Raw genomic sequence first — 57671 nt, forward strand, 5'->3', positions numbered from 1 at the left:
TCACCAGATGCCGCCTCACGACCGTCACCGATCCGGGAATCGAGGTGAACCCCGACCCCATGCTCGAGCTCAGCGCCTGACCCCAACAAAGATCACGCAGCGCTACACCACTCCAAGGGGCTTGACCGGTCCGACGGGACGTAGGCACATGGTGGACGGGGCGGAAGGGTCTGGTCGGGCCCGCTATCCGTCGAGGAGGGAGTGGGCGACCGTCGAGTGGGCGGACTCGTCGTCGGAGGGATGGAACAGCCCGGCGAGCACGTCCCGGTAGAGGCGCCCGAGCTCGTTCCCCGAGAAGTAGGTCGAGCCTCCCGCCACGCGGACGGCCCGGTCGACGACCAGCTTCGCCGTCTCCGTCGCGCGCACCTTGAGTCCCGCCGTCGCACGGAACCAGCCGACGCCACGGTCCACGAGAGCGTCCAGCTCCCCGGCGACCGTGTCCAGCTGCGGCCACACCCCGTCGAGGGCCAGCGCCGCGTCCGCGAGGTGCCAGCGGATGTCCGGGTCCTGCGCGAGCGCCGCGCCGTCGTTCTTCATCGACGTCCGACGCCGCGCGGCCGCCACGGCCAGCTCGATCGCGCGGTCGGCGATCCCTGTGTACACCGCTGCCAGCAGCGTCTCGAACGTCGTGAAGATCCCGATCACGAGCGGGTCGAGCGACGGCCCGGGCGCCAGTCGCCGGACCACGCGGTCGGCGGCCGCGTGCGCGCCGTCGAGCACCGTGCTGCACGACTGCGACGCGCGCATGCCCATCGTGTCCCAGTCGTCGCGGACCTCGACACCGTCCCCGTCGCGAGCCACGAACGCGTGCACGAGGCGCGGGCCGTCGTCGGACGTCGTGTCGAGTCCCAGGACGCCCAGCCGAGTCCAGCCGGGGGAGTTGGAGGTGAAGATCTTGCGGCCGTGGAACGTGTAGCCGCCGGCGCCGTCCGGACGGGCCTCGGTCCGCGACCCGAGCAGGACGAGGTCGTTGCCCGCCTCGCTGTAGCCGAACCCGAAGACCTCGCCGCGTCCGGCCTCCTCGAGCAACCAGTCCAGCGACGAGTCGCCGCGCTCGTGCAGGTAGCGCGCCACGCCCGTCCAGACGTGGTGCATGTTCACGGCGAGCGCGGTCGCGGGGGCCGCACCGGCGAGGCGGGCCTGCTCGTGCACGGTCTCACGCAGGGTCAGCCCGGCGCCGCCGAAGGACTCCGGGACCAGGGCACGCAGGTAGCCGGCGCCGACGAGGTCCGCGAGGTCCTCCGTGAAGTACGCGTTGTCGCGGTCGTACCCCGCGGCACGCCCACGCACCGCGGCAAGGAGGTCGTCGTCCAGCAGTCGGCGGACGGGAGCGAAGGGGACGGGCTCGGGCATCGGGTTCCTTCGGGGGACGGGACGACGGTGGACGTGGTGCGGGCCTGCTGGCCCTGCCACGTCCACCGTACGTCCGGGTCCGGGCGGCGACGTCCCGTCGTCCGTGTCGGTCCCTGTCGGTCCCTGTCGGTCCCTGTCGGTCCCGGTCAGGCACCCGCGGACGGGGACGGCTCGGCCGGCCGCCCGCCCAGGTAGAGCTCGGAGAGCTGCGGATCGGCGAGCAGCTCCGGTGCCGGTCCGGTGATGTGCACGCGCCCGAGGTCGAGCACGCACCCGATGTCCGCGGTCTCGAGCGCCCGACGGGCGTTCTGCTCGACCAGCAGGACCGCGACGCCGGCCTCGCGCATGCGGACCACCTGCTCGAACACCGTCGCCGTCGTCTTCGGGTCGAGTCCCATGGAGGGTTCGTCCAGGAGCACGACGCGCGGGCTGACCATGAGCGAGCGCGCGAACTCGACCTGCTTCTGCTGGCCTCCGGACAGCAGGCCCGCGAGCTGCTTCCACCGTTCGCCGACGATGGGGAACAGCTCCTGCACGAACGCGACCCGCTCGGCGACCAGTGCCTTGTCGCGCAGCGTGTAGGCGCCGAGCAGCACGTTCTCGGCCACGGACATCTCGCGGAACACGCTGTGCCCCTGGAGCACGTGGGCGAGCCCCGAGGACAGCATCTGCTGCGGTCCCTGGCCGGTGACGTCCTGCCCGTTCACGCGGATCGCGCCGGACCGCGGGGTGAGCAGCCCGCTGGCGACCTTGAGCACCGTGGACTTCCCGGCGCCGTTGGGGCCGACGAGGCACACGACGGTGGACGGCGGCACCTTGATGGTCAGGCCACGCAGGACCATCGCGGCGCGTCCGTACCCGGCCTGGATGTCGTCGAGCTCGAGGAGGTACTCCGGCTGCGACGAGGCGGCGGACTTCGGTTCAGACACCAAGGTAGGCCTCCAGGACTCGAGGGTCGGACTGCACGGTCTCCGGGGGCCCTTCGGCGATGGGACGCCCCCGGTCGAAGACGATGACGTGGTCGGACAGGCTCATGACCAGCTCCATGTTGTGCTCGACGACGAGGAACGTCTTGCCCTCGGCGTTCAGCTCCTGCACGAGCGTCGCGATGCGGCCGATGAGCGCGGGGTTCACGCCTCCTGCCGGCTCGTCGAGCATGATCGTGTCCGGGTCGCCCATCAGCACGCCCGCGAGCTCGAGCAGCTTCTGCTGCCCGTACGAGAGGTTGCGCGCCTCGCTGTTCTCCAGGTGGTCGATCCCGACCCGGACCAGCAGCGCCCGGGCACGGTCGATCTCGGCCGGGTTGCGTGCCCCGGAGAGCAGGTCCCGCAAGCCCTTGGGCTGGACCGCCACGAGCAGGTTCTCCAGGACGGTCATGCGGGGGAAGACGCGGCAGAGCTGGAAGCTCCGACCGATCCCCGCGCGAGCGATCCGGTGCGGTGACCTGCGCGTGATGTCGTGACCCTTGAACGTCACGGTGCCGGAGTCCGGCTTGATCATCCCGGTGACGCAGTTGAAGAACGTCGTCTTTCCCGAGCCGTTGGGGCCTATCAGGGCGTTGATCTTGCCCTGCTGGAACGTCACGGTCGCGTCGCGGACGGCGTGCACCCCGCCGAACGACCGGGACAGCCCGACCGTCTCGAGGCTGCGACCCGTCTCCACCGTCGTCTTCATCGGTCTCCTCCCGTCGATGCGTCGCCCTCGGAGCGTCCGGTGCCCGCCGCGTCGGCGGGCTCGTCCCGGTCGCCATCCGTGGTACCTGCCGTGCCCGACGCCGCGCGGTTGCGTTCCAGCAGCTCGGCGGCCGTCACCTCGCGGATGGAGGAGTCCTGCGGACCGAAGCGCTTGACGAGCGCCTGGGCCGCGGGGATGAGCCCGTCCGGCATGAACAGGACCACGAGACCCAGCAGCAGCGCGGTGGCGACGAGGTGGAGCTGGGTGTCGCCGAACTCGAGCTTGAAGTACTCCAGACCGACCCCGACGACCACGGCGCCGAGCAGCGGACCGTAGAGGTGCCGGACCCCGCCGAAGAGCGCCATCAGCACCATGTAGGACCCGAGCATGATCGAGAACTGGAAGATCGGGTCGAGGTCGCCGAACCAGAGCGCGTACATGCCGCCGGCGAGCGCGGTGAACGTCGCCGAGACGACGTAGGCGACCAGCTTGTAGTTGCGGGTGGGGACACCGAGCGCCTGCGCCTTGTCCTCGTCCTCCCGCACCGCCTTGAGGCCGGTGCCGAACCGGGAGCGGTCGATCGCCCACCACGCGAGCAGCATGGCCGCGAGGAGCGCCGCGAACAGGTAGAAGAACACCCGGTGGTGCTCGGGCCGCAGCAGGTCGGGGAACGGCCGGGGGACGACGAGACCGTCGGACCCGCCGGTGAACGAGCCCCAGCCCTGGAAGACGAGCAGGAGGATCAGGACGAACGAGATCGACACGATGACGAACGAGGCGCCGCGCACGCGCAGCGCAGCGATGCCGAGCGGGATGGTGATGAGCAGGACCAGCAGGCCCGCCAGGAGCCAGGCGACGAAGCTCGGGAGCCCGAGGTCGCGGATCAGGATGGCGGTGCCGTAGGCGCCGAGGCCGAAGAAGGCTGCGTGGCCGAGCGAGACGTAGCCCGTGAAGCCGCCCATGAAGTTCCAGGCGGTCGCCGTGCACGCGTAGCTCGCGACGACGATGCCGGCGGACAGGATGTACGCGTTGGGCGCGAGCTCCGGGAACGCCAGGACCAGGGCGGCGCACACGACCAGCGCGACGACGCGGGCCACGCGGCGCCAGGTCCGGTTCGTGCCGGAGCCGGTCGCACCCGTGCCGGTCGGCTCGGTGGCGGTGACGGCCGGAGAACCGGCGGTGGAGGTGGGGTGACGGGTGTCAGAAGCGTTGGGCAAGGCGACCTCCGAAGAATCCCTGGGGGCGCAGCATCAGCGTCACGAAGAGCGCGACGTAGAAGATGGTCTGCGCCCACGTCGTGCCGAGCGGCACCTGGAGCAGGCTCTGGCCGATCCCCAGGACCATCGCCGCGATCGCGGCGCCCGGGATGGAGCCCAGCCCGCCCACGACGATGATCGCCATGAGCGGACCGATCCAGTGCCAGTGGAGCGACGGGTAGATCGTCGCGTCGAGGGACAGCGCGGTCCCGCCGATCGCGGCGGTGGCCAGGCCGAGGCCGAAGCCGAAGCCTGCGACGCGGTCGGTCTTGATCCCGACGAGCTGTGCCGCCTCGCTGTGCTGGATCGTGGCACGCAGCGCCTGGCCGAACCTGCTGTGCTTCATGATCAGGTAGAGCAGGGCGAGCGAGAGGGCGGCCAGCGCGAACGCGACGAGCTTGACGACGGCGATGTGCGCCCCGAAGAACTCGACGCTCGCGCTGGAGTAGGGGAGCTGGATGCGACGCTGCGTGCCGCTCCAGACGAACCCGATCATGCCTTCGATGAACAGCGCGACGGCGAACGTGAGGAGCACCGACATCATCGTGAGGGTGGCTGGTCGCAGGCGTGTGATGAGCAGGCGCTGCATGCCCACGCCCACCAGGAAGAAGAGGGGCACGGTCACCACGAGCGACAGCAGCGGGTCCATCCCGGTCTGCTGGTTGAAGAACCAGGCGAGGTACGCGGCGAGGATGAGGAACGCCGAGTGGGCGATCATCACGACGCGCATCACGCCGAAGTAGAGGGTCAGGCCCGCTGCCAGGAGGGCGTAGAGCCCTCCCAGCAGCACGCCGAGCACGAGGCTCTGGAAGAGGAGCGTCCCGGTCACGGACGGATCACCAGGCCGGCTTGGGGTAGACGAAGTCGGCCTCCATGGCGTCCTGGGGCAGGACGATCTGGATCTCGCCGTCGACGTACTGCTGGATGAGGTGCGCACCCTGGGGCTTGCCGGTCTCGTCCCACGTGAGCGGGCCGACGACGGTCTCCACCTCGTTGGTGCGCAGCCACGAGATCAGCTCCTGCTGGCACTCGCCCTGCTCGGCGCAACCGGCGGCCTCGACGGCGGCCGCGACGACCTGACCGGTCGTGTAGGCGTTGGCCTCGTCCTCACCGGGCGGGTTGCCGTGGAGCTCGGTGTACCGCTCGACGAAGTCCACGTTGGACGGCCAGCTCGCGGTCTCGGTGTACCCGGTGGGGGACAGGATGCCCTCGGTCTCCGAGCCGATCGCGGCCGAGAACTCGGGGTTGGTCGGAGCGGTGGAGAAGGCCGCGAGGTCGGGCTGGTAGTCGAGCTGCTGCAGGGCGACGATCAGGTTGACCGCGTCCTGGTACTGCGTCCCACCGATGACCATGTCCGCGTCGGAGTCGTCGATCTTCGCGGCGATCGACGAGAAGTCGGTCGTGTTCGGCGGGTAGACCTCGTCGACCACGATCTCCAGACCGCCGTCGGCGAGCTTGTCCCGCAGCCCGTAGGCGGTGCCCTGGGCGAACGGGTCGTCCATCGAGGCGACCGCGACCGTCTGCGGCCGCTCGCCCTCGGGCATGTCGAGGATGTGGTCGGCCAGGTAGTTGTAGTGGTCGTCGGCGATCGCGGGCGCGGCGTAGAAGAGGTTCTCGAACCCCTGCTCGAACACCTCGTTCGCCGCACCGGCCGGCTCGACGAAGAGCATCCCGTACTCGTCCGCGACGCGTGCGCTCGGCACGACGAGGCGGGTCGAGAAGGGCCCGAAGACGAGGTCCACCTCGTCCTGCGCGATGAGCGCCTCGTAGTCCTGCACGACGCGGTCGGCGTTGGACTGGTCGTCGAGGATCTTGAGCTCGACGTCGCGGCCGAGCAGTCCGCCGTCCTCGTTGACGAACTGGGCCCACGCCTCGTACCCACGCTGCACGCCCTTCCCCGGTTCGGAGAAGTCGCCGGTGAGCGGGAGCGAGATGCCGACGACGATCGGGTCGTCCGACCCTCCGCCCTCGCCTTCGCTCTCCCCGCCGGAGCACGCGGTGAGGACGAGAGCCGTGCTGGACAGGCCCGCGACGACGGCGGCGGTGCGCCGACGGGCGGTTCGTGAGGACAACCGTGAGGCCATGGGATGACTCTCCCTACTTCGTCGTAGTGAAGACCTGGTGGGATCCAGGAGTGCGTAAGCGCTTTCGTAAGCGCTTTCGTCAGAGTACGCTGTCGGCGGCAGGTGTGGCAAGCGTCACGTCGTGGTGCGTCGAGCGATCGGCACGCGAGGACGGAGCACGGGGGATCGGAGCGGGAGTGCGTCGAGAAGGTCGTCCGGCACCGGGTCGGGTAGCACCGCGCCTCGTGGACGTGGCGGAGGAGGCGGGGGTCTCCCTCGCCACGGCGTCGCGCTCGCTCTCGCGCAGCGTCGGCGTGTCCGAGGCGGTCGCGGCGCACGTCCGGGCCGTGGCCGAACAGCTCGGCTACGTCGCCAACGTGCACGCTCGCACCCTCGCCGGTGGCAGGACGTCCGTCGCAGGCCTGATCGTCTACGAGATCGGCGACCCGTACTTCGCCGAGATCGCGAGCGGCGTCGTGCGCGTCGCCGGTGAGAACGGCTGGAGCGTGCAGATCGCCCACACCGAGCGCGAGCCGTCCGCGGAGGCGGAACAGATCCGGCTCATGCGTGCCCACCGCGTGGGCGCGATCGTCCTCGCGGGATCCGGCTACGTCGATCCGGTCATGGAGCACGAGGCCGGGCGCGAGCTCGCGGAGTTCGAGGAGGCGGGCGGTCGCGTCGTCGCCGTCGGGCGCCACCACATGCGGTGCGACGCCGTGCTGCCCGACAACGAGGCCGCGGGGGAGACCATCGCGCAGCACCTGCTCGACCTGGGGCACCGGCGGCTCGCCGTCGCCGCCGGCCCCGCGCACCTGACGACGATCGCCGACCGGCTCCAGGGAATCCGCGCGGCGGTCGCGAGGTACGGTCTGCCCCCCGACGCGGTGCCCGTGGCCCATGCGCCGTTCACGCGGGAGGGCGGCCGCGACGCGACGCGAGAGCTGCTGGACGCCCACCCGGGGACCACCGCCGTGCTCGCGCTCAACGACGCGATGGCGACGGGCGTGCTGTCGCTCCTGCGTGAGCGCGGCGTCTCCGTGCCGCACGGTGTCTCCGTCACCGGGTTCGACGACATCCAGGTGGCCCAGGACCTCGCGCCCGCGCTCACCACCGTGCGCCTGCCCATGAGCGAGATCGGCGCGGCCGCGCTCGACCTGGCGCTCCGGCCGCCCTCGGCGCGACCGCGGCGACGGGCGACGGGGCACGAGCTCGTCGTCCGCGACTCGACGGCGCCCCCGGCTCCCAGGGACTGAGCAGGCAGGGCGTGCGCGGTCTCCCGCGCACGCCCTGCCCGGTCGGACGCCCTGCTGCTACCCGCGGCTACCCGCAGCTCAGCGGTGCGTGGTCGACCACCTGCTCGGACGTCACCTCCTGACCGTCCACCGTCGCCGTGGCCGACACCGTGACCGAACCTGCCTCCAGCGCGGCCGAGCGCACGGCGAACGACTGGTAGGCGTTGCCTCCCGGCGCCACGTCCTCGGCCGTCCGGTCGCCGTACGCGGTCGCGAGGGTCACGTCGGCGGGCACGTCCGACCGGTTCGTCGCACGAACCGCGAGGTAGGCCTTGCCGGCCAGGCACCGCGGCGAGACGACGACGTCGACCGGGACCTCGCCCGCGTCGTCGGCGGTCGTCACCACGAGGTCACGCATGCTGCCGACGTTGTCGAACGAGCCGAACCCGACCCGTCCCTCGGCGAACGTGGTGTCGTTCGCGGTCAGGAGCGGGGTGTCGAGCCCGTCGACGTAGACCGCGACGTCACCCGAGTCCGCGCAGCGCACGACGCGCACGTCGTGCCACTCCTCGTCGGTGATCGCCGGAGGTGCCCCGACCGTCCCGTCCCACTGGTCGTCGATCCGCTCCCGGTCGGCTCCGTCGACCTTGAAGATGCCGTTGTGGGCATAGATCGTGTTGTCCTGCGAGAGGTGGGCGTAGTAGTACTCGGTGTCCGACTGCCAGCCGAAGACCACGATGACGTCCCGGTTGTTCACGGTCGCGGGCTCGTCGAGCCGTACCTCCGCACTCAGGTCGAAGGACCCGAGCTCGGTCCCCTCGGTGAGGACGGCGTACTCGAACGGACGGCGGATGCCGTCGTCCGGGTTGTCGCCGGCCTCCGCGAGGACGATCGCGTCACCCGGGAACTCCCACTTGTCGGGTGTGCGCGGTGCCCAGTGCTCCTGCGCCATGACGTCGCTGATCTGCTCGCCCGCGGGCGAGCAGGACGGTGGCGCCGGCGGTTCGACGGGCTCCGCGCCGAACAGCGCGTACTGCGCCGAGACCTGCTCCGGCGTCGCCGCCGTGTCGAGGAACATGAGGTCGTCCATGCGTCCGGTGAACGGGTTCGCCTCACGCGTGTCCTGCGGGAAGCTGCCGCCGATCTTGATCCCGGCCGGGTCGGTCGCCGACGTGGCGCCCGAGCCCCAGGGGTTGGAGGCCGTGTACTCGCCCTCGAGCTCCTCGCCGTTCATGAAGAGCTTCATCTCCCCGGCGGCGAAGTCGAACGTCGCCGCCAGGTGGACCCACTCGCCCCGCTGCAGGATCTGGTCCCACGGCATGTCCGCCGCGAACGTCCAGGACCCCCCGCCGTCCACGCGGCGACCGAGGGCGACGACCTTGAGCTCGCCACCGACCGTGATCACCTCGAGGAGCGCGCGCACGCCGTGGCCGTCGGAGTCGCCGCTCAGGACGCCGGCGAGGCCGACCGCGTTGTACCGGTCGTCCGGGTTCGTCGTCCCCGAGTTGAGCGCGGGGTGCTCGCCGGTCGGCTTGAACCAGCCCATGACCGAGGCCTGCTCCGTGGCGGCGAAGGCACCGAGCGAGTCCACGCCGTCGGCGTCGTACACCCCGGCCTTCCAGTCGTCGTTCGACGACTGCGTCGGGCTCATCTGCTGGGTCTGCAGCGCCTCGTTCGCGCCCGGGTAGGCACGGTCGGCGACCCGCTGCTCCACGCCGCCGTTGACGAGCATGATGTTCGTGCCGGACCAGCCCTGGTCGGACTCGAGGGTCGGGGAGCCCTCGACGGGGTGGTCGAAGTCGTAGTGGGCCACGAGGTTCGGCGCGAGCTCCGGCAGGGCGAACGGCGACGACGCGCCGACGCGGTGAGCGCCGGTGACCTTCCAGATCTTCCCGTTCGCCTTCGCGACCAGGTAGAGCTCGCCGTCCGCGTCGGAGCCGAAGCGCAGGTCGACACGCTGGTCGCCGACCAGCTCCTGGAACGTCGTCTCCGTCCCGTCGGCGAACACCCGCAGGTGCTCGATGTCCGCCAGGTCCTCGAGGTCGCCGTCGTTCCGCACCATCTCGTCGGCCTCGGTGCCCAGCACCCAGCCCCGGACGAGGTCGGTGAACAGATAGCGGCCCTGGAGCTCGGGGATGTCGCCGCGGTAGACGAAGCCGCCGTTGAGCGCGACGCCGGCGTCACCGGTCTGACCGGGGTCGCGGTTGTGGTCGTACGCGGCCACGGGATAGGTGAAGCCGTTCTCGGCGTCGTCGGCCGGCAGCGGGAAGATCTGCCGGTTGTCCGCCAGGAACGGGCCCTCGCGCACGGACCAGCCGAAGTTGTCACCCGGCTCGACGGCGTAGACGGACTCGACCTGCCACTCGCCGATGTGCCCGAGGTACATGGTGTGGTCGCCCTCGGGGTCCCAGCTGATGCGGTGCGGGTCGCGCATGCCGACGGCGTAGATCTCGGGCAGCGCGCCCGGCTCGTCGAGGAAGGGGTTGTCCGCCGGGATCCCGTACTGCCCGTTGGCGCTGTCGTCGCCGAGCGGGTCGATGCGCAGGATCGTGCCCTGGGGGGTGGCCAGGTTCTGCGGGTTGCCGTTGCCGACGCCGTTGCCGCCGTCGCCGGCGAGGACGTACAGGTTGCCGTAGTCGGCGTCACCCTCCTCGACGGTGGGGTTGAAGGCGATCTGCTGCACGGTGTGCACCCGGCCCGCGAACGGCACGCGCAGGATCTCGCGGCTCGTGCCCTCGAAGACCTCGGCCGCGGGATCCGTGGCGGTCCACTCGGTGACGACGCTGTGGAAGGCCGTGTTGCCGTACCCCGGGAACGTCGGCGTGTCCTGGGACAGTGCACTGCCGGCCTCGGTGTGCACCGTGTAGAACTTGCCGTTCTCGGCGAAGTCCGGGTGGAACTCGGCGGAGCCGAGGCCGGTGCCCAGGCCGGCGCTGTTGTGGAAGTTGTCGATGAACTCCTCGCGGACGTTCAGGTACGGGGTGTGCTCGCCCGTGTCCTTGTCGACCGTGTAGAGGATGTCGTTGTTGTCCGGCACCATCAGGCGTCCCGAACCGTCCGGGATCTCGTCGAGGTGCGTGATCCGGTTGTGCCGCACCAGCCGCTGGTCCTGGGTCGCGGGGGTCGTGTGCGACTCCGGCAGCTGCGCGAGCTCGGTCACCTCGATGCCGAGGGCCGACGGGGCGGGGTCGGGCAGGGGGTTGAGCAACGGCTCGGTCGGCTCGGTCCCACCCGCCGCGCAGTCGCCGGGGTTCCCCGTCGGGATGGCGAGGTTCTCGCCGGCGGTGTCGACGGCGACGTCGTCGAGCATGAGTCGCCCGGCGCTGCTCGCACCGTTGATCCAGAAGAACCGGTCGAGGGCCCCGGTGACGGTCTGGCGGAAGCCGAACTCCTGCTCTGTCCCTTCGGGGAGCCGGGTGATCTCCTCGTAGGGACCGCCCTGGCTGTAGACGGCGACCTTGTCGGTCGCGTTGTCGACCGACAACCAGACGCACTGCCACGTGTCGCGGGACCACACGCCGGCCGGCGTGAACCCACCGCCGTCGCGGACGAGCATGACGTCGTTGTTCTGGTTGTTCACGTAGGCGCGGCTGTTCACGTAGTCCGACGGCGCGTCGACGTCCGTGACGCCGAACGAGGTGTCGACGCTCCCGGTCCGCATGAAGCGGAAGAAGAGCGTGCCGGTCTCGCCCTGGGCGATCTCCGGGATGGTCCGGTAGCTCTTCTGACCGCCCCCGACCATCTCGAGGACCTGGTTGTTGGCGTTGAGCGGGTCGGCCACGACCTGTGCCGCCGTGGACGCGGTCCACCCGTCCTGGCCGTCGAGCGCGCTGCGCTCGTAGGCCTCGAAGCTCAAGATCTCGGTGAACTCCCCCTCGGCTGCCTCGGCGGATGCCGGTGGTACGAGGAGGGTCCCGCCGAGGGCGGTCGCCAGGGTGACCGCGAGCGCGGTTCTCCCTCGACGGCTCGAACGTATAGACGTCATCGTCTGCTCCAGTTCGTCAGGTGCTGCTGTGACGGGTCCGCGAGAGCCGTTCGGCGTGCGGTGCCCGTCTCGGGTGGGCTCCTTCGCCCCAAGGCCCTGCCATGTCGTCGTCGGTGCTCTCTCCCGTCGTTCTCGGGTGCCTGTCGAGGTGCGGCGACCCTAGAAGGCTAGGAAAGGGCTTTCCCGCTGTCAACAGATAGCGGGCGAGCTCTCGGTCCCGGCAGGTGACGTCCTGGGTCCGGGGACGCGAGAGGGCCCCGTCAGCAGGTGCCGACGGGGCCCGGGCGACTCAGCCGACGAGCGCCACCGCGGGCTCGTCGGGCCGCGGGAGGATACGTCGCAGCACGTCCGCGAGCGTGACGACGCCCACGAGCCGCTCGCCGTCCATGACCACCGCGAGCTGCTCGCTCGCGGCGCGCATGCGCGCGAGAGCCGCGTAGACCGTCGTCCCGGAGGCGAGGACGAAGCCCGGGCGCGCCAGGTCGTGGACCGGGCGGTCGTCGGGCTCGAGCAGCGTGTCGCGCACGTGCACGACACGCGGCACGACGCTCCCGTTCTCGACGAGGATGCGCAGGTGTCCCGACGCCACCGACGCCGCGCGGACGTCGGCAGCCGTGGCGCGTGCGGGCACCGTCGTCAGGCGCCCCTGCGCAGGGACGAGCGCGTCGACGGTGAGCGACTCGAGCTCGAGCACGCCGGAGATCTGCACGCGGTACGACGCCTCGAGCGCGCCGACGCTCGCGGAGTGCTCGACGAGGTGACGCAGCGTCGCGGGGTCCTGCCCGCCGCCCTCGACGTTGTCGACCGGCTCCACGCCGACGGCCCGCACGCAACGGTTGGCGAGCGCGTTGAGACCCCGCAGCAGCGGGCGGAACGCGGCCATGAACGCGCGCATCGGCAGCGCGAGCAGCGTCGCGGACCGCTCCGGGTGGGCGATGGCCCAGGACTTCGGTGCCATCTCGCCCACGACGAGGTGCAGGAACGTGACGATGATCAGCGCGAGCACGAACCCGGCGACGTCGGCCAGCCACAGCGGAGCGCCCCAGGTCTCGAAGACCGGAGTCAGCCAGTGGTGCACCGCCGGCTTGGTGATGGCACCCAGCGCGAGGGTGCACGCCGTGATGCCGAGCTGCGCACCGGCCATGAGGAGCGTCAGCTCGCTGGAGCTGCGCAGCGCCGCCCGGGCCGAGCGCGAGGTGGCGGCGGCATCCTCGAGACGGTGCCGCTTGGCCGCGAGGAGCGCGAACTCCACGGCGACGAAGAACGCGCTGAGCGCGATGATCAGGACGGTCACGCCGACCACGACCCACGGGTCGCTCATCGGTCCTCCTCCGTGGTGCGGGCAGTGCCGGGCAGCGGCGTCCCGCGGGTCTCGGTGAGCGTGACCCGCACGTGTGCGGGCACGTGCCGCTCGACCTCGAGGACCTCGACGTCGAGCGAGCGGTGGACGGGCTCGTCGTGGACGAGGTCGGCCGGGTCCGGCGGCAGCGCGACGTGCACGACCTCACCCTCGTCCGGCAGGCCGCCGTGATGGGCGATGAGCAGGCCGGAGACGGTCTCGTAGTCGCCGCGCGGCAGGTCGTGCCCGATGGCCCGCTCCGCCTCGTCGATGTGGACGTCGCCCGCCATGGCCCAGACGTCGTCGCCGGTGAGGTCGACCGTGCCGGTCTCGTCGGCGTCGTGCTCGTCGGTGATCTCTCCGACGACCTCCTCGGCCAGGTCCTCGAGCGTGAGCACCCCGGTGAAGCCGCCGTACTCGTCGATGACGCACGCCAGCTGGTTGCGCGTGCTGGTCAGCTCGGCGAGCGCGTCGGGCAGGGACATGAGCGTCGGCAGGACGACGGGCTCGTGCATGAGATCGGTCACGGGCGCGTCGTCGGACAGCGTCGCGCCGAGCACGTCCGCGAGCTGGACGACGCCGAGCGGCTGGTCGTCGTCGTCGACCACCGGGTAGCGGGTGTGCTCGCGCGCCATGAGCGCGCGCACCTCGCCGACGGTCGCCTCCGGCCGGACGGTACCCACCCGCGAACGCGGGATCATCGCGTGCTCGACGTCGCGCTGGGGGAAGTCGAGGATGCGGTCGAGCAGGACGGAGAGCTCGTCCGGCAGGTCGCCGCTCTCGCGCGAGTCCGCGACGATGTGCTCGAGGTCACGTGCCGTCGCGGTGTTGTCGACGTCGTGCACCGGCTCGATCCGCAGCAGGCGGAGCAGGGCGTTCGAGGCCTTGTCGAACACGGCGATCAGCCAGCCGAAGACCTTCAGGTACAGGCTCGTCGAGCGGGCCAGGCGGCGCGCGAGCGGCTCGGGGCGGGCGATCGCCAGGTTCTTGGGGAAGAGCTCGCCGAAGAGCATCTGGACGACCGTCGACAGCGCGAGCGCGAGCACCGTGCCGACCGCGACGCCGACGCCGCTCGGCACGCCGACGCCCCCGAGCATCGTGCCGAGGGACTCGCCCACGAGGGGTTCGGCGACGTAGCCGACGAGCAGCCCCGTCACGGTGATCCCGAGCTGGGCGCCGGACAGGACGAAGGACGTGCGCCGGGTCACGGCGAGCGCTCGCCGTGCGGACTCGTCGCCCGCGTCGGCCTGGGCACCGAGGCGAGACCGGTCGACGGTCATGTATGCGAACTCCTGGGCGACGAAGTAGGCCGTCGCCGCGGTGATCGCGAGGATCACGAGGAGTCCGAGGAGGAGAGAGAGCAAGGTCATCACCGGGCCCGCACCGTCCTCGGGGTCGCGGCGCCCGCGGGCGCCGGGGCCGTGCCGGAGGCGGTGCGGCCGGGACTATGGTCGGGGTCGTCCGCCGCAGCGGCGTCGAGAGTCGTGTCTTCCACGACGGACTCCAACGCCGGGAAGGCTCGTTTCGTTCCCGACCGTCGGTCGCGGCCTCGTCCGGTGCCGTCCCCGGTCCGGTACGCTCGTCCGCGATGTCCAGCCAGCAGATCGGCGCGCACGACGCGGCCGCCGCCACCAGCACCCAGCGCGCCACCGAGCCGCGCGAGCCGCGCAAGCCGCGCGTCGTCGTCCTGTTCGGCGGGAGGTCCGGCGAGCACGCGGTCTCGGTGGCGACCGCGGGCGGTGTGCTGCGCGCGATCGACCGGGACAAGTACGACGTCCTGCCGGTGGGCATCACGCCCGCGGGGCAGTGGGTCCTCGCGGCAGACGACCCGGACCGCTGGGAGATCGCCCCCGGTCGGCTGCCGCACGTCGAGGCGAGCAGCGAGGAGGTCGTCCTGCCGCTCGCGACGGGCCGCAGCGGCGTCCGCGTCCTCGCCCCCGGCGAGATCCCGCGAGAGCTCGGCGACGTGGACGTCGTCTTCCCGCTGCTGCACGGGCCCTTCGGCGAGGACGGGACCATCCAGGGACTGTTCGAGCTCGCCGACGTGCGGTACGTGGGAGCTGGCGTGCTCGCGTCCGCGGTGGGCATGGACAAGCACTTCATGAAGCTCGTCCTGGCCGGTCAGGGGCTGCCTGTCGCACCGTTCACGGTGATCCGGCCGGGGGAGTTCGACCGCAACCCGGCTGCGTGGACCGAGACCGTCGCGGGGCTGGGTCTGCCGGTCTTCGTCAAGCCCGCCCGTGCGGGCTCCAGCCTCGGCATCACGAAGGTCGACGACCTCGCCGACCTGCCTGCGGCGGTCGCCGCAGCCCAGGTCCACGACCCGAAGGTGATCGTCGAGGCGGGTGTGGTCGGCCGTGAGATCGAGTGCGCGGTCCTCGGCGGGCGAGCGGGCGAACGCGCGCGCGCGTCGCTGCCGGGTGAGGTCGTCGTGACCGACGCCGCGCACGCGTTCTACGACTTCGAGACGAAGTACCTGCACCAGGCCGGCGTCGAGCTGACGTGCCCCGCGGACCTGCCGCGCCACGTCGAGGACCAGGTGCGCGACGTCGCGGTGCGCACGTTCGAGGCCGTCGGCGCGGAGGGGCTGTCGCGGGTCGACGTCTTCGTGACCGCCGACGAGCAGGTCATCGTCAACGAGATCAACACCATGCCCGGTTTCACGCCGTTCTCGATGTACCCGCGGATGTGGGAGAGGTCGGGGCTCGCCTACCCGGACCTCATCGACGAGCTCATCACGCTCGCGCTCGAGCGGCCGACCGGCCTGCGCTGACCCTCAACCGGTGAGGTCCTCCGGCCCGACGCACGCACGCGTCTGCGGCACCGCCTCGACCGCCGGCCCGAGATCGGCGACGAACGCGCCCGAGTGGTCCTCGCGCACGGTCGCAGGCACGACGACCTGGACCGCCGGGTCACGCCCGTACGTCGTGAACGTCCAGGTCCCGTCGTCGAGCTCGCGGACCACCCAGTCCACCGTGCCGCCCTCGGACTCGACGCTCTGGCACAGGTCCGTCGTCGGTCCGGGAGGCTCGACGCCGCACCGCAGCGTCACGGCGGCGCCCGGCTCACCCCACGCCGCGGTCGCCTGGCTCGTCGTGCCGACCTTCTCCAGCTCGTCACCGAGGCTGTCCGGCACCGCCAGGACGACGTCCGCGCACAGCGGGTCCGTCGCGTCCGGGGCGACCGGGACGGTGATGCGGGGCGCGCACGCGCCCAGGACGAGGGGGAGGCCTGCGACGAGGGTCGCCACGGCGGCTGCTCGGGGGCGGGACGGTACGCGCACGCGACCACGGTAGCCGCCGTCGCGCGGTGCACCGGTCCTGGGCGTCGTGTCGTCCGGCGGGCGCCGGGCCGGGGGCGGGAGCGCGGCTAGGGTGTCCTGGTGAGCGAGACGCCCCTGCTGGTCCGTGACGTGCCCGAGGAGGCGCTCCTCGCCCGGATCTTCCCGCTGCTCCCCGGAGCACCCACGACGATCGTCGGTCCCGGCGACGACTGTGCCGTCGTCGCGGCACCGGACGGGCGCTACGTGGTCTCGACCGACGTCCTCGTCGAGGACCGGCACTTCCGCCGCCGCTGGTCCTCCGGGTACGACGTCGGGTGGCGCGCCGCGATGCAGAACCTCGCCGACGTGGCCGCGATGGGCGCTCGGCCTGCCGCGCTCGTGGTCTCGCTCGTCATGCCGGGCAACCTGCCCGTCGAGTGGGTGACCGGGCTCGCGCGAGGGCTCGCCGCGGCCTGCACGCCCTCGGGCGCCGCCGTCGTGGGGGGAGACCTGTCCGGTGGCGACCAGGTGGTCGTGGCGGTGACGGTCCACGGCGACCTCGAGGGCCGGGAGCCGGTGCTCCGCTCGGGTGCGCGCCCCGGGGACGTCGTCGCGCTCGCCGGGACGTTGGGCCGCTCGGCGGCGGGTCTCGCGCTGCTCGACGCCGGCCGGTCCGACGACGGGCTCACGGCGACGTACCTGCGCCCCGACCCCCCGATCGCCGCCGGTCCGCGTGCGGCGGACGGCGGTGCCACGGCGATGCTGGACGTGTCGGACGGGTTGCTGCGCGACGCCGGTCGGATGGCGCGTGCGAGCGGAGCACGCATCGACGTGTCGTCCGCGGCGCTCGCGACCGACCGTGACGCGTTGCGGGACGCCGCGCGGATCGTCGCGCCGGGAGGGGACGACCCGCAGCTCGAGGTCCGGAGCGAGGACGAAGTGCGCACGCTCCTCGACGCCTGGGTGCTCGCCGGGGGAGAGGATCACGGGCTGCTCGCCACGTTCCCTGCCGGGATCGAGCTGCCCCGGGGCTTCCGCACGATCGGCGTCGTGCACGGCGCCGGGGCGCAGGGGGACGCGGCCGCAGCAGTCACCGTCGACGGGGAGTCCCTCCGGACGGGCACCGGCTGGGACCACTTCAGGGGATGACGCCCGGCCTGCCGGACGGCCCGGTCGGCACACCGACCCCGGAACGGGTCAGTCCCGGCGGTAGCGCACCATCGTGAGGTCCGTGCCGCCGATGTCGTCACGACGCTCCACCCCGTCCGGGGCGAAGCCGTGCCGACGGTAGAAGTGGCGCGCCCGCGTGGCGTCGGCGAGCACCCAGAGCGTCACCGTGACACCGGGCCGGACCTCGGCCAGCAGCGTGCGCATCAGGTCGCGTGCCACGCCGCGGCCCCACGACTCGGGGTCGAGGTAGATGGCGTAGATCTCGAGGTCACGGGGCTCGGCGTCCTCGTCGCGGCTCGGTCCGAGCGTGGCGAAACCGATCGTGCGCCCGTCGGCGTCCGCGAGCCACGTGTGCGACCCCGTCGCCGTCAGGCTCTCGACCCAGTGCTTCTCGCGCTGGCCGACGTCCAGCGACGCCAGGTACGCGTCGGGCACGATCCCGGCGTAGGCCCCGCGCCAGGACGCGACGTGGACCGCGGCGATCGCGCTCGCGTCCGCGGGCTCGGCCGGGCGGATCGTGACCTCGCTGAGTTCCGTCACCATGGACAAAGCCTCCCACCGGCCGGCCGATCCGCAAAACCGCTTCGTCCCGATCTCCAGAAGATCTCCGCACCGCGGACGCCGCCGACGCAGGGAGCACGACGAAGCGCCCGTCGGGATCTCCCGACGGGCGCTCGTCCTGACATGTCGCTCGCTGCTCAGGCGGGGCGCGTCACCTTGCCGGCCTTGAGGCACGAGGTGCACACGTTGAGTCGCTTGGGCGTGCTTCCCACCACCGCACGGACGCGCTGGATGTTGGGGTTCCAGCGTCGCTTGGTGCGGATGTGGGAGTGCGAGACACTGTGCCCGAAGCCCGGGCCCTTGCCGCAGACGTCGCAGTTGGCAGCCACGGTTTCTCCTGATCGTCGTGCACGTCGCGCAGGCAGCGGCGACGTCGTGAATGGTCTGGGGGTGGTCGACCCGGCGCGCAGCGCGACCCGGGCAACCTCGTCAGGGTATCCGATCGGCGTCCCCTGCTCAAGTACGCGTGCCGGACCGTGGCCGGACCGTGGCCGGACCGTGCCGGACCGTGCCGGACCGGGCGAGCAGGTCCCGGGCAGGTCTCGGGCACGTCCCGAGCGTTCCCCGGCGCCGAGAGGTCTGTCCGGGCTACGGTATGGCAGCAGACGAGCGGGTGGTGCGCCGACCACGACGGACGCCCGGACGCGGTACGAAGGGGCAGGGACGACGTGAGCGAAGCGGTACCGACGATCGACGCCGTCGTCGTCGCCGCCTGGCTGCGGCGCGCCACGGACGCGCTGGGGACCGTGCGCCACGAGATCGACCGGATCAACGTCTTCCCCGTCTCGGACGCCGACACCGGCACGAACATGTACCTGACGCTGGTCGACGCCCTCGAGGCGATCGAGGGTCCGGGGGCCGAGGACCCGGTCGGCAGCGAGGGCCCGGCAGGTGCCGACCGCGCGGAGGGGGCGGGCGCCGCGGACGAGGTTCCGCCGGGGCTCGGCGTCGTCCTCGCGCGCGCCGCCCGGGGTGCTCTCGTCGGTGCCCGGGGGAACTCCGGGGTCATTCTCAGCGAGTACCTGCGGGGTCTGGCGGTCGCGCTCGCCCAGGCGTCCGACGCCGACGGCGCGGCGCTCGCCCGCGCCCTGGCCGAGGCGTCCCGCAGCGCACGGCGGGCCGTCGCTCGGCCCGTGCCCGGGACCGTGCTCACTGCGGCCGACGCCGTCGCCACGGCCGCGGCGGGCATCGTCCTGGGCGCGGACCGCCTGCGCGAGCGGTCGCCCGGCGCGCCGGCCCCCGTCGTCCCGGTCGGGCCCGTCGTCGTGGCGGCGCGCCGGGCCGCGCGCGCCGCGGCGGAGCGCAGCCCGGACGAGCTGGACGTCCTGGCCCGGTCCCAGGTGCTCGACGCCGGCGCGGTCGGCCTCGTGGTGCTGCTCGGTGCGCTCGACGAGGTGGTGCACGGAGGGTCCGGCGACGCCGTGTCGGAGGTGCGCGCCATGATCTCCGGCATGGACGTCGTCACCGCCCGCCCGGCCGGCCCGGCCGCGGGTGCTCGCGCCCTGCCCGGGTCGCACGACGATCCCGGTGCGGGAGAGTTCGAGGTCATGTTCGTCCTCGACCCGGCGCGGGTGCGGCCGACGGGCCCCGTGCGCGTACCCGCGGTCGACGCGCTGCGCGCCGCCCTCGACACGCTCGGCGAGTCGGTCGTCGTCGTCGGGGGAGGGGCGGTCCGGGGACCGGGTCCGGGCGCGGTCGCGACCGGCGGCGTCTGGCAGGCGCACGTCCACACGGACGACCCGCTGGCCGCCGTCGCCGCCGGTCGCCGCGCCGCACGAGCGCTCGCGGGCGACCCGGGGGCGATGCGCCACGTGCGTGTCCGCCACCTCGCCGTCCCCACGGCGGCGGGGCCGGGCGACGGTGCGGGGTCGACGGGACTGGTCGCGGTCACCGGCGCGCCCGGGCTCGTCGCCGACCTCGCGCGCGCGGGCGCCGTGGTGCTCGTGTGCTCCCCGGAGGTGCCACTCGGCATCGGGGCGCTGCGCCGCGCCGTCGTGGACACCGGGTCGTCGAGCGTCGTGGTCCTGCCCGGCCGTCCGGTCGAGGAGTCGACGGTCGTGGCGCTGGACGAGTCGGCGCGCTCGCACGGCGTCGGTCGCGTCGAGGTCCTCGCCACCCCGACCGACGTGCACGTCGTGCTCGCGCTGGCGGCCGGCCACCTCCTGGACCCGGGCGCCACCCTGGCGGCCCGGGTGAGCGCGATGCGCGACGCCGTCGCGCACGGGCGTGTCGTGGAGCTCGACCTCCGAGCGGGCCAGGACCAGCGCCCCGACGTCGCGGGGCTGGTCCGCGACCTCGTCGGCGCCGGGGGGATGCTGACCGTGGTGCCCGACGACGGCGCCGCGCCCGACCTGGTCGCGTCCTTCGCGTCGGTGGCCGGGGACGTCGGCGCGGAGTGCGTCGTCCTGCCGTCCGGGCGGGACGGGACCCGGGCCCTCGTCGGGGCCGAGGGGCCGGTATGACCGCCCGTCTGGACGAGCCGCTGCGGCGTGCGCTCGGGACGCGCAGCGCGAACGCGCTCGAGAAGCTGGGGGTGCGGACGGTCGGCGAGCTGCTGCAGCACTACCCGCGCCGCTACGGCGACCCGGGCCGCCTGACCGACCTCGGCGGGCTCGCGCTCGGTGAGCACGTGACGATCGTCGCTCAGGTGCAGCACGCCACGGTGCGTCGGATGCGCAACCGGCCGGGCGCGATCCTCGAGGCGGTCGTCACCGACGGGCCACGCCAGCTCTCGCTCACCTTCTTCGCGAAGCATCCCGGTGCACTGCGCTACCACGAGGACCGGCTGACGCCCGGACGGCTCGGACTGTTCACCGGGGTCGTGGGCGACTACCGGGGGTCCCGCCAGCTCGCGCACCCGGACTACAAGATCATCGGGATGGACGACGACGCCGACGACGCCGAGAGCGCTGTCCTGGAGGCGAGCCGACCCATCCCCATCTACCCGGCGAGCGCGAGCATCCCGAGCTGGAAGATCCAGCCGGCGGTGCGGACGGTCCTCGATCCGTTGCGCGAGCAGGACGTGCCGGACCCTCTGCCCGAGTCCGTGCGGACGCGGCACGGGCTGGGAACGCGGCTGCAGGCGCTGCGCGACGTGCACGAGCCGTACGACGAGCAGCAGTGGCGCCGCGGGCGGGACCGGCTGCGTCTCGAGGAGGCGTTCGTGCTCCAGGCGGCGCTCGCGGTGCGGCGCGCGCGGGCGGACGCCGAGCCGGCGACGGCCCGCGCGCCGCGCGGCGTGGACGATCCCGGGATCCTCGCCGCGTTCGACGCGTCGCTGCCCTTCACGCTGACCGGCGGCCAGCGGGAGGTGGGCGAGCAGGTCGCCGAGGACCTCGCGCGCTCGCGTCCGATGCAGCGTCTCCTGCAGGGCGAGGTCGGCTCGGGCAAGACGGTCGTGGCCCTGCGCGCGATGCTGCAGGTGGTCGACTCGGGCGGGCAGGCCGCATTCCTGGCGCCCACCGAGGTGCTCGCGGCGCAGCACGCCCGCACGCTGCGGGCCCTGCTGGGACCCCTCGCCGAGGGCGGTTTGCTCGGTGGCGCCGAGGAGGGGACGCGGGTCGCGCTCCTGACGGGAACGCTCGGGGCTGCGGCGCGCAAGGAGGCGCTGCTCGACGCCGCGAGCGGCGCGGCCGGGATCGTCGTCGGCACGCACGCACTGCTGTCCGAGAACGTCCAGTTCGCCGACCTCGGGCTCGTGGTCGTCGACGAGCAGCACCGGTTCGGCGTCGAGCAGCGGGACGCGTTGCGGGCGAAGGCGCGCACGAGCCCGCACCTGCTCGTCATGACGGCGACCCCGATCCCGCGCACGGTCGCGATGACCGTCTTCGGAGACCTGGAGACGTCGGCCCTGACCGAGATCCCCGCCGGCCGCGCGGGGATCACGACCCACGTGGTGCCGGCAGCCAACGAGGCGTGGACGCGGCGCACCTGGGAGCGGGTGCGCGAGGAGGTCGCCGCCGGGCACCGCGCGTACGTCGTGTGCGCGCGGATCCATCCCGACGACCCCGACACCGCAGACCGCTCGACGGGTCGGGGAGCGGCGGGCGGGTCCGACGACTTCGACGAGCTGCCCGACTTTCTTCTCGAGCAGGGCGAGGCCGAGGGCGAGCGTCCCGACCGGGTCCCGCTGCGCGCGGTGCTCGAGGTCGCCGAGGAGCTGCGGGGCTCCGCGGCGCTCGCGGGCGTCGAGATCGGGATCCTGCACGGGCAGATGCCCGCCGCGGACAAGGACGCCGCCATGTCGCGCTTCGCCTCCGGGGAGGTGCCCGTGCTCGTCTCGACGACGGTCGTCGAGGTCGGGGTCGACGTGCCCGAGGCGACGGTCATGGTGGTTCACGACGCCGACCGCTTCGGCATCTCCCAGCTCCACCAGCTGCGAGGCCGGGTCGGTCGTGGCACCGCACCCGGGCTGTGCCTGCTGGTGTCCACTGCGGCGCCCGGCACCCCCGCCGCGACCCGGCTCGACACGCTCGCGCGCACGACCGACGGCTTCGAGCTCGCGGCCGTCGACCTGGAGCTGCGGAGCGAGGGCGACGTGCTGGGCGCCGCGCAGTCGGGCCGTGCCAGCTCGCTGCGCCTCCTGCGCGTCGTCAAGGACGCGGACGTGATCGCGACGGCGCGCGTGGACGCGACCGAGGTGGTGGCGGACGATCCCGGGCTCGCGTCGCACGACGCGCTGCGGGACGCGATCGACGAGCAGCTCGACCCGCAGCGCGAGGAGTTTCTCGAGCGCGCGTGACTAGGCTGGGCCGGTCACGGCACGAGCAGCTGGTGACCCGCGCGAGACGAGGAGCCGTACCGTGACCAGGATCGTCGCCGGACACGTGGGCGGACGCACTCTCCACGTCCCCCCGCGCGGCACCCGTCCCACGAGCGAGCGCGTGCGCGAGGCGGTCTTCTCGCGCCTCGAGCACCTCGGGGCGGTCGAGGACGCGCGGGTGCTCGACCTGTTCGCCGGCTCGGGCGCGCTCGGGCTGGAGGCGGCGAGCCGCGGCGCCCGGCACGTGACTCTCGTGGACAGCGCCCGCGTCGCGGCCGACGTCGCGCGCCGCAACGTGGCCGCGCTCGGTCTGCTCGAGGTGCAGGTGGTGCAGCAGTCGGCGGAGTCGTTCGTCGCCGGCACCGGAACCGGCACCGGCTCGGCCCCGGGGTATCACCTCGTCCTCGTGGATCCGCCCTACGATCTCGAGCCCGCGTCGCTCGACCGGCTCCTCGGCATGCTCGCCCGTCCGGGGTTCCTCGACCCTGCGGCCGTCGTCGTGGTCGAGCGCTCGACCCGCACCCCCGAGCCGGTGTGGCCCGGCGGCTGGGAGACCTTGGCGCACAAGGACTACGGCGAGACCGCCGTGTTCTTCGTCGGCCCCGTGGTCGACGGCCCGGACGGGGCACCCGAGGCCGACGCCGAGGACGCCCCGGTCTCTGGTGGCCCCGGCCGCGACACCTGAGCCGGCCTGCCCCGGTCGACGGCGTCCGGTGTACTACCGTGACGACGTGACCACCGCAGTCTGTCCCGGGTCGTTCGACCCGATCACCCTGGGCCATCTCGACATCGTCCGCCGCGCGGCGTCGCTGTTCGACGACGTCGTCGTCGCGGTGGCGCACAACGCGGCGAAGGACGCGCTCCTGGGTCCCGACGAACGTGTCGTCCTGGCTCGCAGCGCCGTGAGCGCGGCGGGGCTCGAGAACGTCCGGGTCGACGTCGTGCCCGGCCTCCTGGTGGACTTCTGCCGGTCCGTCGGCGCGACGGTCGTCGTGAAGGGGCTCCGCGGGGGAGCGGACTACGACGCCGAGCTGCCGATGGCGCTCATGAACCGGCACCTCGCGGGCGTCGAGACGGTGTTCGTCGCCGGGGACGTCGCCCTGGCGCACGTCGCGTCGTCGCTCGTGAAGGACGTGGCACGCCACGGCGGACCGGTGGACGACCTCGTCCCGGACGGCACCGGCGACGCGGTGCGCGCGGCGCTCGCTCGCCGCGCGACGGGAGCACGGCGATGAGCACGCGGACCACCACGACCGGAAGGACAGGGCCCATGACCGACACCCACGGGACCGGGCGCGACGACCACGAGCAGGACGGCGGCGCGCCGCTGCACGCGATCCTCGACGACCTCGCCCACCTCGTCGAGTCGGCGAAGGCGATCCCGATGTCCTCGTCCGTGCGGCTGCACCGCGAGGACGCGCTGGCCCTCGTCGACGAGCTGCGGGCAGCCCTGCCGGAGCAGCTCGCGCACGCGGACGAGGTGCTCGCCGAGGCGGACCGGGTCCTGCAGGACGCGCGGCGCCAGGCCGAGGACGTCGTGACCACGGCACGCGCCCGGGCGATCGAGCTCGTCCAGGCAGAGCAGGTCGTGGTCCAGGCGGAGTCGCGTGCGCGCGAGATCGTCGACGAGGCACGGGAACGGGCCGCCGAGCTGCGTCGCGACGCCGACGACTACTGCGACCGGCGGCTCTCCGACTTCGAGACGGACCTCGGCGGGGTGCTGGCGCAGGTCCGGGCGGGCCGGGCGAAGCTCGCGGACCGGCTGGACGGCACGCAGCCGGCGTCGGCGGTGTTCCCACCCGTCCGGGACCAGGAGCCGCAGCAGGAACGCTAGCTGCCGGGTCGTGCCGGGTCGTGCGTCACGCGGGTTGGCGTGCGTGTGCCTCGGTGGCGTAAGATCGACCGTTGGCCCGCGCCGCGCGCGGCCACCCTGTGCGGACCGTACGGAGATCCGAACCCGGTCCACCCCATCCGACTGCCATCCTGGAGCGCGCCATCACTGCGGACAAGACGTCGCCGCTCGTGCTCGACACGCACGAGCTCGATCGACGACCAGGCTCGATGCGTGCGGTCCGGCGGACCGTGCCCGCGCCGGCCGACCTCGGCACTGCCGTGATCGGTATTCCCGAGGGCAGCGAGCTCGAGCTCGACCTGCGGCTCGAGTCCGTCATGGAGGGCGTCCTGATCTCCGGGACCGCCACCGCGACGGCCGTGGGGGAGTGCGTGCGGTGCCTCGACACGGTGACCGAGTCCGTGCGGGTCGACCTCGGCGAGCTGTTCGCCTATCCCGAGCGGGCCAAGGCGGCGCACGACTCGGGAGACGACCTCGAGGATGCCGAGGACGTCTACGATCTCGATGACGACCGCGCCGACCTGGAGCCCGCGCTACGGGATTCGGTCGTCACTGCACTACCATTCAGTCCGGTGTGCCGTGCGGACTGCCCGGGACTGTGCTCCGAGTGCGGGGCTCGCCTGGCGGACGACCCGACGCACGCCCATGAACTTGCCGACCCTCGGTGGTCGGCGCTGGAGAGCATGTTCGACTCCTCGAACGTGTCCGACGAGACGAAAGAGAGCTAGCCGTGGCTGTTCCGAAGCGCAAGATGTCGCGCAGCAACACCCGTGCGCGTCGTTCGCAGTGGAAGACGACCGCCGCGAACCTCACCACCTGCCCGCAGTGCAAGGGCGACAAGCTGGCGCACGCCGCGTGCCCCACGTGCGGCACGTACAAGGGCCGCCAGTACGCCGAGGCGCTGCGCTCCGAGCACGCAGGCTGAGGCGCGTGGCACCGGCTGCACCGGCAACCGGTCTGCTCGAGAAGCTCGGGGTCCAGCTGGACCCCGAGCTTCTCGTGCTCTCGCTGACACACCGCTCGTTCGCGCACGAGAACGGGGGCATCCCCACCAACGAGCGCCTCGAGTTCCTCGGTGACACGGTGCTCGGCCTCGTCGTGACCGAGACCTTGTACCGGCGGCACCCGGACCACTCCGAGGGCGAGCTCGCCAAGATGCGTGCGGCGACGGTCTCGCAGAAGTCGCTCGCCGTCATCGCGAGGACCCTCGGCCTCGGTCGCTACGTGCTCCTGGGCAAGGGCGAGATCCGCACGCGGGGCAACGACAAGGACTCGATCCTGTCCGACACCGTCGAGTCGGTCATCGGCGCGGTCTACCTCAGCCACGGGCTGGAGGAGGCGCGTGCGCTCGTCCTGCGTCTCGTGGAGCCGCGACTGACGGCGGCGGCCGACCTCGGCGCAGGGCTCGACTGGAAGACGTCCCTCCAGGAGGCGGCCGCGTCCGCCGGGACGGGTGCCCCGGTCTACACGAGCGACGCCGTCGGCCCCGACCACGCCCGCGAGTTCACGTCGTACGTGCACCTGGACGGCCGCCTCTACGGCACGGGGCGGGGAACTGCGAAGAAGTACGCCGAGCAGGAGGCCGCGGAGCGCGCCTACCAGGCGCTCGTGGCCGAACGCGCCGGCGACGACGCGGGTGCCTGAGCTCCCCGAGGTCGAGACCGTCCGGGACGGGCTCGCACGGCACGTGCTCGGCCGCGTCGTCACCGAGGTCGAGGTGCTGCGGGACTACAGCGTGCGTCGTCACGACGGCGGGCCCACCGGTCTCTGCGACCAGCTCCTCGGCCGGCGCCTCGTGGCGGCCGTCCGTCGGGGCAAGTACCTGTGGCTCGTGCTCGACGACGACGCCGCGCTCCTCGCGCACCTCGGCATGTCGGGACAGCTCCTCGTCCGCTCGGGGGACTCCGCGGCCGTGCGGTCGCCGCACCTGCGGGTACGCATCGTCCTGTCTTCCGCCGGCACGGCGGACACGGCAGGCACCGTGCCGGAGCCGGTCCCTGGCCCGCTCGTGATCGACTTCGTCGACCAGCGCACGTTCGGGCACCTGTCCGTCCAGGATCTCGTCCCCACGCCCGACGGCGCCCCCGGCGGACTGGGCTCCGACCTGCCCGCCCTCCCGGTGCCCGTCGTGCATATCGCGCGCGACCTGCTGGACCCGGCGCTACGGATCGAGGACGTCGTCGCGGCGGTCCGCCGCCGGCGCACGGGCATCAAGCGGGCGCTCCTGGACCAGACGGTGACGTCCGGCGTCGGGAACATCTACGCGGACGAGGCGCTGTGGCGCGCGCGGCTGCACTTCGCACGGGCGACCGACACCCTGCGTCGCACCGAGGCGATCCGCCTGCTCGACGCGGCCCGCGAGGTCATGACCGAGGCGCTCTCGCAGGGCGGCACGAGCTTCGACGCGCTCTACGTCGACGTGAACGGGCGGTCGGGCTACTTCTCGCGCTCGCTCGCGGTCTACGGGCAGGAGGGTGAGCCGTGCCCGCGCTGCGGGACACCGGTACGGCGGGACGAGTTCATGAACCGCTCGGCGTACACCTGCCCGCGCTGCCAGCCGCGCCCGCGCAACGGGCGCTGGTAGCGCTCGGAGCCACCTGGCCGATGCGTACCTCGGCCGCGGTCATCGGTCGACGACGTTGCGCAGCGTGCGGCCGGCCCGGAACGCCGCGAGGTTCTCGTTCACGAGGTCCGACGCGCGCTGGGGACGGGTGCCCGCGACGTGCGGGGTGAGGATCAGCCGCGGCGCGGCCCAGAGCGGCGAACCCGCGGGCAGCGGCTCGGTCTCGGTGACGTCGAGCGCGGCGGCTCCGAGCCGACCGGCCCGCAGCGCGCTCGCGAGCGCGTCCTCGTCGACAGTCGACCCGCGCCCGACGTTGACGAACACGGCGTGGTCCGCGAGCTGGTCGATCCGCCGCGCGTCGAACGCGTGACGCGTGCTTTCCGTCGCCGGCAGGAGCGAGACCAGCACGTCGGCCGTGGGCAGCACCGACGCCAGCTCGTCGTCGGTGACGACGGGGAAGCCGTGCCGCTCACCCCGGCTCCCGGCCACCCCCGTGACCTCGGCCCCGAGCGCGGCGAGCAGGGGAGCGAGGCGTGCGGCGATCGAGCCGAAGCCCCAGACCACGACGCGTGCGCCGTCGAGGGTGAAGCGGCCCGACGTCGCGGGGTCCGACTGTCCGGCGACGACGCTCCGGTCCCATCGGTGCTCCCGCTGCGCCGCACCGAGGACGTCGAGACGGCGCACCGCGGCGAGCACGAGCGCCAGGGCGTGCTCGGCGACCGGCCCGTCGTGCAGCGAACGCCCTGAGGTGATCGTGACGTCGGGCGCGAACCCCGCGTCGAGGACCGCGTCCGGCCCGGCCGCGAGGGTCTGCACCCAGCGCACGTCCCGCAGCCGGCGTGCGCAGTCCGCGAGGTTGTCGGGCGAGTTGGCCCAGGCGACGAGCACCTCGGCGTCGAGAGCGCCCTCGGGCAGCGACGCCGCGGCGTCGTACACCACGACCTCGTCGTCGGGCGACCGGACGTCGAGCCCGATCGTGTTGGGGACGAGGATCTTCATGCTGTCTCCAAGCTGCTCGACCACCGGGCCTTCCCGAACCCCGCGAACCTACCAGCGCACCGACCCGCATCCGCGAGATCGACCCGCAGGTCGTGACATCGACCTCCTGAGGGTCGATCTCGGACGTACGGGGCGATCTCGCGGGGTCAGCGCGGGACGGCGTCCTCCTGGGCGAGCGCCCAGCGGTACGCGGGGACGTCGAGTAGTTCTGCATGCGTGCCGCGGGCCACGACGCAGGCGGGGCCGTCCGGGTCACCGGGGGCGTGGCCGAGCAGGACGACCTCGTCGACGTCCTCCAGCGCGCTGAGCCGGTGCGTCGCGACTACGAGACCGCGCTCGGCGCCGTCGGCGGTGCGCGTCGTGGCGACCAGGTGTCGCACGAGCGCGTCGGCGGTGAGCGCGTCCAGGTGCTCGGCCGGCTCGTCGACGAGGAGCAGCGGGGCCGGCGCGAGCAGCGCCCGGGCGACGAGCAGCCGCCGGCGCTCGCCGCCCGAGACGTCGGCGGCGTCCGGCCCGACGAGCGTCTCCACACCGTCGGGCAGCCGGTCGAGCCATCCCTGGAGGCCGACCTCGTGCAGCACGGCCTCGGCCTCGGCAGGCGTGACGTCGCCGCGTGCGACGCGCAGGTTCTCCAGGAGCGTCGTGTCGAACACGTGGCCGTCCTCGGCGACGAGGACGACGCCGCGTGCGGCCGTCTCGCGGGGCAGCGAGCCGACGTCGGTGCCGTCGAGCGTCGCGCTCCCGCCGGCCGGGTGGAGCAGCCCCGCGGCGGTCGCGAGCAGGGTCGTCTTCCCGACGCCGGACGCCCCGACGAGTGCGACGGCCCGCCCCGGCCGGAGAGCGAGGTCCACGCCCGCCACCACGACACGTCCGGTGCCGGGCCAGGCGCAGGCGACGCCGTCGAGCACGAGCGACCTGTCGGCACCTGACGGCCCGGGATCGATCGGAGGCGCTGGTCCGCTGGTGGGGCCGGCGACGTGCCCGGCACGGGGCGACCTGCCACGGTGCTGGGTCGAGGACACCTCCAGGAGGGACATGACGCGGCGTGCCGCCTGCCGCGAGCGGTGGAGCTGGACCGCGGCGCCCGGCAGCGCGTTCGCGGCCTCGAACACCGCGAGCGGTGTGAGCACGACGACACTCAGCTCCTCGGGCGTGAGCGCGCCCGACGCGAGGGCGGGCAGCCCGAGCAGCAGCGACGCGAGCACGGCGAGCCCGACGGCGCCAGCGCCGATCCCGGCAGAGACACCCGCGGTCCGGGCCCCGTCGTCGCGCGATCGTGCCAGGTCCCGGTCCGCGGTGCGCAGGTCGTCGAACCGTGCGGGCAGCCTCCCGGAGACGGCGAGCGGACCCGAGTCCTCGAGAATCTCGAGCGTCGTGGCGGTCATCGCGGCGCGCGCGACCGACCCACGCTCCTCGATCCCGCGCGCGGCCCGCGCGGACAACCACGGCGCGACGACGGCCGTGAGCACGAGGCACAGCGCGAGCGCCACGCCCGCCGCCGGGAGGAACGCCCCCACCAGCAGCACCGAGCCCGCCGAGACGCCGAGGGCGATGCCGGCCGGGACGAGCGCCCGCACGACGACGTCCCCGACGTCGTCGACGTCGGACCCGACCCGGGCGAGCAGGTCACCGCGCCGCAACCGCACGAGCGCGGCGGGCGACCCGGTGGCGAGAGCCTCGTACAGGTTGGCGCGCAGGGATGCCATGCCGCGCAGTGCGACGTCGTGCGACGCGAGTCGTTCGAGGTAGCGGAACACGCCGCGGGAGATCCCGAACGCGCGCACGCCGACCACGGCGACGGAGAGCGTGAGGACGGGCGGCATCTGCGACGCGCGCGCGATGAGCCAGGCCGCGACCGCGGCGAGACCCACCGAGCTGCCGAGGGCGAGCGTGCCCAGGACGACCGCCCGCAGGACGCGGCTCCAACGCACGTCGAGCAGACGCACGGCCTGCCACAACGGATCGGCGGCGACCCGTTCGCGGGCTCCGACGCGACCGCGACGGTCCGGCCCGGTGGTCCGGCTCATGCGCTCACCGGTGCCTTCGACCCCGCGCCCGGCGTCGCGGTCGAGGCCGACGTCACCTCGACGACCAGGTCGGCGACGCGGACCAACGAGGCGCGGTGGGCGACGACGACCACCGTCCGGCCCTGGTCGCGCCACGCGCGCACGGCGTCGAGCACCACCTGCTCGCCGCGGGCGTCGAGGTGGGCGGTCGGCTCGTCGAGGACGACGAGCGGGACCTCGGCGGGGTCGCCGAGCAGCGCGGCGGTGAGCGCCGCACGCTGGCGCTGGCCGACGCTCAGGCCGGCCCCGCCACGTCCCACCGGGGTGGCCCAGCCGTCCGGCAGGGTCGCGACGACGTCGTCGAGCCCCGTGGTCCGTGCTGCCCGGGCGACGGCCGCAGGGTCGACGTCCGCACCGTCCGTCACCGCCTCGTGCAGGGTCCCCGGCGTCAGGGCCGGACGCTGGGGGAGCCAGGCCACCTGCGGCCAGAAGGTCGAGAGGTCGACGTCCGCGAGGGGGACGGTCTCGCCGTCCGGCGTCGTCCACGTGACGCGGCCGTGCTCCGGCACGACCAGTCCGAGCAGGACGAGGGTCGCCGTCGTCTTCCCGCCCCCGCTCGCCCCGGTGAGCGCGACGACGCGACCTGTCGCGACCCGGCCCGCTCGCGCGGGTGGTCCGACCGGGAGGACGAGGTCGAGGCCGGCGGGAGCGAGCACGTCGCGGTCACCCGCGCGCACGCCCACCCCGTGCAGCGTGAGGGTCGACCCGGCGAGACGCGGTGCGTGCCGCCGGCCCGCCTCGGGCACGGCCTCGTCGAGGACCTCGAACGCCTGCTGCGCGGCCGCGACCCCGTTCGTCGAGGCGTGGAAGTGCATCCCGACCTGACGCAGCGGCAGGTACACCTCGGGGGCGAGGACGAGCACCGCGATGGCGGGCTCGAGGTCCATGCCGCCGTGCACGAGCCGCAGCCCCACCCCGACGGCGACGATCGCGACGGACAGGGTCGTGAGCAGCTCGAGGACCATGCCGGACAGGAACGCGACGCGCAGCGTGCCCATGGTCGCCCGACGGTTCGCCTCGCCCAGCGCACGCACGCGCTCCTCGGGCCCGCGGGCACGACCGAACGCGAGGAGCGTGGGCAGGCCCGCGAGCAGGTCCAGCACCTGCGAGCCGAGCCGTTGCACGACGACCAGTCGGCGCTCGGAGGTCCCGGCCGTGAGCTGGCCGACGAGGACCATGAACAACGGGACCAGCGGGATGGTGACCGCGATGACGACCGCCGAGACCCAGTCCAGCCCGAGCACGACGGCGAGCGCGGCGGGTGTGACGGTCGCCGCGAGCAGCAGCTGCGGGAGGTAGCGGACCAGGTACGGCTCGAGGTCGTCCAGTCCTCTGGTCGCGAGGGTCGCCACGGCGGGGCCGCGACCGCTCGTGAGCCACCGGGGTCCGAGCGCCGTCGCGTGGACGACGACCTGCTCGCGGAGCTCGGCGACCGTCCTCGCAGCGGCGCGCAGCGCGAAGCGCTCCTGCGCCCAGGCCGTCGCGGCCCGAGCGGCGACGACCGCGGCGAGCAGGCCGACCGGGCCCGCGACGTCGGGCAGCGTGGCCGTGCCCTGGATCGCGGGCGCGAGGATCGCAGCGAGCAGGACCGCCTGCGCGACCACGAGCCCCGCGGTCGCGAACCCGAGCGTGGCGGTGAGGACGACGTACCCCCGCGCTGCGCGCGCCTGGCGCAGGAGCCGCGGGTCGAGCGGCCTCACGCGTCGGGTGCCCGGTCGTCGCCCGAGGTCAGGTCGCGGCCGGCGGCGCCGCCCGACGACGCCCCGCCGAACGCCGCCTCGCGGACCTTCGTGAGCGACAGCCCGGCCGGGGCCGGGATGTCCCTGGTCGACAGGCGACGGCGGAAGACCCAGTACGTCCAGGACTGGTACGCGATGACGAGCGGTGTGAGGATCACGGCCACCCAGGTCATGACGGTGAGCGTGTAGTCCGTCGACGACGCGTTGTGGATCGTGAGCGAGTTGGCCGGGTCGGTCGCGGGCATGACGTCGGGGTACATCGACCCGAAGATCAGGACCACGGCGGCCACGATCGTCAGCGCGGAGGCGCCGAAAGCCCGGCCCTCGCGACCGCGGGAGTTCGCGACCAGCGCGGCCACGAGGCCGCCCGCCGCCGCGATGACGGCGAGCCACGTCCACGGGGCGGAGTAGGCGAGCTGGGCCCATACCGCCCAGCCACCCGCGAGCACCAGGGCGGCGACGCCGAAGACGGTCGCCTGCCGCCGGGCCCGGTGGCGGATCTCGCCGTCGGTCTTGAGCGCGACGAACACCGTGCCGTGCAGGAGGAACAGGCTCAGCGTGACGAGCCCGCCCAGGAGCGCGAACGGCGAGAGCAGGGAGAAGAACCCGCCGACGAACTGGTGGTCCGTGTCGAGGTCGACCCCGCGCACGAGGTTGGCGAACGCGACGCCCCACAGGACGGCCGGCACCCAGGAGCCCACCTGGATCGCGACGTCGCAGCGCCGGGCCCACTGTGGGTCGGAGATCTTGCCGCGGTACTCGAACGCGACGCCGCGCACGATGAGCGCGAGCAGGATCAGCAGCAGGGGCAGGTAGAAGCCCGAGAAGAGGGTCGCGTACCACTCGGGGAACGCGGCGAAGGTCGCGCCGCCGGCCGTGAGCAGCCACACCTCGTTGCCGTCCCAGACGGGGCCGATGGTGTTGATCAGGACGCGGCGCTCCTTCTCCCGGTGCTCCTTGGCGCCGCGGGGGAGGATCGACAGGAGCATCCCGACCCCGAAGTCGAAGCCCTCGAGGACGAGGTAGCCGGTCCACAGGACCGCGATGAGCAGGAACCAGACGACGGCGAGATCCACGGTGGGCGTCCTATCGGGTCGGCGGCGTGTCAGTACGCGAAGGAGAGCGGGCGGTCGGCCTGGTCGGGGTCGTCGTCACCGGGCGGCTCCTGCGCCTCGGGCGACTCGTCCCGAACCGACAGCGGGACACCTTCGACGGCGTAGCGGCGCATGAGGGTGAACCACACCGCGGCCAGCGCGCCGTACAGGAGCGTGAACGCGATCATCGAGGTGAGCACCACGCCGGGGCCGACGACCTCGGAGACGCCGCGTTCCGTGAGCAGGCGGATCTGGTCGATCCCGGTGGGGTTCGGAGCGACGACCCAGGGCTGGCGGCCCATCTCGGTGAAGATCCACCCGAACGAGTTGGCGAGGAAGGGCATGGGGATCGCGACGAGCGCGAGCCGCGAGAACCACACCTTGTCCGTGACACGGCCGCGTCGGGTGAGCCACAGTGCGGCGAGCGACAGGGCGATCGACCCCGCGGCCATCCCGATCATGAGGCGGAACGACCAGTAGGTCATCGCGAGGTTCGGGGTGTACGTGACCGGGTCGCCGGCGAGCGTCACGTCGCCGTAGCGCTCGGTGTACTCCTGCTGCACGTCCTCGACCCCGGGCAGGTAGCTCTCGGGCCCCGAGAAGTGGCCGGTGCCGAGGTAGCTCGTGAGCCCGGGGATCTCGATGACGTGGTTCACGCCCTCGCACGAGTTGGACAGGTCCCCGATCGTGAGGATCGAGAAGGGTGCCGACTCCGTGCCCTCGCACAGCGCCTCCGCGGACGCCATCTTGCCCGGTTGCTGCTGGTACATGATCTTGCCCTGGACGTCTCCGGTGACCGCGACCCCGATCCCGCCGACGAGCATCGCGACGACGCCGAGCAGGACCGCCGGCCGGTAGACGTGGCGCGCGAGCTCGACCTTCTCGGCCTCGCGCGTGCGGACCAGCCGGACCATCCACCACGACGCGATGCCCGCGACGAAGGTGCCGGCCGTGAGGAACGTGGCGGTGATCTGGTGGGGGAACGCGGCGAGCAGCGTGTTGTTGCTCAGCACCGCCCAGATGTCGGTCATCTCCGCGCGCCCGGTCTCGGGGTTGTACTCCGCACCGACCGGGTGCTGCATCCACGAGTTGGCGGCGAGGATGAAGAACGCCGAGGCGTTCGTCGCGATGGCGACGGCCCAGATGCACGCGAGGTGGACCTTTTTGCTGAGCCGGTCCCAGCCGAAGATCCACAGGCCGAGGAACGTGGACTCGATGAAGAACGCCGCGAGGGCCTCCATCGCGAGGGGTGCGCCGAAGACGTCACCGACGAAGCGCGAGTACTCGCTCCAGTTCATGCCGAACTGGAACTCCTGCACGATCCCGGTCACGACGCCGAGCGCGAAGTTGATGAGCAGCAGCTTGCCGAAGAACTTGGTCAGCCGCAGCCAGCGCTCGTTGCCGGTGCGGACCCATGCGGTCTGCATGATCGCGACGAGGGGCGAGAGCCCGATCGTCAGCGGCACGAAGATGAAGTGGTAGACGGTCGTGATGGCGAACTGCCACCGGGCGAGCTCCAGGGCTTCCACGTGCGCTCCTCGGGGGCCGGCAGGGTCGGGACGGACGACGGCGGGCGGTGGGCACGGGAGTACGTGTCCCCCGTCCGACGGTAGGCCCAATCTGCCGTATCGGCGAGGCGCCCGTGGACCGGGAGCGGCGGAAAACCGCCGCTTGTGAGGTTATTCACAAGTGTTCCGACCCGGCGAGGGCGGCCGGTGGGGCGGGTCCGGCGACCGGGACCCCGACGCGTGTCGATCGGGTCGACCTGCGCCCCTGTGCGATACTGGTGCGACCTGGCGGGCACCGCATCGCTCGCCGGTGAACACAGCTCGCAGCCACCGCGGACCGCGGCAGCCGGCGCGCCGCCCCGGGCACGAAGGGACCGGTCGGCAGGCGCCCGTGCCGTCCAAGCGCGCAGCAGCTGTGACCGACGACTTCCGTCGCCGGACGACGCGCTGCGGTGCGCTCGTCGCGAGCGACGACCGACCGCCCCGAGGGGCCGCACGGTGCGGGGCGGCTCCTGTGGCACAGGAGCACGACGCGTGACGCTCGACAACACTTCCGACAACACGTCCGCCGCACCCTCGGAAGAGGGCGAGACGACTTCCGGCTCGTCCTCAGGGGCGCGCAAGACTGCGCGCCGCCGCGCGACGCGCACCGCGGCACCTCCCCAGCCGGTGGTGCTGCCCGGGGTCGTCGACCCCGCCGGCACGGCGCAGCCCGACGGGCCGGTCGCCCCGGCCGCGGCACCCGAGGCGCAGAGCGCGAACCCCCCGGCCGACGAGCCCGCGGCGGCGAGCAAGCCTCGTCGCGCACGGCGCAGCACCCGCTCGTCCGGGACGGCGACGGGCGAGGCGTCCGGCGACGCACCCTCCGGCGACACACCCTCTGGCGACACACCCTCTGGCGACGCACCAGCCGGCGCTGCACCGACCGGCGGGGAGCCGGCCGAGGCGCCGAGCGATGCGCGCCCCGCTCTCGACGTGCTCTCCGAGCTCGGCCGTCGCGACGAGGCGCCGTCGTCGACGAAGGCTCGCAGGTCGCGGGCGAAGTCGGTCGCGCTGGACCCGGACGCCTTGCTGGCCGGGGCGGAGGCCGCTCGGCGTGGACAGGCGACCGCTACGGGCGCAGCGTCGACCGACTCCGCCGAGAAGCCGGAGGACGCGAGCGCCGCCGACGTTCCGGCCCCCAAGAAGCCGCGCGCACGACGCACGACCCGCCGCTCGGCCGAGGCACCTGCTGAGGTGCCGGCCGAGGTGGCCGTCCCGGGCGAGACCCCGGAGGAGCCGGACCAGGTGACGTCCGAGCCCGCGACGGACTCCGCCACCGCACCGAAGAGGCGGGCGGCGTCGACCCGTGCCGGAGCCAAGGGCTCGCGGACGTCGAAGAGCGCGACGACGGAGCCCGCCGACGAGCCGGCGAAGGCCGACAAGCGGGAGCGGACCTCGAAGGCGAAGGCACCCGCGGCGGATCAGCGCACCGACGCGTCCGCCGCGGTCGAGCCCGGTGACAAGCCGGCGTCCACGTCGGGGTCACCCCGGCTCGCGACGACGGCGCTGCTCTTCCAGGCTCCCGATCCCGCGAAGGCCCCGCGGCGCCCTCGCCGTGCCCAGAGCCCTGCGGGCCCGCCGCGCCACGCCGAGCCCACGGACGCCCCGGAGCAGGTCCCGGCCGCGTCCGACCCGGCGCCGGAGCCGACGACCGCGGCGACGGCGACCGAGCGGCCCGCACGGTCCTCGTCCCAGAAGAGCACGGGGACGCGGGCGCGCCGCGGGAAGGCCGGCCGCGCGGCGGGCGCTCCCCAGGAGAGGGCACCCCAGCAGGGACAGCCTCAGGAGAGCGCGCCTCAGGGCAGCACGCCCCGGGAGAGCACGCCTCGGGCGAGCGAACCGAACGACGTGTCGACGCAGGACGCGCCGCTGACGGGCACCGACCTCGCTGCTGCCGAAGAGGTCGAGCTCATCGAGTCCGAGCTGGTCGCCGAGGGCGTCTCGCTCGCGGGCACCACGTTCGGTGCGCAGGACTTCGCGCCGGACGAGTCAGGATCCGATCTCGGGACCGAGGCGACGGACTCCGTCGACATCGGTGCGGAGGCCGACGAGGACACCGAGGACACCGAGGACGACGGCGCGCAGCGTCGCCGTCGCCGTCGTCGCGGCGGGCGTGGCCGACGCGGTCGCAACGGTGAGCCCGGTCCGGCCGCCGAGGACGCCTCGGCGAACCAGGGGGACGGGCAGCCGAGCACGACGGCGGACACCGCCGACGAGTCCGCCGAGACGTCCTCCGAGGAGGATGCGGGCGCCTCGACCGGGAGCGACGAGGACGGTGAGGACGGCGGATCGAGCCGTCGCCGCCGGCGTCGTCGGCGCGGGGGGCGCAGCGAGGGCGGCGACACCCGTGGCCGGTCGCGCGAGCGCACGGCCTCGGACGAGGTCACGGCGCTCAAGGGGTCGACGCGTCTCGAGGCCAAGCGCCAGCGTCGCCGTGAAGGCCGCGACGCAGGGCGCCGCCGTCAGATCATCTCCGAGGCGGAGTTCCTCGCGCGCCGCGAGGCCGTCGAGCGGGCGATGGTCGTGCGCGAGCAGGACGGGCGCACGCAGATCGCGGTGCTCGAGGACGGGGTGCTCGTCGAGCACTACGTGTCCCAGCAGTCGCAGGTGTCGATGGCGGGCAACGTCTACCTCGGTCGCGTGCAGAACGTGCTGCCGAGCATGGAGGCCGCGTTCGTCGACATCGGCAAGGGCCGCAACGCCGTGCTGTACGCCGGCGAGGTGAACTGGGACGCTGCGGGTCTCCAGGGCCAGCCGCGCCGCATCGAGGACGCGTTGTCGTCCGGCGACCCCGTCCTCGTGCAGGTCACGAAGGACCCGATCGGGCACAAGGGCGCGCGCCTGACCGCACAGGTCACGCTCGCCGGCCGCTACCTCGTGCTCGTCCCGGGCGGCGGCATGACAGGCATCAGCCGCAAGCTCCCGGACACCGAGCGCAACCGGCTGAAGAAGATCCTCAAGGAGGTCGTGCCCGACGGCGCGGGCGTCATCGTCCGCACCGCGGCCGAGGGTGCGAGCGAGGACGAGCTGCGGGCCGACGTCGAGCGCCTGCGCGGTCAGTGGGAGGCCATCGAGACCAAGGCGAAGAAGTCGTCCAGCGCACCGGTGCTGCTCCAGGGCGAGCCGGACCTCGCGATCCGTGTCGTCCGCGACATCTTCAACGACGACTTCAGCTCGTTGGTCGTCGAGGGCGGCGATGCGTGGAGCGAGATCTCCTCGTACGTCGAAGAGCTCGCCCCGGACCTGCGCGAGCGCGTGTCCAAGTGGACCGGTACCCAGGACGTGTTCACCGTCCACCGCGTGGACGAGCAGCTCGCCAAGGGCATGGACCGCAAGGTCTGGCTGCCGTCAGGTGGGTCGCTCGTCATCGACCGCACCGAGGCGATGACGGTCGTGGACGTCAACACGGGCAAGTTCACGGGCTCGGGCGGGACGCTCGAGGAGACCGTCACGCGCAACAACCTCGAGGCGGCCGAGGAGATCGTCCGCCAGCTGCGGCTGCGCGACATCGGCGGCATCATCGTCATCGACTTCATCGACATGGTGCTCGAGTCGAACCGCGACCTCGTGCTGCGGCGCCTGGTCGAGTGCCTGGGCCGGGACCGGACCAAGCACCAGGTGGCCGAGGTCACCTCGCTCGGACTGGTCCAGATGACGCGCAAGCGCGTCGGGCAGGGACTCGTCGAGGCGTTCAGCTCGACCTGCGAGCACTGCCACGGCCGTGGCTTCGTCGTGCACGCCGACCCGGTCGAGAAGAACGGCGGCGGCAACGGCCACCAGCACGGTGCGTCGACCGGGGACGACTCCGGCGACGGCTCGCGCCGCACGCGCCGCAAGCGCGGCGGGTCCGGCTCGGCCTCAGGTTCCACGGAGCCCGCTGCTCAGCCGCACGCTCCCGTCCCGGTCCTGCCCGAGGTCACGTCCGAGGCGCGTGCCGCAGTCAAGGCGACGCTCGCGACGATCGCGGCAGCGGCCGCGCACGCCCACGAGCACGGCGAGCACGCGGACGGCAACGAGAGCTCCGACCACGCCGGGCAGGACGAGAGCTCCGCGTCGGCCGCGACGACGGTCGACGCGGACGCCGCGTCGGCCGACGCCGGGACGACGGAGACCTCCGAGCCGGCAGCCGGCAGCACGAACCCGGAGGTCGAGGCGCAGCAGTGACCTCGTCCGACGTGCCGACGTACGGCGCGGGCGGTTCCGGCGGCAACGTCACGTTGCGGGGATGGCGGGCGCAGGACCTCGCGGACTTCCGGGACTGGCTGCGCCCGCACCACGAGTGGCACCGGTGGGACGGTCCGTACTACCCGGTGCCCGACGACGCGCAGGCGGACGCCCTCGTCGCCCGCCTGCGCACGTCGTCGTCGGTCGAGGCCGCGCACCCGCAGGGGCTCTCGGACGACGGCCTGCCACCTCGCCGCGTCGTCGTGGCCGACGCCGAGGACCGACTGGTCGGGACCTGTTCGTGGTCCTGGGAGTCGGCCGAGTCGCAGTGGGCGCGGATCGGCGTGGGGATCTATCCGACCCACCGTCGCGGACAGGGGCTGGGTCGCGAGGCCGTCCGTCTCTGGGTGGACCAGCTGTTCGCGACGACGTCCTGGGTACGCCTGGACTTCGCGACCTGGTCGGGCAACGCCGCGATGCTGGGCGTCGGGAGATCTCTCGGCTTCGTCGAGGAAGCTCGGTTCCGCCGCGCGCGCGTCGTCGACGGGACGCGTTACGACTCGGTGGTCATGGGCGTGCTGCGCGAGGAGTGGACGCACCCGCGCTGACATCGGCCCGGAGCACTATCCTCGGCCGGGTGACCATGGACCTCCCGACCGGACCCCAGCCAGTGCAGTTCGTCGTCTCGATCGGCAACGTCCACGCGACGCCGCAGTACGTGGTGACCCCGAGCGGGTCCTGGCCGCTCGGGGAGGTCAACGTGTCCGCCACCGATCAGACGCACGTGACGACGCACACGCCGACCTGGGCGATCGTCCTCTGCCTGATCTTCGTCTGGTTCTTCCTGCTGAGCCTGCTGTTCCTGCTGGCGAAGGAGACCCGGGTCTCGGGTTTCGTGACCGTCGGGGTCGCTGCCCGCAACGGTCAGGCGCACGTCGAGAACATCCCGGTGATGAACGACGTGCAGCGGGCGGACGTGTTCCACCGCGTGGGCTATCTCCAGTCGCTCGTCGGCCAGGCCCGCTGGCTGCAGGGGCGGTAGGCGTGCGGCCGGAGCTCGTGCCGGGGGACGGGCACGACCGCGTGCGCGAGCCGGCGCCGAGGCCCGCAGGACCATGACGGCGCGAGGGCGGCTCGAGGTGGTCGCCGGCCCGATGTTCGCGGGCAAGACGGAGGAGCTGCTCCGGCGTGTCCGTGCCGCCCGGACCGACGGCCGGCGCGTCGAGGTCGTCACGCACGTGCTCGACACTCGTCGCGGGACCGGACAGGTCAGCACCCACACGGGGGCCGCGGTTCCTGCACGCACCGTCCGCGACGCTGCCGACCTCGCGGGCGCCGTCACCCGCGCCGTCGGCGACGGGCGTCCGCCGGTCGAGCTACTCGCCGTGGACGAGGCGCACTTCTTCGGCGACGCGCTGGTCGACGTCGTCCAGCGCATCGCCGACGTGGGGGTGGTCGTGGTCGTCGCGGGCCTGTCGGTGACGTTCGACGCTCGCCCGTTCCCGCCGCTGCCCGAGCTCGCGTCGCTCGCGGAGCGGGTGGACCACCTCACCGCTGCGTGCGCGGTCTGCGGCGCGGACGCGGCCTTCCACGTGCGTCTCGTGCCCGACGGTCTGCCCGACGCCGTGGTCGACGACCCGCCGCTCGCGCCGGGAGACGCGCTCGCGCCCGTCGCCGCGCACGTCGGCGGGGCGGAGTCCTACGAGGCCCGGTGCCGCGAGCACCTGCCGACGGCGCCGTGGCGCACTCAGCCCTGGGGCGGGTCCTCGACGAGCGGCACGAACGTGTAGCTCCCGTGCTCGGTCGTGCGTACCGAACCGTCCGGGTCCCGCACGACGAGGACCATCGTGTGGCGGACCGGCACGACCATGCGCCCGCCAGGAGCGACCTGGTCCACGAGGGACGTGGGCAGCGCGGACGCGGAGGCGGACACGAGCACGCGGTCGAACACCTGGCCGGGCACGCCGAGAGCACCCGGCTCGGCCGTCCCGACCGTGGCCCACGGCGTGCGGCCCGACGCGCGCACGCTCGCCGCAGCACGTGCGGCGAGGTCGGCGTGACGCTCGAGTGCCACCACCTGCCCCGTGGGCCCGACGAGACGGGCGAGGAGCGCTGTCGTCCAGCCGGACCCTGCACCGACGTCGAGCACCCGCGAGCCGGGCGGCACGTCGAGGAGCCGGAGCATCGCCGCGACGGTCGAGGGCTGGGAGTTCGTCTGGCCGTGACCGATCGTGAGCGGCCTGTCGTCCGCGGCCCAACGACGCTGGTCCCGCGGCAGGAAGTGGCGCCGATCGACCCGTCGCATCACCTCGGCGACCCGGTCGGTCCCGGCCATGGCGACCACCTCCGACCTCTCAGCGTAGGCGGACCGGCGCCACCGGGCGGTCCGCCCCGGCGGGTGAGCAGCTCATGGAGGTCATGGTCCTGTCAGGGCGCTCGCGCTGCCGGTGGCCACGCGGGCCCAGGATGCCTCGGAGGGTGACACGACGGGTTCGTCTCCGTCGTCGAGAACCTGCCTGCCCCGAAGCCGCTGCCGATGCGCTCGTCCCGGCACCACCCGCCGGCCTGAGGCCGCGCTGGGCTTCCGGGTCCCGCCCGCATGCGGGCAGGCGGAGCGCATTTGACCTGCTCCTCGCCGGTCCGTAGTCTTGAACGTCGGCGCGTCATCGGCGCGCCGGTCCCGTGTGCCCACGGACGTTTCGCACTCGCACGCCGCGGCGTGGTCGGAGTTCCCCAAGACGTCTCGCCGTGACGAGCACGCCAAGACTAGGAGAGATGAGCAGCAACGTGGTGTACGCGATCGTCAAGGCCGGTGGCCGCCAGGAGAAGGTCTCTGTCGGCGATATCGTCGTGGTGGACCGGGTGTCCGCCAAGGTCGGTGAGTCCCTGCAGCTGCCCGCTCTCCTGCTGGTGGACGGGGAGAAGGTGACCACCGACGCGGCGAAGCTCGCCAAGGTCAAGGTCACCGCCGAGGTCGTGCGGGACGAGAAGGGTCCGAAGATCACGATCCTGCGGTACAAGAACAAGACCGGCTACCGCCGCCGCCAGGGTCACCGCCAGTACCTGACCCGCCTCAAGGTCACCGGCATCAAGTGATCCTCCGCGGCAGGCGGCGCGGACCACGGTCCCGCTGAACGCCTGTCGCCCCGGCACCCTCCTCCTCAGCACGAAAGCAGGTTCGTCATGGCACACAAGAAGGGCGCGAGCTCCTCGCGCAACGGTCGCGACTCGAACGCCCAGCGTCTGGGCGTCAAGCGCTTCGGCGGTCAGGTCGTCAAGTCGGGCGAGATCATCGTCCGCCAGCGCGGCACGCACTTCCACCCCGGTGACAACGTCGGCCGCGGCAACGACGACACGCTGTTCGCCCTGGCCGCCGGTGCGGTCCAGTTCGGCACGCGTCGCGGTCGCAAGGTCATCGACGTCGTCGCCGTCGAGGGCTGAGCAGCACCCAGCAGCTTTGTCGCAGGAGGGGCGCACCGACGCGGTGCGCCCCTCCTGCTGTTCGTCCCCGGTTCGGCCACCACGGTCCGCGCCCCTGCGAGAGGATCAGACCATGGCCACGTTCGTCGATCGCGTCGTCCTGCACGTCTCCGGCGGGAACGGTGGCAACGGCTGCGCGTCGGTCCGCCGGGAGAAGTTCAAGCCGCTCGCCGGGCCCGACGGGGGCAACGGCGGTGACGGCGGGACCGTCCGTCTCGTCGTCGACCCCCAGACCACCACGCTGCTCGACTACCACCACTCGCCGCACCGCCACGCGACGTCGGGCACCCAGGGCATGGGTGACGACCGCGACGGCGCCAACGGCGGCGACCTGGTGCTGCGCGTCCCCGACGGGACCGTCGTCAAGACGACGGACGGGAAGGTCCTCGCGGACCTCGTGGGGCCGGGCGCGGAGTACGTGGCGGCCGAGGGTGGTCGCGGCGGGCTCGGCAACGCCGCGCTGTCGTCGCCTCGGCGCAAGGCGCCGGGGTTCGCGCTGCTCGGAGAGCCGGGGTACGAGCGCGACCTGGTCCTCGAGGTCAAGACGATCGCCGACGTCGCGCTCGTGGGCTACCCGAGCGCCGGCAAGTCGTCCCTCGTCGCGTCGATCTCCGCGGCCAAGCCCAAGATCGCCGACTACCCGTTCACCACGCTGGTACCCAACCTCGGTGTGGTGCAGGCAGGCTCGGCCCGCTTCACCGTCGCGGACGTGCCCGGCCTGATCCCCGGGGCGAGCGAGGGCAAGGGTCTCGGCCTGGAGTTCCTGCGCCACATCGAGCGCACCGCGGTGATCGTGCACGTGCTGGACTGCGCGACGCTCGAGCCGGACCGGGACCCGATCAGCGACCTCGACGTGCTCGAGGGCGAGCTCGCGTCCTACGCGGGGGACCTCGAGATCGAGGGCGGCCGGGTGCCGCTCATGGAACGACCTCGCATCGTCGTGCTCAACAAGATCGACGTCCCCGAGGCGCGGGATCTCGCCGACCTGGTCAAGCCCGACCTCGAGGCGCGGGGGCTGCGTGTGCTCGAGATCTCGGCCGCGAGCCACGAGGGGCTGCGCCAGCTCACGTTCGCGCTCGGCGAGCTGGTGGAGAAGGCCCGCGCCGAGGCCCCGGCACCCGAGCCCGCACGCGTCGTGCTGCGGCCACGGGCCGTGGACGAGGCCGGCTTCACGGTGGCGCGCAAGGGCGGGGCGACGGACTTCTGGTTCCAGGTGCGCGGCGCCAAGCCCGAGCGCTGGGTCCGCCAGACCGACTTCACCAACGACGAGGCCGTCGGCTACCTGGCCGACCGGCTCGCGCGGCTCGGCGTCGAGGAGCGGCTGCTCAAGGCGGGCGCGGTCGCGGGCGACGAGGTGCGGATCGGTACCGACACCGACGCGGTCGTGTTCGACTGGGAGCCCACGCTGATGACGGGTGCCGAGCTGCTCGGCGGCCCGCGCGGCTCCGACCTGCGGCTCGAGGAGAGTCTGCGCCCGACGCGGTCGGACAAGCGACGCGAGCACCACGAGCGCATGGACGCCAAGGCCGAGGCGCGCCGCGAGCTGTGGACCGAGCGCGAGGCGGGCACGTGGACCGATCCCGAGGCGGACTGACCAGCAGCACGTCACAGCTCGTGCTCGGCGTGGAACCGGCAGCGGCGCCGCTCCGGAACCGCGATGATGGGGGAGTGAACGCGCTGTCCTCCCGCTCGCAGATCGCCACCGCGCACCGCGTCGTCGTCAAGATCGGGTCGTCGTCCCTCACCGGGGCGGACGGCCACCTCGACCTCGCCGCGCTGCGCGCGCTCGTCGACGTCCTCGCCGCGCGCCGTGCCGCGGGCGGGCAGGTCGTGCTGGTCACCTCCGGCGCGATCGCGGCGGGACTCGGCCCGCTCGGCCTCACGGCCCGGCCCCGCGACCTGGCGACCGCGCAGGCGACGGCTTCGGTCGGCCAGGGCATGCTCGTGGCCCGCTACACGGAAGCGTTCGCGACGCACGGCCTGCGGGTCGGCCAGGTGCTGCTGACCGCGGAGGACACGGTGCGCCGCGGCCACTACCGCAACGCCCAGCGCTCGCTCGAGCGGCTGCTGGACCTCGGCGTCGTGCCCGTCGTCAACGAGAACGACGCCGTGGCGACCGACGAGATCCGGTTCGGCGACAACGACCGTCTCGCCGCCCTCGTCTCCCACCTCGTGCGCGCCGACGCGATGGTCCTGCTGACCGACGTCGACGGCCTGTACGACGGTCCACCCTCGCGCCCCGGCACGCAGCGCATCGCCGAGGTGCACTCCCCGGCCGACATCGAGGGGATCGAGGTCACGGGACGGGGGAGCGCGGTCGGGACGGGTGGCATGCTCACCAAGATCGAGTCCGTGTCGATCGCGACCGGGACGGGCATCCCCGTCGTCCTGACCACGGCGCAGAACGCCGCCTCCGCGCTCGCCGGCGACGCGGTCGGTACCTGGTTCGCGGCCACCGGCAGGCGGACCACGCGGCGTCGGCTGTGGCTCGCGCACGCCGCGCGCACGCGAGGTCGCCTCGTGCTGGACGACGGCGCGGTGCGAGCCGTGCAGGGCGGGCGAGCGTCCCTCCTGCCCGCGGGCGTCACCGCCGTGGAGGGAGAGTTCGACGCGGGCGACCCGGTCGAGCTCGTGACGCGCGACGGGCACGTCGTGGCCCGCGGCCTCGTGGCGTTCGAGTCGCGCGACATCCCGGACCTGCTGGGCCGCACGACGAGCGCCTTGCGTGACGACCTGGGCGCAGGCTACGACCGCGAGATCGTCCACCGCGACGACCTGGTCCTGACCACCCCCGGGCGCGCCTGAGGCGACGTCGTCCCCGCCCCCGACCCACGGTCGGACGGCGGGTCCCTGCCGGCGAGGAGAGGATCTGGGTTCGTCCGGGCCGTCGCACGGACCGGCACCACCTTCTCGGCGGCAGCGGGGAAGGGGGAGGGGCCCGGGTCGACGTAGGGTTGGGGCATGGCCATCACTGCTGACTCGTCCGTAGGTCTCGTGGACGCCCGGGGCGCCGACGTGGTCGACGCCGTGGAGGACGTCGCGCGGCGCGCCAAGATCGCCTCGCGCGCGCTCGCGACAGCGAGCCGGTCGACCAAGGATGCCGCGCTCGGCGCGCTCGCCGACGCGCTCGTGGCCGCGACGGACGAGATCGTCGCCGCGAACGCGCTCGACCTCGACCGCGGCCGGACGAACGGCATGGCACCCGGTCTGCTCGACCGGCTCGCGCTGACCCCCGAGCGCATCGTCGCGATCGCCGACGCGCTGCGCGAGCTCGCGGGTCTGCCGGACCCGGTGGGTGAGGTCGTGCGGGGCTCGACGCTGCCCAACGGCCTGCGGCTGCGTCAGCTCCGGGTGCCGATGGGTGTCGTCGGGATGATCTACGAGGCACGCCCGAACGTCACGGTCGACGCCGCCGGGCTGGCGCTCAAGAGCGGCAACGCGGTGGTCCTGCGTGGCGGGTCGGCCGCGGCGTCGTCGAACGAGGTGGTCGTCGCGGTGCTCGCCCGCGCGCTCGAGACGCAGGGCCTTCCCGGTGACCTCGTGCAGTCGATCGACGCGTGGGGCCGCCCCGGCGCCGTCGCGCTCATGCACGCCCGCGGACTGGTCGACGTGCTCGTGCCGCGCGGCGGCGCCGACCTGATCCGCACGGTCGTGCGCGAGTCGACCGTGCCCGTCATCGAGACGGGTGTGGGCAACGTCCACGTGTACGTCGACGCGAGCGCCGACCCGGCCATGGCGCTCGAGATCCTGCTCAACTCCAAGACGCAGCGCGTCGGGGTGTGCAACGCCGCCGAGACGCTCCTCGTGCACACCGACGCCGCCGCCGACTTCCTCCCGACGGCGCTCGCCGCCCTGGGCGAGGCGGGCGTCGTCGTGCACGGGGACGAGGCCACGGCCGCGCTCGCGCCCGACGGGCTCGAGGTGCTCGCGGCGACGGACGAGGACTGGGCGACCGAGTACCTCGCTGCCGAGATCGCGGTACGGGTCGTGGCCGACCTGGACGCGGCGATCGAGCACGTGCGCGAGTGGACCTCGGGGCACACCGAGGCGATCGTGACGCGCGACCTGCAGGCGTCGCAACGGTTCGTCGCCGAGCTGGACTCGGCAGCGATCATGGTCAACGCCTCGACGCGCTTCACCGACGGCGGCCAGCTCGGGCTGGGGGCGGAGATCGGCATCTCCACCCAGAAGCTGCACGCGCGCGGACCGATGGGTCTCGCGGAGCTGACGACCACGAAGTGGGTCGTGCACGGGGACGGTCACGTTCGTCCTTGACGGGCCTCGTGCCCGGAACTACCTGCTACCGGCCGGACCGGGAGAGGGCGGGGCCGTGAGAGACTGGTCCGCGACCGGGGTACCGGTCGCACCACCCGATCCGTCCGGGCCGTCGTCGGCGGCCCACCAACGATTCTACCTTCGAGGAGGACGTCGTGATCTCTGCCGTCGTGCAGGCTGCCGAGGAGGGCAGCGAGATCGTGAACGAGCTGCCCATCCCGCCCCTCGCCTTCGGGCTGCTCGCCTTCGGCGCGCTCGTGTCCCTGCTGCTCGTGACGTACGCGTTCCGCAGCATCGGCACACGGCACTGATACCGGGCCCGGACCGGAGCCGCCGCCACCCATGAGCGACCGATGACCTCGCGCAGACCCCGGCTCGGGGTGATGGGCGGCACGTTCGACCCCATCCACCACGGGCACCTCGTCGCCGCGAGCGAGGCCGCCGCGCGGTTCGAGCTGGACGAGGTCGTCTTCGTCCCGACGGGGCGGCCCACGTTCAAGCAGCACCAGCGCGTCAGCCCGGCGGAGCACCGCTACCTCATGACAGTCATCGCGACGGCGTCCAACCCCCGGTTCACGGTGAGCCGGGTGGATGTGGACAGGCCCGGCCTGACCTATACGGTGGACACCTTGCGCGAGCTGCGCGAGGCGCGACCGGGGACCGACCTCTACTTCATCACCGGCGCGGACGCGATCGAGCAGATCCTGACCTGGAAGGATGCCGACGAGCTGTGGAAGATGGCACACTTCGTCGCAGTCTCGCGCCCGGGTCACCGCCTGAGCGCCGAGGGTCTTCCTCCCGGCGTGGTCAGCATGCTGGAGGTCCCCGCCCTGGCCATCTCGTCGACGGACTGTCGTCGTCGGGCCGAGGCCGGCCAGCCGGTGTGGTACCTGGTACCGGACGGCGTGGTCCAGCACATCGCCAAGTACGGTTTGTATCGAGGTCAGCACGATGAGTGACAACGGCAGCAACGGGCAGCCTGTCCGACCCCTCACGCGGCGGGAGATCCGCGAGCGCGAGCAGGCCGAGGCGGCCCGGCGGGCGGAGCGGTCCGACGTCGACGGGGGCGGGCCCCGTCCGCCGCGCACCCCGCAGCCGGCCGCGGCTCCGCCGCCGTCGCGGCGGTCGCTGCGTGAGACGTCGGGCGCGACCCAGTACCCGTCGCAACCGTCGGTCGTCCGTCCGCCCTCCACGTCGGGGGGCATGCGCGGTCTCGACGAGACCGGCAGGCTGACCCCGGTCCAGGAGACCGCCGAGCGCGTGACGATCCGGCCCCCGTCGCCCCCGGCACAGCCGCCGACGCGCACCAGCTCACGACCGGTCCGTGCGCCGGGAGCCTCCGGTCCGACTCCCGCCCCGGGCGCATCCGCACCGACCCGGGCGCCGGGCAGCTCGGGCGTGACGCGTGCTCCCGGCTCCTCTGGCGTCACGCGCGCCCCCGGCGCCTCGGGCCCGGTGCGACCGCCCACGCCGGTCCGCGGCGGAGCTCCCGTCGCGCGGGTGAGCACGCGTGGCGCGGGAGTGCAGGGCATGTTCGACCACGCGGCCGGTCTCGGTGCGCCCGCCCCGACGTCGACGCCTGCCCGGCCGGCGGCCGAGCCGGCGGTCGAGACCGCAGGCCCGCAACGGGAGTCGACCAGCACACCGGAGCGCCGCCCGGCCACGGCGCAGCCGTCGTCCGACCAGCGCACGGCGTCGGCGCCGGCCGCGGCCCTCCCGTGGTCCGCGATCACCGCGGGCGGCGCGCCCGAGCGTGCCACGTCCCCGACGCAGGCTCCGCTCGGCCACGTCGGCGACTCCGCCGGGTCGCCGGCACCGGACGACCTCTTCCCGCGTGTGCACGCCGATCGCGGGTCGCGCGCTGCCGAGGCGCCCGACGACGACGACCCCACCGACGCGCGCGGTCCGTCGTACACCTGGTTGCACTACCTGATCCTCGTCGCCGTGGCATTCGTGCTCGGCCTGCTCGTGTGGGAGCTCATCTCGAGCGACGACGCCGGCTCGTCGACCGCTGGCGTGCACGTGATCGTCGACCAGGTGGCGGACGCCACCCCAGGAACCTCAGGGACCGGTCGCTGAGCGGCCCTCCCACGAACGGAGACTTGTGACTGCAACAGATCGGGCCGTCGAGCTCGCGATCATCGCGGCCCGCGCTGCGTCGGAGCGCAAGGCGGAGGAGATCATCGCCCTCGACGTGAGCGAACAGCTCGTCCTCACGGACGTGTTCCTCATCGCCTCGGGCACGAACGAGCGCCAGGTCTCGGGGATCGTCGACGCCGTCGAGGAAGCGCTCTTCGTGGCAGGCTCCAAGCCGATCCGCCGTGAGGGCAAGCGAGAGGCCCGCTGGGTCCTGCTCGACTTCGGGGACATCGTCGTGCACGTCCAGCACGCCGAGGACCGCGTCTACTACGCGCTCGAGCGGCTGTGGAAGGACTGCCCGGTCCTCGACCTGCCGGAGGACGCGCGCGGTGGTGACGGCACCACCGGGTCCGACGACGGCGAGCCGGGCTCCGACGACGACGGCGCGATCCGCCTCTCGGGAGAGCCGCTCGCGTGAGTGCGGGGACCCTCGTGCTCCTGCGGCACGGTCGCACGGCCTACAACGCGTCCCTGCGCCTGCAGGGGCAGGTCGACATCGCCCTGGACGGGGTCGGCCAGTGGCAGGCCGAGCACGGTGCGAAGGCGCTCGCGAGCGCGCACCGCGCGACGCGGGTGGTCTCGTCGGACCTCCAGCGCGCGGCCGTGACGGCCGGCGCCTACGGCGCGGTCGTCGGTGCGGACGTGGTGCTCGACGAACGGCTGCGCGAGCGCGGGTTCGGTGCGTGGGAAGGGCTGACGAGCGACGAGATCGCCGCCCGGTGGCCCGACGAGCACGCGGCGTGGCGCCGGGGCGACGAGCCGACCCGTGCCGGCGCGGAGACGAAGACGGCCGTCGGGGCGCGGATGCTCGAGGCGATCACGGAGCACGCCGAGCCGTTGGCAAGCGAGGACACGCTCGTGGTCGTCTCGCACGGTGCTGCGATCACGCTGGCCGTGACCGCCCTGCTCGGGATCGACCCCGCCGGCTGGCGCGGGATCTCGGGCCTGCACAACGTGCACTGGTCCCACCTGCACCGTTCCGGACCACGCTCGACACCGGCGTGGCGGCTCGTCGCGCACAACGTCGGGGCGGGCTTCCCGATCGACGAGTGGAACGCGGGACCGGATTGGAACTTGGAGCCCACATCTGCGTAGACTAGCGACGCTCCGCAGGGCAGGGATCCGCAGGATCCTGCTGTCGCGGAGTGTCTGACCTGGGTCTTTCGACCCACGGGGCTGTGGCGCAGCTGGTAGCGCACCTGCATGGCATGCAGGGGGTCAGGGGTTCGAGTCCCCTCAGCTCCACCGACGTTGCATCACGAAGGACCGTCTCTCGTCGAGAGGCGGTCCTTCGTGGTCTCACCGAGGCCCAGGGTCGGTGCGGAGCGCGACGTGCCGCAGGATCCGCGACGCGCGCTCGGTCCGATCCTCGCAGGTGAGGTCGATCACATCTCCCTGCGCTCCGTCCGGGGCCCGTCCCGCTTGACGCGCCGACCACGACCCCCTACGAATGGTGGATGGAGGTCTTCACGCAGTGGGAATCTGAGATCCGCGGCTACAGCCGTACGTACCCGACGGTGTTCGCGTCGGCATCGAACGCGCGGCAGGTGGACGAGTCAGGCAAGAGCTACATCGACTTCTTCGCAGGGGCCGGGGTGCTGAACTTCGGCCACAACAATCCCCGCATGAAGCGGGCCATGATCGACTTCCTCGAGGCCGACGGCGTCGCGCACAGCCTCGACATGGCCACGACGACCAAGCGGGACTTCATCACCGCGTTCGTCGAGACCGTGCTGCAGCCACGGGACATGACGATGAAGCTGCAGTTCATGGGACCGACCGGGACCAACGCGGTCGAGGCAGCGCTCAAGCTGGCCCGGCGCGTCACGGGTCGGCGCGACGTCGTCGCGTTCTCCCACGGGTTCCACGGCATGACGCTGGGCTCGCTCGCCCTCACCGCCAACGACGCCTTCCGCCGGGCGGCAGGGGTGCCGCTCGAGAACGTGGTCCGGCTGCCCTTCGAGACGGCGCCCGGAGGTGGGCTCAAGGCGCTCGAGGACTACCGCGCAGCGCTCTCCGACGTCTCGAGCGGACATCTCCCGCCGGCGGCCTTCGTCGTCGAGGTGATCCAGGCCGAGGGCGGGGTGAACGTGGCGACCGCCGAGTGGTTGCACGCCGTGCAGCAGCTCGCGCACGACTACGGAGCCCTGTTCGTCATCGACGAGATCCAGGTCGGCTGTGGTCGGACCGGGAGCTACTTCAGCTTCGACGGCATGGGTCTCGACCCGGACATCGTGTGTCTCGCCAAGGGCATCGGCGGCTACGGGACGCCGCTGGCCATGAACCTCGTCAAGCCGGAGCACGACGCCCACTGGAAGCCGGGCGAGCACACCGGGACGTTCCGTGGCCAGGGTCTGTCGTTCGTCGCGGGCCGCGAGGCGCTGACCTACTTCCACGACGACGAGCTGATGACGCAGGTGCGCACCAAGGGTGAGCGCATCGCGAGCGTGCTGAAGTCCGTCGCGGACGAGACCGACCGCGGGTTCGACGTCCGCGGCCGCGGCATGATCTGGGGACTCGACGTCGGCGACGGTGCGATCGCGAAGGCCGCGACGGCGACGTGCTTCGACAACGGCATGCTCATCGGTCCGTGCGGCAGCGGCGGCCGCGTGCTCAAGCTCATCCCGCCCCTGACCATCCCCGACGACGACCTGGAGGAGGGGCTGCAGATCCTGACCGAGGCGGTTCGTGGGACGACGCGTCGCACGGTCTGACCCACCCAGCACCACGAGGAGCCAGCCATGAGGCAGCGCGACGACATGACCTTCCCGTTCGCCGAGTACGAGCGGCGGTTGAACGAGCTGCGCCGACGCATGTCGGACCGGCTGCTGGACGCGGTGGTCATCACCGACCCCGAGAACCTGATGTACCTCACGGACTACCAGACGACCGGCTACTCCTTCTTCCAGGCTCTCGTGGTGCCGCTGGAGCAGGAGCCCTTCATGATCACGCGTGCCATGGAGGAGTCGAACGTCGTCGCGCGCACCTGGGTCGAGATGACCCGGCCCTACCCGGACACCGGCGACGCGATCCAGTCCCTGGTGCAGTCGCTGCGGGAGTTCGGCCTCCACACCAAGGACGTCGGGTACGAGCGCAACAGCTACTACTTCCCCGCCTACCACCAGGACTACATCAAGGCCGCCTTCACCGAGGGACGCCTGCTCGACTGCTTCGGCATCGTCGAGGAGGGCCGGATCTGCAAGTCGCCGGCCGAGATCGAGATCATGGCCCGCGCGGCGCACGCGACCGAGGTGGGGATGCAGGCCGGCATCGAGGCGTGCGCGCCCGGGGTGTCGGAGAACGACATCGCCGCCGAGATCAGCGCGGCGATGTTCCGGGCCGGGGGAGAGTTCCCGGCCGTCATGCCGTACGTGACCTCCGGGCCCCGGTCCATGATCGGGCACGCGACGTGGGAGGGCCGGATCGTCCAGCCGGGCGAGCACGTGTTCCTCGAGGTGGGCGGGTGCTTCCGGCGCTACCACACGGCGATGATGCGCACGGTGCTCCTCGACGAGCTCTCGCCCTCGATGCGCCGCGCGCAGGAGCGCATGCGCCTCGCGCTGTCCGAGGTCAAGGCGGCGATCCGTCCGGGTCTGACGGTGTCCGACGCCGACAGCATCGTGCGCACGATCATCACCGACAACGGGGTGGGCGCCCGGCTCATCACGCGCTCCGGCTACTCGATCGGCATCGCGTTCCCACCCAGCTGGGACGAGGGATACATCGCGAGCCTCAACCAGGGTGACTCGCGCATCCTGCGCGAGGGCATGACCTTCCACATCATCCCGTGGATGTGGGGCGTGGACGGGAACAAGACCGTCGGCATCTCCGACACCATCCGCGTCACCGACCGCGGGTGCGAGTCGTTCTTCACCCTCGACGAGGACTTCACCTGCAAGCCCGAGCACGGCGTCGGCTCGAGCTCGGGGCCGGGCCTGGTCGGTGCACCGGTCGTCGACGGGCAGGACCCCGACGACGGGGATCTCGACGAGCCGGGCTATGACGAGCCCACTCCCATCCGGCACGGCATCGCATGAAGGAGGCGCCCATGCTCATCGCGACCGACCCCACGACCGGCGAGGTGGTCCGGCAGGTCTCGGCCGCCGGGCCCGAGCAGGTCGACGCCGTCCTGTCGTCGGCGACCTCGGCCCAGAGAGCCTGGCAGGACCGCGGACCGGGAGGTCGCGCCGCCGTCCTGCTCGACGTCGCGACCTATCTCCGCGAGCACGTCGAGGATCTCGCCCCTCTCATGACCGAGGAGATGGGCAAGCCGGCAGGGGAGTCGCGTGGCGAGGTGGTCAAGGCGGCATGGTGCTTCGAGCACTACGCGCAGCACGCCGAGGAGTACCTGGCCGACGAGGTCATCGGCTCGGACGCGACCCGCAGCTATGTCCAGTACCTTCCGCTGGGCACGGTCCTGGGCGTGCTGCCGTGGAACGCACCGTTCTGGCTGTTCTCCCGGTTCGCGGCGCCCGCGCTCATGGCGGGCAACACGTGCGTCATGAAGCACGACCCGCACGTTCCCGGTTGTGCGCAGGCGATCGGCGAGGTCTTCGCGAAGGTCCTCGCCCAGCACGGGGCGCCTCCCGGCGTCTTCCAGAACCTTCCGCTCGAGACGCCGGCGGTGGCCGACGTCATCCGGGACCGGCGCGTGCACGCGGTGTCGTTCACCGGGTCGGCCCGGGGTGGGGCCGCGGTCGCGAGCCTCGCGGCGGGAGAGATCAAGCCGGCCGTCCTCGAGCTGGGCGGGTCCGACCCGTCGCTCGTCCTGGCGGACGCAGACCTGGACGCCGCTGCGGACACGATCGCGCTCTCGCGCATCATCAACGCCGGCCAGTCCTGCATCGCCGCCAAGCGCATCATCGTCGAGGCCCCTGTCTACGACCAGTTCGTCGAGCGGCTGCACGAGCGGCTGGCCCGCCTCACGGTGGGCGACCCCCGCGAGGCGGGGACCGACGTCGGGCCGATCGCGCGAGCGGACCTTCGTGACGAGCTGCACCGGCAGGTGCGCGAGACCGTCGACGCCGGGGCCCGGCTCCTGCTGGGCGGCGAGCTGCCCGACGGCGCGGGCTGGTTCTACCCCGTGACTCTCCTCGCCGACGTGACCAAGGACATGACGGCCGGGTGCGAGGAGACGTTCGGCCCGGTCATGGTCGTCATGCGTGCTGCCGACGCCGAGGACGCGCTCGCGATCGCGAACGACACCGAGTTCGGCCTGGCCGCGAGCGTCTGGTCGACGCCGGAGCGCGGAGAGTCGTTCGCCCGGCGGATCGAGGCGGGGCAGGTCAGCGTGAACGGGATCGTCAAGACGGACCCGCGCCTCCCGAGCGGGGGCATCAAGAGGTCCGGCTACGGGCGCGAGCTCGGCCCCCACGGCATCCGGGAGTTCGTCAACGCCCAGCAGGTGTGGGTCGGCCCCGCCCGCACGTGAGCGGCGCAGGGCCGCCGGCCTCGGCCGCCGGCCCTGCGCACGAGATCACGGGACGGTGTACCCGGCGGCACGGAACAGCTCGTACCACTCTGCGCGGGTCAGCGGCACGTCCGAGCCCTGCGCGGCACCGGCCACGCGCTCCGGGTTCGTCGTGCCGAGCACGACCTGCATCTGCGCCGGGTGGCGGGTGATCCACGCGGTCGCGATGGCGATCGGCGGCACGTCGTACTGCGCCGCGAGCCGGTCGATCACGGCGTTCAGCTCGGGGTAGTCGTCCGAGCCGAGGAACACGCCGGTGAAGAAGCCGGCCTGGAACGGCGACCACGCCTGGACGGTGATGTCGTGCAGCCGGCAGTAGTCGAGCGTCCCGTTGTCACGGCTGACCGACTGGTCGAGCCCCTGCATGTTCGAGGCGACGCCCTGCGCGACGAGCGGGGAGTGCGTGATCGACAGCTGGAGCTGGTTCGCGACGATCGGCTGCTCGACGTACCGGCGCAGGAGCTCGATCTGGCCCGGCGTGTGGTTCGAGACGCCGAAAGCGCGCACCTTGCCCGCGGCGTGCAGGTCGGAGAACGCCCGGGCGACCTCCTCGGGCTCGACGAGCGCGTCGGGGCGGTGCAGGAGCAGGATGTCGAGGTGGTCGGTGCCGAGCGCGTCGAGCGAGCCGTCCACGGACTCGACGAGGTGGTCGTAGGAGTAGTCGAAGTACGGGCCGGACGGCACGATGCCCGCCTTGGACTGGATGACCCACTCGTCACGCTCGGCGGGGGAGAGGCGTGTCGCCTCCGCCCAGCGGCGCTCGCAGCCGTGGAGGTCCTTGCCGTACACGTCGGCGTGGTCGAGGAACGTGATGCCCGCGTCCCGGGCGGTGCGGACGAGGGTGCGGACCTCGTCGTCGGTCTTGTCCTGGATACGCATGAGGCCGAGCACGACGTTCGGGACCGTGATGTCCGTGCCGGGCAGGGTGAAGGTCTTCACCGGGTTCTCCTTCGGTCGGTGGTGATGGGCGCGCGGGCGCGGGGGTTCAGACGGCCGAGAGCCGCGCCACCTCGTCGTCGGTCAGGACGAGGTCGGCGGCGCCCGCGGAGTCGCGGGCGCTCTCCGGGCGCGATGCGCCCGGGATGGGCAGGACGACAGGTGCGAGCGCGAGCTCCCAGGCGAGGACGACCTGGTAGACGCTCACGCCGTGGGCGTCGGCGACCGCCTGGAACGTGGTGTGTGTCGCCCCGAGCTCGGAGGCGTTCGCGATCCCGCCGAGCGGGCTCCACGGCAGGAACGCCACGCCGAGCGCGGCGCAGTGCTCGAGCTCGCCCTGGCTCGAGCGGTACCTCGGCGAGAACTGGTTCTGGACGGACACCAGCCGGCCGCCCAGCACCTCGTTGGCCTCGTCGATCTGCGCCACGTCCGCGTTCGACACGCCGGCCATCGCGATGACGCCCTCGTCGAGAAGCTCGGCGACCGCGCCGACCGAGTCGGCGTACGGCACCGCGGGGTCGGGCCGGTGGAGCTGGTAGAGACCGATCGTCTCGACGCCGAGCCGGCGCGCCGACTCCTTCGCGGCCTGCTTGAGGTGGGTGGGATCGCCGTTCTTGGTCCACGAGCCGTCGCCCGGCCGCAGGAGCCCGCCCTTCGTGGCGACGAGGACGTCGGAGGTGTCGCCACCGTAGGTGCGCAGGCCGCGGGCGATCAGCTCCTCGTTGTGGCCGAGGTCGTCCGCGTCCCGGTGGTACGCGTCCGCGGTGTCGATCAGGGTGACTCCGGCGTCGAGCGCCGCGTGGATCGTCGCGACGGACCGGGCCTCGTCGGGCCGGCCCTCGATCGACATGGGCATGCCGCCGAGCCCGATCGCGGAGACGGTCCGGGTGCCGAGCGTGCGGTGCTGCATGGGGGTCCTTTCGTCGGTGGTTCTTCCGGCAGCCTAGGAACGGATAACCTAGAAGTCCAACAACTACCGGTTGTCTCATTCAGAAGCAGGAACGGTCAATGGATCTTCGTCAGATGGAGTACCTCGTCGCGCTCGCCGACGAGCGGCAGTTCACGCGCGCCGCAGCGCTCACCGGCGTGTCGCAGTCCGGCCTGTCGGCCGCGATCCGCAACCTCGAGGAGGAGCTGGGCTCGAGCCTCTTCACGCGCACGACCCGTCGCGTCGAGCCGACCGAGGCCGGGCTCGCGCTGCTGCCGCACGCACGCTCCATGCTCGCCCAGGCCGCCGCAGCTCGCGACGCGGTGGTGCAGGCGACGCGCGAGGTAGCGGGCTCGCTGCACGTCGGTGCCGAGCAGTGCCTGGGCATCGTCGACGTCGCGGCCCTGCTCGAGCGCTTCCATCGGAGGTACCCGCTCGTCGAGGTCCACTTCGCCCAGGCCGGTTCGCACGACCTCGTGGAGCGGGTCCGTTCCGGCGACCTCGACGTCGCGTTCGTCGCGACGACCGAGCACCTCGGTTCGCTCAGCCAGACCGTGCTCGGCAGCGAACCTCTCGTCCTGGTGTGCGCACCCGAGCACCCGCTCGCCGCGGACGCACGCCTGTCGTGGGCGGACCTCGTCGACGAGGACTTCGTCGACTTCGACCCCACCTGGGGCGCCCGGCCCGTCAACGACGCCCTGTGCGCGGCCCACGGTGCGCACCGCAACGTGCGCTTCACCGTCAACGACGTCCACACCCTGCTCGACCTCGTCGACCGCGGTCTCGGTGTCGCGCTGGTGCCGCGCCACGTCGCGGACAAGCCGCAGGCTGCCCGGCTCGCCATGGTCACGCTGCCCGACGGCGAGGCGCCGCGCTGGGTCGTGTCCGTGGTCACCGGCGGTCGGGACCAGGCCCCGGCCGCTCCGCGTCTGCTCGAGCTCGTGGCCGACGGGCTGCCGGTGGCTTCGTGACGGGCTCGGGCGGGCCGCCCCCCGGTGGTTCCACACCGCTCTTCCCGCTGCGCAGCGTCGTCCTCGGGGCGTTCGTCCCCACCCTGGTCATGGAGATCGGGGTCGGTGCGATGCTCCCGGTCGTCGCCGTCGCGGCGACGGGGCGGGGTGCGAGCCTGACGGTCGCGGGACTGGTGGCGGCGCTCATCCCCATCGGCAAGATCCTGTTCGACCTGCCGGCGGGCTCCCTCGCGACCCGGCTGGGCGATCGCACCGCGATGCTCATCGCCGGCATGGTCGCGGTCGCGGCGTACACCACGGTGGCGCTCACCGACGCCCTGTGGGGCCTCGCTGCCGGGGTGCTCGTGCTGGGTGCGTCGACCGCGGTGTTCAACCTCGCGCGCCAGGCGTACCTGACGGAGATCACGCCTCCGCTGCGGCGCGCTCGCGTGCTCTCGACGCTCGCCGGCGTGCACCGCATCGGTCTCTTCATCGGGCCGTTCGCCGGCGCGGCGGTGATCGCGGTGAGCTCGGTCGAGGGCGCCTACTGGCTCGGAGCCGGCGCGGCGCTCGTCTCGGTCGTGATCATCGCCGTCGTGCCCCCGGAACGCCCGTCGCCCACGGCCGGCACGTCGACCCCGGCCGGCGCGTCGACCACGCCCGACGGGCGGCCGGTGCGACCCGCCCGTGCGCGGGCGAGCATCACGCGCGTCGCACGCGAGCACCGGCGCCTGTTCGCCACGCTGGGCGTCGCGATCCTCCTGGTGGCCGCGGTACGCGGTGCGCGGCAGACCGTGATCCCGCTGTGG

General features: G+C 72.9%; 52 protein-coding genes and 1 tRNA gene (1 of these 53 running past the window's edge). 32 read left to right on the forward strand and 21 right to left on the reverse strand.

What is annotated here, in order from left to right:
- Nucleotides 1–183: 183 nt before the first annotated feature.
- The 6 genes from IF651_RS16510 to IF651_RS16535 form a co-directional block, all read right to left on the reverse strand.
- Nucleotides 184–1353, reverse strand: a complete 1170-nt coding sequence (locus IF651_RS16510) for an acyl-CoA dehydrogenase family protein (RefSeq protein WP_191830224.1) — start codon at nucleotides 1351–1353, stop codon at nucleotides 184–186.
- Nucleotides 1354–1499: 146 nt separating this feature from the next.
- Complete coding sequence (locus tag IF651_RS16515; RefSeq protein ID WP_338404023.1) at nucleotides 1500–2282, reverse strand: ABC transporter ATP-binding protein; 783 nt, start codon at nucleotides 2280–2282, stop codon at nucleotides 1500–1502.
- Complete coding sequence (locus IF651_RS16520; protein ID WP_191830225.1) at nucleotides 2275–3027, reverse strand: ABC transporter ATP-binding protein; 753 nt, start codon at nucleotides 3025–3027, stop codon at nucleotides 2275–2277. The genes IF651_RS16515 and IF651_RS16520 overlap by 8 nt, the downstream gene beginning before the upstream one ends.
- Nucleotides 3024–4244 (reverse strand): branched-chain amino acid ABC transporter permease, encoded by a 1221-nt coding sequence (locus IF651_RS16525; protein WP_241744556.1) that lies wholly within the window; start codon nucleotides 4242–4244, stop codon nucleotides 3024–3026. Before IF651_RS16525 ends, IF651_RS16520 begins: the two co-directional genes overlap by 4 nt.
- Complete coding sequence (locus IF651_RS16530) at nucleotides 4228–5112, reverse strand: branched-chain amino acid ABC transporter permease (RefSeq protein ID WP_191830226.1); 885 nt, start codon at nucleotides 5110–5112, stop codon at nucleotides 4228–4230. Before IF651_RS16530 ends, IF651_RS16525 begins: the two co-directional genes overlap by 17 nt.
- A 7-nt stretch (nucleotides 5113–5119) precedes the next feature.
- Complete coding sequence (locus tag IF651_RS16535) at nucleotides 5120–6367, reverse strand: amino acid ABC transporter substrate-binding protein (protein WP_191830227.1); 1248 nt, start codon at nucleotides 6365–6367, stop codon at nucleotides 5120–5122.
- Between the two features lie 224 nt (nucleotides 6368–6591).
- Here IF651_RS16535 and IF651_RS16540 point away from each other — a divergent pair, with 224 nt between their 5' ends.
- On the forward strand, nucleotides 6592–7599 hold the full coding sequence (locus IF651_RS16540; RefSeq protein ID WP_338404024.1) for a LacI family DNA-binding transcriptional regulator: 1008 nt from the start codon (nucleotides 6592–6594) through the stop codon (nucleotides 7597–7599).
- A 67-nt stretch (nucleotides 7600–7666) separates the two neighbouring features.
- Here the strand turns inward: IF651_RS16540 and IF651_RS16545 are convergent, their stop codons facing one another.
- The 4 genes from IF651_RS16545 to IF651_RS18090 all read right to left on the reverse strand — a co-directional run bounded on the left by IF651_RS16545 (nucleotide 7667) and on the right by IF651_RS18090 (nucleotide 14397).
- On the reverse strand, nucleotides 7667–11563 hold the full coding sequence (locus IF651_RS16545; protein ID WP_241744557.1) for a PQQ-dependent sugar dehydrogenase: 3897 nt from the start codon (nucleotides 11561–11563) through the stop codon (nucleotides 7667–7669).
- A gap of 289 nt (nucleotides 11564–11852) precedes the next feature.
- Nucleotides 11853–12884, reverse strand: a complete 1032-nt coding sequence (locus IF651_RS16550) for a CNNM domain-containing protein (RefSeq protein WP_191830228.1) — start codon at nucleotides 12882–12884, stop codon at nucleotides 11853–11855.
- Complete coding sequence (locus IF651_RS16555; protein WP_191830229.1) at nucleotides 12881–14272, reverse strand: hemolysin family protein; 1392 nt, start codon at nucleotides 14270–14272, stop codon at nucleotides 12881–12883. The genes IF651_RS16550 and IF651_RS16555 overlap by 4 nt, the downstream gene beginning before the upstream one ends.
- Nucleotides 14272–14397 carry a hypothetical protein gene (locus IF651_RS18090; protein ID WP_277818680.1) on the reverse strand — a complete coding sequence of 42 codons (126 nt, stop codon included), beginning with the start codon at nucleotides 14395–14397 and terminating at the stop codon, nucleotides 14272–14274. The genes IF651_RS16555 and IF651_RS18090 overlap by 1 nt, the downstream gene beginning before the upstream one ends.
- Before the next feature lie 93 nt (nucleotides 14398–14490).
- On the opposite strand from IF651_RS18090, the gene IF651_RS16560 reads away from it, so the two are divergent.
- Nucleotides 14491–15675, forward strand: coding sequence for a D-alanine--D-alanine ligase family protein (locus IF651_RS16560; RefSeq protein WP_191830230.1), 1185 nt, complete (start codon nucleotides 14491–14493; stop codon nucleotides 15673–15675).
- Between the two features lie 3 nt (nucleotides 15676–15678).
- On the opposite strand, the gene IF651_RS16565 is transcribed toward IF651_RS16560, so the two are convergent.
- The gene (locus IF651_RS16565) at nucleotides 15679–16152 is read right to left on the reverse strand and encodes a DUF3515 family protein (RefSeq protein WP_191830231.1); all 474 of its coding nucleotides are present in this window, start codon (nucleotides 16150–16152) and stop codon (nucleotides 15679–15681) included.
- Nucleotides 16153–16284: 132 nt separating this feature from the next.
- Between IF651_RS16565 and IF651_RS16570 the strand changes: the two genes are divergently transcribed.
- Complete coding sequence (locus IF651_RS16570) at nucleotides 16285–17313, forward strand: thiamine-phosphate kinase (protein ID WP_191830232.1); 1029 nt, start codon at nucleotides 16285–16287, stop codon at nucleotides 17311–17313.
- 48 nt (nucleotides 17314–17361) lie between these two features.
- Here the strand turns inward: IF651_RS16570 and IF651_RS16575 are convergent, their stop codons facing one another.
- Both IF651_RS16575 and rpmB read right to left on the reverse strand, forming a co-directional pair.
- Nucleotides 17362–17877 carry a GNAT family N-acetyltransferase gene (locus IF651_RS16575; RefSeq protein ID WP_191830233.1) on the reverse strand — a complete coding sequence of 172 codons (516 nt, stop codon included), beginning with the start codon at nucleotides 17875–17877 and terminating at the stop codon, nucleotides 17362–17364.
- 155 nt (nucleotides 17878–18032) lie between these two features.
- The gene (gene rpmB, locus IF651_RS16580) at nucleotides 18033–18224 is read right to left on the reverse strand and encodes a 50S ribosomal protein L28 (RefSeq protein ID WP_191830234.1); all 192 of its coding nucleotides are present in this window, start codon (nucleotides 18222–18224) and stop codon (nucleotides 18033–18035) included.
- Nucleotides 18225–18563: 339 nt separating this feature from the next.
- Here rpmB and IF651_RS16585 point away from each other — a divergent pair, with 339 nt between their 5' ends.
- The 9 genes from IF651_RS16585 to mutM all read left to right on the forward strand — a co-directional run bounded on the left by IF651_RS16585 (nucleotide 18564) and on the right by mutM (nucleotide 27093).
- Nucleotides 18564–20357, forward strand: a complete 1794-nt coding sequence (locus IF651_RS16585) for a DAK2 domain-containing protein (protein WP_191830235.1) — start codon at nucleotides 18564–18566, stop codon at nucleotides 20355–20357.
- On the forward strand, nucleotides 20354–22636 hold the full coding sequence (locus IF651_RS16590) for an ATP-dependent DNA helicase RecG (protein ID WP_191830236.1): 2283 nt from the start codon (nucleotides 20354–20356) through the stop codon (nucleotides 22634–22636). Before IF651_RS16585 ends, IF651_RS16590 begins: the two co-directional genes overlap by 4 nt.
- Before the next feature lie 61 nt (nucleotides 22637–22697).
- Nucleotides 22698–23342 (forward strand): 16S rRNA (guanine(966)-N(2))-methyltransferase RsmD, encoded by a 645-nt coding sequence (gene rsmD / locus IF651_RS16595; RefSeq protein WP_191830237.1) that lies wholly within the window; start codon nucleotides 22698–22700, stop codon nucleotides 23340–23342.
- A gap of 46 nt (nucleotides 23343–23388) precedes the next feature.
- Nucleotides 23389–23892, forward strand: a complete 504-nt coding sequence (gene coaD / locus IF651_RS16600; RefSeq protein ID WP_191830238.1) for a pantetheine-phosphate adenylyltransferase — start codon at nucleotides 23389–23391, stop codon at nucleotides 23890–23892.
- 35 nt (nucleotides 23893–23927) lie between these two features.
- A complete protein-coding gene (locus tag IF651_RS16605; RefSeq protein ID WP_241744558.1) occupies nucleotides 23928–24491 on the forward strand; it encodes a DivIVA domain-containing protein in 564 nt (187 codons plus the stop codon).
- A 188-nt stretch (nucleotides 24492–24679) separates the two neighbouring features.
- Nucleotides 24680–25237 (forward strand): YceD family protein, encoded by a 558-nt coding sequence (locus tag IF651_RS16610; protein ID WP_338404025.1) that lies wholly within the window; start codon nucleotides 24680–24682, stop codon nucleotides 25235–25237.
- A gap of 2 nt (nucleotides 25238–25239) precedes the next feature.
- Nucleotides 25240–25434 carry a 50S ribosomal protein L32 gene (gene rpmF / locus IF651_RS17470; protein ID WP_338404026.1) on the forward strand — a complete coding sequence of 65 codons (195 nt, stop codon included), beginning with the start codon at nucleotides 25240–25242 and terminating at the stop codon, nucleotides 25432–25434.
- Between the two features lie 5 nt (nucleotides 25435–25439).
- On the forward strand, nucleotides 25440–26153 hold the full coding sequence (rnc, locus tag IF651_RS16615; RefSeq protein ID WP_338404027.1) for a ribonuclease III: 714 nt from the start codon (nucleotides 25440–25442) through the stop codon (nucleotides 26151–26153).
- Nucleotides 26146–27093: a bifunctional DNA-formamidopyrimidine glycosylase/DNA-(apurinic or apyrimidinic site) lyase gene (gene mutM, locus IF651_RS16620; protein WP_191830240.1), complete on the forward strand. Its 948-nt coding sequence runs from the start codon at nucleotides 26146–26148 to the stop codon at nucleotides 27091–27093. Before rnc ends, mutM begins: the two co-directional genes overlap by 8 nt.
- A gap of 39 nt (nucleotides 27094–27132) precedes the next feature.
- Here mutM and IF651_RS16625 read toward each other — a convergent pair whose 3' ends face one another.
- The 5 genes from IF651_RS16625 to IF651_RS16645 form a co-directional block, all read right to left on the reverse strand.
- Complete coding sequence (locus tag IF651_RS16625) at nucleotides 27133–28071, reverse strand: NAD(P)-dependent oxidoreductase (RefSeq protein WP_191830241.1); 939 nt, start codon at nucleotides 28069–28071, stop codon at nucleotides 27133–27135.
- A 146-nt stretch (nucleotides 28072–28217) separates the two neighbouring features.
- Entirely contained in the window at nucleotides 28218–30098 is a 1881-nt protein-coding gene (gene cydC / locus IF651_RS16630) for a thiol reductant ABC exporter subunit CydC (RefSeq protein ID WP_191830242.1), read from the reverse strand.
- Nucleotides 30095–31837, reverse strand: coding sequence for a thiol reductant ABC exporter subunit CydD (gene cydD / locus IF651_RS16635; protein ID WP_191830243.1), 1743 nt, complete (start codon nucleotides 31835–31837; stop codon nucleotides 30095–30097). The genes cydC and cydD overlap by 4 nt, the downstream gene beginning before the upstream one ends.
- Nucleotides 31834–32952 carry a cytochrome d ubiquinol oxidase subunit II gene (gene cydB / locus IF651_RS16640; RefSeq protein ID WP_191830244.1) on the reverse strand — a complete coding sequence of 373 codons (1119 nt, stop codon included), beginning with the start codon at nucleotides 32950–32952 and terminating at the stop codon, nucleotides 31834–31836. The genes cydD and cydB overlap by 4 nt, the downstream gene beginning before the upstream one ends.
- 29 nt (nucleotides 32953–32981) lie before the next feature.
- Nucleotides 32982–34499 carry a cytochrome ubiquinol oxidase subunit I gene (locus IF651_RS16645; protein WP_191830245.1) on the reverse strand — a complete coding sequence of 506 codons (1518 nt, stop codon included), beginning with the start codon at nucleotides 34497–34499 and terminating at the stop codon, nucleotides 32982–32984.
- 513 nt (nucleotides 34500–35012) lie between these two features.
- Between IF651_RS16645 and IF651_RS16650 the strand changes: the two genes are divergently transcribed.
- The 4 genes from IF651_RS16650 (at nucleotide 35013) to IF651_RS16665 (ending at nucleotide 40474) form a co-directional block, all read left to right on the forward strand.
- Complete coding sequence (locus IF651_RS16650) at nucleotides 35013–38684, forward strand: Rne/Rng family ribonuclease (RefSeq protein WP_338404028.1); 3672 nt, start codon at nucleotides 35013–35015, stop codon at nucleotides 38682–38684.
- On the forward strand, nucleotides 38681–39292 hold the full coding sequence (locus IF651_RS16655) for a GNAT family N-acetyltransferase (RefSeq protein ID WP_338404029.1): 612 nt from the start codon (nucleotides 38681–38683) through the stop codon (nucleotides 39290–39292). Before IF651_RS16650 ends, IF651_RS16655 begins: the two co-directional genes overlap by 4 nt.
- Before the next feature lie 29 nt (nucleotides 39293–39321).
- A complete protein-coding gene (locus IF651_RS16660; protein ID WP_191830246.1) occupies nucleotides 39322–39726 on the forward strand; it encodes a hypothetical protein in 405 nt (134 codons plus the stop codon).
- A gap of 73 nt (nucleotides 39727–39799) precedes the next feature.
- On the forward strand, nucleotides 39800–40474 hold the full coding sequence (locus tag IF651_RS16665) for a thymidine kinase (protein WP_191830247.1): 675 nt from the start codon (nucleotides 39800–39802) through the stop codon (nucleotides 40472–40474).
- Here the strand turns inward: IF651_RS16665 and IF651_RS16670 are convergent.
- Nucleotides 40432–41019, reverse strand: coding sequence for a protein-L-isoaspartate O-methyltransferase family protein (locus tag IF651_RS16670; RefSeq protein ID WP_191830248.1), 588 nt, complete (start codon nucleotides 41017–41019; stop codon nucleotides 40432–40434). The two genes, IF651_RS16665 and IF651_RS16670, sit on opposite strands and share 43 nt — an antisense overlap.
- Nucleotides 41020–41459: 440 nt before the next feature.
- Here IF651_RS16670 and rplU point away from each other — a divergent pair, with 440 nt between their 5' ends.
- The 14 genes from rplU (at nucleotide 41460) to IF651_RS16740 (ending at nucleotide 54009) form a co-directional block, all read left to right on the forward strand.
- Nucleotides 41460–41780, forward strand: a complete 321-nt coding sequence (gene rplU, locus IF651_RS16675) for a 50S ribosomal protein L21 (RefSeq protein WP_191830249.1) — start codon at nucleotides 41460–41462, stop codon at nucleotides 41778–41780.
- A gap of 87 nt (nucleotides 41781–41867) precedes the next feature.
- Nucleotides 41868–42125, forward strand: coding sequence for a 50S ribosomal protein L27 (gene rpmA / locus IF651_RS16680; protein ID WP_191830250.1), 258 nt, complete (start codon nucleotides 41868–41870; stop codon nucleotides 42123–42125).
- A gap of 112 nt (nucleotides 42126–42237) precedes the next feature.
- Nucleotides 42238–43758 carry a GTPase ObgE gene (gene obgE / locus IF651_RS16685; RefSeq protein WP_191830251.1) on the forward strand — a complete coding sequence of 507 codons (1521 nt, stop codon included), beginning with the start codon at nucleotides 42238–42240 and terminating at the stop codon, nucleotides 43756–43758.
- 83 nt (nucleotides 43759–43841) lie between these two features.
- Nucleotides 43842–44969, forward strand: a complete 1128-nt coding sequence (proB, locus tag IF651_RS16690) for a glutamate 5-kinase (RefSeq protein ID WP_191830271.1) — start codon at nucleotides 43842–43844, stop codon at nucleotides 44967–44969.
- Between the two features lie 156 nt (nucleotides 44970–45125).
- Nucleotides 45126–46439: a glutamate-5-semialdehyde dehydrogenase gene (locus IF651_RS16695; protein WP_191830252.1), complete on the forward strand. Its 1314-nt coding sequence runs from the start codon at nucleotides 45126–45128 to the stop codon at nucleotides 46437–46439.
- Between the two features lie 155 nt (nucleotides 46440–46594).
- Nucleotides 46595–46750, forward strand: coding sequence for a hypothetical protein (locus tag IF651_RS16700; protein ID WP_191830253.1), 156 nt, complete (start codon nucleotides 46595–46597; stop codon nucleotides 46748–46750).
- Between the two features lie 42 nt (nucleotides 46751–46792).
- A complete protein-coding gene (nadD, locus tag IF651_RS16705; RefSeq protein ID WP_191830254.1) occupies nucleotides 46793–47398 on the forward strand; it encodes a nicotinate-nucleotide adenylyltransferase in 606 nt (201 codons plus the stop codon).
- Nucleotides 47391–48518 (forward strand): hypothetical protein, encoded by a 1128-nt coding sequence (locus IF651_RS16710; RefSeq protein WP_191830255.1) that lies wholly within the window; start codon nucleotides 47391–47393, stop codon nucleotides 48516–48518. The genes nadD and IF651_RS16710 overlap by 8 nt, the downstream gene beginning before the upstream one ends.
- A 25-nt stretch (nucleotides 48519–48543) precedes the next feature.
- Nucleotides 48544–48996 (forward strand): ribosome silencing factor, encoded by a 453-nt coding sequence (rsfS, locus tag IF651_RS16715; RefSeq protein WP_191830256.1) that lies wholly within the window; start codon nucleotides 48544–48546, stop codon nucleotides 48994–48996.
- On the forward strand, nucleotides 48993–49673 hold the full coding sequence (locus IF651_RS16720; protein ID WP_191830257.1) for a histidine phosphatase family protein: 681 nt from the start codon (nucleotides 48993–48995) through the stop codon (nucleotides 49671–49673). The genes rsfS and IF651_RS16720 overlap by 4 nt, the downstream gene beginning before the upstream one ends.
- Nucleotides 49674–49750: 77 nt before the next feature.
- Nucleotides 49751–49823 (forward strand) — tRNA-Ala (locus IF651_RS16725).
- A gap of 212 nt (nucleotides 49824–50035) precedes the next feature.
- Entirely contained in the window at nucleotides 50036–51292 is a 1257-nt protein-coding gene (locus IF651_RS16730) for an aspartate aminotransferase family protein (RefSeq protein WP_191830258.1), read from the forward strand.
- Between the two features lie 27 nt (nucleotides 51293–51319).
- Nucleotides 51320–52615 carry an ectoine hydrolase gene (doeA, locus tag IF651_RS16735; RefSeq protein WP_191830259.1) on the forward strand — a complete coding sequence of 432 codons (1296 nt, stop codon included), beginning with the start codon at nucleotides 51320–51322 and terminating at the stop codon, nucleotides 52613–52615.
- 11 nt (nucleotides 52616–52626) lie between these two features.
- Nucleotides 52627–54009 (forward strand): NAD-dependent succinate-semialdehyde dehydrogenase, encoded by a 1383-nt coding sequence (locus tag IF651_RS16740; RefSeq protein WP_191830260.1) that lies wholly within the window; start codon nucleotides 52627–52629, stop codon nucleotides 54007–54009.
- A 45-nt stretch (nucleotides 54010–54054) separates the two neighbouring features.
- Here the strand turns inward: IF651_RS16740 and IF651_RS16745 are convergent, their stop codons facing one another.
- Together IF651_RS16745 and IF651_RS16750 are read right to left on the reverse strand one after the other, a co-directional pair.
- Nucleotides 54055–54987 carry an aldo/keto reductase gene (locus tag IF651_RS16745; protein ID WP_191830261.1) on the reverse strand — a complete coding sequence of 311 codons (933 nt, stop codon included), beginning with the start codon at nucleotides 54985–54987 and terminating at the stop codon, nucleotides 54055–54057.
- Nucleotides 54988–55033: 46 nt separating this feature from the next.
- Nucleotides 55034–55894 carry an aldo/keto reductase gene (locus IF651_RS16750; RefSeq protein WP_191830262.1) on the reverse strand — a complete coding sequence of 287 codons (861 nt, stop codon included), beginning with the start codon at nucleotides 55892–55894 and terminating at the stop codon, nucleotides 55034–55036.
- A gap of 98 nt (nucleotides 55895–55992) precedes the next feature.
- Between IF651_RS16750 and IF651_RS16755 the strand changes: the two genes are divergently transcribed.
- Both IF651_RS16755 and IF651_RS16760 read left to right on the forward strand, forming a co-directional pair.
- Nucleotides 55993–56883 carry a LysR family transcriptional regulator gene (locus IF651_RS16755; protein ID WP_191830263.1) on the forward strand — a complete coding sequence of 297 codons (891 nt, stop codon included), beginning with the start codon at nucleotides 55993–55995 and terminating at the stop codon, nucleotides 56881–56883.
- On the forward strand, nucleotides 56880–57671 hold the 5' portion of the coding sequence (locus IF651_RS16760) for an MFS transporter (protein WP_338404030.1). It continues 531 nt past the right edge of the window; 792 of the gene's 1323 nt are visible here — the first part of the coding sequence; its start codon is at nucleotides 56880–56882; its stop codon lies beyond the right edge, outside the window. The genes IF651_RS16755 and IF651_RS16760 overlap by 4 nt, the downstream gene beginning before the upstream one ends.

Source organism: Cellulosimicrobium arenosum, from assembly GCF_014837295.1.
GTDB lineage: Bacteria > Actinomycetota > Actinomycetes > Actinomycetales > Cellulomonadaceae > Cellulosimicrobium > Cellulosimicrobium arenosum.

Excerpts from the sequence above, each read along its gene's own strand:
- IF651_RS16510 (WP_191830224.1), bottom strand. The coding sequence starts at position 1,353 with ATGCCCGAGCCCGTCCCCTTCGCTCCCGTCCGCCGACTGCTGGACGAC.
- IF651_RS16520 (WP_191830225.1), bottom strand. The coding sequence starts at position 3,027 with ATGAAGACGACGGTGGAGACGGGTCGCAGCCTCGAGACGGTCGGGCTG.
- IF651_RS16535 (WP_191830227.1), bottom strand. The coding sequence starts at position 6,367 with ATGGCCTCACGGTTGTCCTCACGAACCGCCCGTCGGCGCACCGCCGCC.
- IF651_RS16545 (WP_241744557.1), bottom strand. The coding sequence starts at position 11,563 with ATGACGTCTATACGTTCGAGCCGTCGAGGGAGAACCGCGCTCGCGGTC.
- IF651_RS16550 (WP_191830228.1), bottom strand. The coding sequence starts at position 12,884 with ATGAGCGACCCGTGGGTCGTGGTCGGCGTGACCGTCCTGATCATCGCG.
- IF651_RS16555 (WP_191830229.1), bottom strand. The coding sequence starts at position 14,272 with ATGACCTTGCTCTCTCTCCTCCTCGGACTCCTCGTGATCCTCGCGATC.
- IF651_RS16560 (WP_191830230.1), top strand. The coding sequence starts at position 14,491 with ATGTCCAGCCAGCAGATCGGCGCGCACGACGCGGCCGCCGCCACCAGC.
- IF651_RS16575 (WP_191830233.1), bottom strand. The coding sequence starts at position 17,877 with ATGGTGACGGAACTCAGCGAGGTCACGATCCGCCCGGCCGAGCCCGCG.
- IF651_RS16590 (WP_191830236.1), top strand. The coding sequence starts at position 20,354 with ATGACCGCCCGTCTGGACGAGCCGCTGCGGCGTGCGCTCGGGACGCGC.
- IF651_RS16605 (WP_241744558.1), top strand. The coding sequence starts at position 23,928 with ATGACCGACACCCACGGGACCGGGCGCGACGACCACGAGCAGGACGGC.
- IF651_RS16625 (WP_191830241.1), bottom strand. The coding sequence starts at position 28,071 with ATGAAGATCCTCGTCCCCAACACGATCGGGCTCGACGTCCGGTCGCCC.
- cydC (WP_191830242.1), bottom strand. The coding sequence starts at position 30,098 with ATGAGCCGGACCACCGGGCCGGACCGTCGCGGTCGCGTCGGAGCCCGC.
- IF651_RS16665 (WP_191830247.1), top strand. The coding sequence starts at position 39,800 with ATGACGGCGCGAGGGCGGCTCGAGGTGGTCGCCGGCCCGATGTTCGCG.
- IF651_RS16670 (WP_191830248.1), bottom strand. The coding sequence starts at position 41,019 with ATGGCCGGGACCGACCGGGTCGCCGAGGTGATGCGACGGGTCGATCGG.
- rplU (WP_191830249.1), top strand. The coding sequence starts at position 41,460 with ATGAGCAGCAACGTGGTGTACGCGATCGTCAAGGCCGGTGGCCGCCAG.
- rpmA (WP_191830250.1), top strand. The coding sequence starts at position 41,868 with ATGGCACACAAGAAGGGCGCGAGCTCCTCGCGCAACGGTCGCGACTCG.
- obgE (WP_191830251.1), top strand. The coding sequence starts at position 42,238 with ATGGCCACGTTCGTCGATCGCGTCGTCCTGCACGTCTCCGGCGGGAAC.
- IF651_RS16695 (WP_191830252.1), top strand. The coding sequence starts at position 45,126 with ATGGCCATCACTGCTGACTCGTCCGTAGGTCTCGTGGACGCCCGGGGC.
- nadD (WP_191830254.1), top strand. The coding sequence starts at position 46,793 with ATGACCTCGCGCAGACCCCGGCTCGGGGTGATGGGCGGCACGTTCGAC.
- IF651_RS16710 (WP_191830255.1), top strand. The coding sequence starts at position 47,391 with ATGAGTGACAACGGCAGCAACGGGCAGCCTGTCCGACCCCTCACGCGG.
- IF651_RS16730 (WP_191830258.1), top strand. The coding sequence starts at position 50,036 with ATGGAGGTCTTCACGCAGTGGGAATCTGAGATCCGCGGCTACAGCCGT.
- doeA (WP_191830259.1), top strand. The coding sequence starts at position 51,320 with ATGAGGCAGCGCGACGACATGACCTTCCCGTTCGCCGAGTACGAGCGG.
- IF651_RS16740 (WP_191830260.1), top strand. The coding sequence starts at position 52,627 with ATGCTCATCGCGACCGACCCCACGACCGGCGAGGTGGTCCGGCAGGTC.
- IF651_RS16750 (WP_191830262.1), bottom strand. The coding sequence starts at position 55,894 with ATGCAGCACCGCACGCTCGGCACCCGGACCGTCTCCGCGATCGGGCTC.
- IF651_RS16755 (WP_191830263.1), top strand. The coding sequence starts at position 55,993 with ATGGATCTTCGTCAGATGGAGTACCTCGTCGCGCTCGCCGACGAGCGG.